The following is a 56,921-nucleotide window of genomic DNA, read 5'->3' as shown; positions in this document are numbered from 1 at the left end:
GTTGGCCGGGTCGTAGTACTCCCGCTCCGCGGCGGCGACGACCTGCCTCAGCACCCAGCCGATCATCAGCATCAGGACTCGACGAAGCTGTACGGCGGCAGCGGACCGTTGATCCGCAGCTTCAGCCAGGGGTGGGCGCGCTCCACGTCGGTGGCGGCCGTCAGCAGCGGATCGGCGCCGTCCCTGGCGAGCAGCAGGGACAGGCTGAGGAACCAGCCGCCGCTCTCCGGGCCGGGGCGCACGTCCTCGGCGGCCGGGGCCAGCGCCTCCTCCACCAGCTTGGCGTCCCGCACCTCGCGGGCCCGTACCGCGCCGGCCATCAGCTCGCCGAAGCGCACCCGTTCCTCGTAGGTGCCGCCGCCGGCCGCCCGGTTGGCCTCCGCCATCATCCGCAACTCTGGCTCCTCGGCGAGCACTTGGTGGAGCACCGCGTCCTCGTCGTGTACGACCTTGACGTTGTACTCCACCCGGTCGGTCAGCCGGCTGAGCTGGTCCTGGTAGCGGTCGGCGTGCTCGGCCAGCACGCTGCGGACGTCGTCGTCGCTGGAGGAGACGCTGCCGAAGCGCATCGGCAGCACCGGGCGGGAGTCGCTCACCTCGGCCAGCACATGCTGGTGGGCCAGCAGATCGCGGCGCCGGGGCTTGAGCTCCGGCGGGCAGTCGCTGACGATCGCGGCCAGCTCGCCCTGGTTCAGCGCCCGGACCGGCAGCGGGGGGTCGCCGATGCCCAGCAGCCGATCGCCCAGGTCCCGGACCTCACCGCGCGCGATGCCGTAGACATAGGTGGTCATGCGGACTCCTCGGACTTCCTCGGCGCCGCCTTACGGGCCGGGCGCCGGCGGCGCGGCTCCTCCTCGTCCTCCTCCGACGGCCGGATCGCGTCGGCCACGGACTGGGCGGCCTTGGAGACGGTTTCGCCGGCACCGGACAGGGCGCCCTTGGTCTTGGAGCGCGCACCGCCCTCGGTAATGCCCTCGACGACCTCGGGCAGGCCGGGGGACTTGTTCGGGCCCGACTCCAGGTCGAGCCGGTTGCACGCCTCGGCGAACCGCAGATAGGTGTCGACGCTCGCCACCACGATCCGAATATCGATCTTGAGTATCTCGATGCCGACGAGGGATACGCGGATAAACGCGTCGATCACCAGCCCTCGGTCGAGGATCAGCTCCAGGACGTCGTACAGGCCGCTGGAGCCGCCCCCGCCCCTGGATTGCTGTGCCGGGACAACAGTGGTCATGTCGGGTGTTTCCTCTCGTGTCGGTGGGCGTCCGGTGCGCCGCCCTCAGCGGCGGTCGCTCCGGCCGCGCTCATAGCGACGGAGGCGGCGGTATCCGGTGAGCAGGCCGTCCGGGTCGAGAGTCACCTCGTACAGGGCCATCAGGCTCATCGTCTCCGGCACCCGGGCCAGCTCCACCACCTCGGCCTCCAGCAGCCATCCCTCGTCGGTCCGCTCCAGACGGGGGAGGGCCTCGGGGTACAGGCCGGTCAGTTCGACGAGCTGCTCCCGGGCGGCACGCAGGAGTGTCAGCGGGCTCGGACCGCCGGCCGCCGTCTTCTCGGGGGTTTCATCTGATCTGTCAGTCATGTTGGCTCCGGTGGCGGCGGGTACCGCGTCCCGGTGGGCGTAAACCTCGACGTTCGGCCCCGAGGCCCCGGCGATTTGTGGTGGAATTGTGTGCTCCGGAGGGGTCCGGGCAGCGCTATTCCGGCCGCTGTGCGAATTGCTCGAAAGATGTCGGCGGCGCCTCGCCGCCCATACCGGAGCCGGTCGTTTGACGCGGGATATCGACGAAAACTCGCAATCATCTTCGAGGGGTCAACACAAGCCCCGGAAGAGTGATGAAGTCGCCCACAAACCCGGGCGTGTTTTCTGTGACACAAGTGTGACGAATGGCGGCCGTGAGAGGCATGAGGCAGTGGCAGTCCTTCGCCACTCTGGGTTTGCCCCGCGTGGAGAGCCACCTACGGTGGCGTCATGGGACCTGTACCGAACCATCCGGCCGAACCCGACGACGACCTCGACAGCTATGTGGGCCTCGATGCCCGGACCGCCGAGGAGAGGGCGCGCACACGCGGCTGGAGCACCGTACGGACGCTTCCGCCGGGCGCGATCATCACGATGGAGTATCTGCGCGGGCGGATCGACTTCGAGGTGGACGACGGCACCGTGAAGCGCTGCTGGCGCGGCTGACCGGCCCGGATCCGCGCCGGTGGGCCCCCGGGTCCGCGCCGGTGGGCCGGTGCGCCCGGCGCGGATACGACCACGGCCCCGGACGCTCCGGCGAGAGCGTTCGGGGCCGTGGTGTGACCGGTCGGCGCGGGGAAGGGGGTGCGTACCGCCCCGCGGCCCGGTGGGTGGCTCAGCCTCCGGTGGCGGTCCGGCCGCGGGAGGCGCCGGACGGGCCGAACGGCGTCGTGGTGCGCGGCACCCGGTCGGCGTGCGGCGGCCGGCGGCTGCCGACCGGGGTGACCGGGGTGCGCTCGGAGCGCACCGTGTGCTGGCGGACCGGGTGGTGGGGCCGTCCGTCGGGGCCACGGCCGGTGGCAGCGCCGGACCGGACCACGGCCACCGGCTCGCGGGCGGGCAGCTCGTCGTCGCGGGCGGCGCGCGGGGTGGCCAGCGGGGTCCCGGCGACCGGTCGGCCGGACGGCAGCGGCGCGGGCGCCCAGCCCTCGCGCATCCGGCGCCACAGGGTCAGCAGCAGCACCTCGGCGCGGGCCATGGCCGGCTCCAGCCACGGCAGCGCCAGCAGCACCAGCACCCCGGCGGCCCAGCCCAGCACCACATCGCTCAGCCAGTGGGTGCCGAGGTAGACGGTGGTCATACCGACCCCGAAGGCGAAGCCCGCGGCGATCAGCGAGGCGACCCGGCGCGCGACGGGGGTGGTCGCCAGATAGGCCAGAATTCCCCAGGTGACCACGGCGTTCGCGGTGTGACCCGAAGGAAATATATCGCCGGTGCCCCACATCTCATTGGAGCCGACGGTGGTCGCGTAGTGCGGACCGAGCCGGCCGAAGCCGATCTTCACCGCGCCCACGGTGGCGTTCAGCAGCAGCAGCGAAGTGCCCAGCGCCAGCAGCGGGCGCAGGGTCCGCTGCCGGTAGCAGCACCACCCAAGCCAGGCGGCGACGGCCACCGCGGTGGGTCCGCGCTGGCCCATGACCACGAAGTAGTCCAGGAAGGTGTGGAACTCGGGCCACTGCTTGTAGGGCCGGAAGAGCATGATCTGCCAGTCGAGCTTCACCAGCCATGAGGTGGTGAGCACGCCGATCACGGTCGCCGCGTAGACCGCCAGCGTGGTCCCGAGCAGCCAGAAGCGTGTTCGGGTCATGCGCGGTCGCACGAGATCGGGCCTTCGCTCCTCGGACGCGGGGAGCTTGTCTTCGGTACGCACCTAATCGACGTTACATTGCGTGACAGGCGAGTTCGGTCGATCAGGTCGCTTTGTGATGACGATGTGATGTGGAGTGCGTCTCGTCCACGGCTTTTGGCCGTGCCCTTTCCAAGGAATGCAGGAGCCCCGGGAACTTTTCTGCTCCCGGCCTTCCAATGGGCGTGTCTCAGGGACTTTATGGAATTCTTACAGGGCGAGTTTATCGCCTATTGGCCGTACCGTTCCCGGAAGTTTCCCCAGGAGTCGCCGGGCGGCCGGGGGTGATCGTCCGTGGGGCCAGCCGCGGCTGGAGGGGGTGGCCGGATCATGGCGGTCCGGAGCCATGCAGCCAGAAGGCCCCGTACACCGCCGAGGCGAGCCCGGCCGACCCCAGGACCAGCGCGGTGCGCGCCGGGCGCAGCCGGGCCAGGGTGACCGCGATCGGCAGCAGCAGCGGGAAGGCCGGCATCAGCAGCCGGGGCTTCGAGCCGAAGTACCCCTTCGCGGCCAGCGCCAGGACCAGCACCGCCCCGCCGTAGGCCAGCAGCGGCCACGGCTGGCGCTGCCGCACACAGCGGATCGCGAGCCAGATCAGCGCCCCGACGCCGAGCAGCAGCCCGAGCCCGGCCACGAAGGGCGGCTCGATCAGCAGCCCCCCGATGAAGCCCGCGAAGGCCAGCCCGCCGTCGAAGCCGTTCCCCCAGCCGTTCTGGACGTCGAAGTAGCCGGTGACGCTGCCGGTACGGACGGCGACCCACACCACGTAGCCCAGCCAGCCGAGCGGCGCCAGCACGACACCCGCGAGCAGGCTCCGGTCTGTCCGCCACGCCTGGCGCCGGCGCCCGCCGGGCAGCAGCTCCGCCGCGGCCGCCGCCCAGACCGCCGCGACCACCGCCGCCCCCACCGGCCGGGTCAGCCCCGCCAGCGCCGCGAACAGCCCCGCCCACAGCCACCGCCGGGTGAGCGCGGCATAGACCCCCCAGGCGGCCAGCGCCGTGAAAAGCGACTCCGAGTACGCCATCGACTGGACGATCCCGACCGGCAGCACGCCCCACAGCACGGCCAGGATGAGCCCCACCCGCCGTCCGTACAGCAGATCCCCGATCGCGAAGATCCCCCACGCGGCGAACAGGGAAGTGACCCAGCTCACCAGCAGACCGGCGTCGGCCGCGTCCAGCGGGGCTATGGCCGATATCACTCGCTCCAGGCCGGGGAGCAGGGGGAAGAACGCCAGATTGGAGTGGACCGCCCCGTCGGGCAGATGGATCGTGTAGCCGTATCCCTCCTCGGCGATGCGGGTGTACCACAGCGAATCCCACCGCGCCGAGAGAAGCTGGTGCGGGCTCTTGTCCGCGAAGGCACCCCAGACCGCGAGAACCACGAGCCCGAGCAGGCGCGTCCCCGCGTAGGCGAGCAATGCTGGAGCGGCCCGGCGCAGCGCGGCCCGAGCGGCGCGGCCCGGTCGGCCGTCGTCGCTGAGCGGCGCGGTGCCGGCCTGGGCGAGATCAGTCACGGCGACGATTATCAAGGATGACCAGGACCGCTCGCGGGGGCCTGTGGACAACCCTCGGCGACGCGGCCGCGGGGGCTGTGGACAACGGACTACGAACGCGAGACGGCCGCCGGGGGGCCACAGGAGGGACGGCAGACGGCCGGGGGACAAAAGGGGAAGTCCGGAACGTACGCCTCCGTAATCCTCCGCGGAGTGCTCCGAACATGACCTGCGGCACACGGCCCGCGCGGGGACTCGCGTACCCTGACCTCTCACTCGCGCCTTCGCCACCGGGGTCACCCGGACGTCCCTACGACGTGACGTACCGCCCCTCCGACGGCGGACCGCGAGCGCAAGACCAGGGAGGTGCGTACATGTCCGGGACGACCACGGCCCGCACTCGGCGGACGGCGGGCGTTCCCCGGCAATGGCGCGGCACCGAGGCGGGCGGCGGCGCGAACCGCTGGGTCGTGCTCCTCGTGCTCTGCGTCAGTCTGCTGCTCGTCGCCGTGGACGCGACCGTGCTGCATGTCGCGGTCCCGGCCGTGACCGAGGATCTGCGTCCCGGCGCGATGGAACTGCTGTGGATCGTGGACATCTACCCACTGGTCTGCGCCTCGCTGCTGATCCTCTTCGGCACCCTCGGCGACCGTGTCGGCAGACGGCGCGTCCTGCTGCTCGGCTACGGGCTCTTCGGCGCCGCCTCCGCGCTCGCCGCCTTCGCCCCCAGCCCCCAGATCCTCATCGTGGCCCGCGCCCTGCTGGGCGTCGGCGGCGCGATGATCATGCCCGCGACGCTGTCGATCCTGCGCCAGGTCTTCCCGGACCGCCGGGAGCGGGCGCTGGCCATCGGCGTCTGGAGCGCGGTCGCCGCCGTCGGCGCGGCCGTCGGCCCGCTGCTGGGCGGCTTCCTGGTGGAGAACTTCTGGTGGGGCTCGGTCTTCCTGGTCAACCTGCCCCTGATGATCGTGGCGCTGCCCGTCGGCCGCTGGCTGCTGCCGGAGTCCACCGGCGACCGGAACGGGCCCTGGGACGTGCTGGGCGCGGTCATGGCCGCGTGCGGGCTGTTCTGCGTCGTCTTCGGCGTCAAGCGGATCGGCAGCGGCGCGGATCCGCTGGGCGCCGTGACCACCGCCCCGCTGCTGCTCGGGGTGGTTCTGCTGGTGCTCTTCGTGCGCCGCCAGCGCCGCCGTACGCATCCGCTGGTCGACCTCAAGCTGTTCGCCCGGCCCGCCTTCTCGATCTCCGTCGGCTGTATCGTGCTCGCCCTGCTGGCGCTCGTCGGCCTGGAGCTCATAGCGGCCCAGTACCTCCAGCTCGTGCTCGGGCTCACCCCGCTCGAGACGGGTCTGCGGCTGCTGCCGCTCACCTTCGCCGCCATGGCCGCCGGGCTCGTGGGGTCCCGGATGCTCCAGTGGCTCGGCCCGCGGCTCATGGTCGCCATCGGCTTCGCGCTCACCGCGCTCGCCGTTCTCTCGCTCACCGCCATGGGCCAGGCCGACCGGCCCGCCGTGCTCGTCGGCGGCTTCATCGTCCTGGGCTTCGGCCTGGAGACCACGCTCTTCAGCGCCTACGAGTCGATGCTCAACGAGGCGTCGGCCGGTTCGGCGGGCGGCGCGGCCGCCATCGGCGAGACCTCGTACCAGCTCGGCGCCGGTATCGGCATAGCCCTCCTGGGCAGCGTGATGAACGCCGCCTACAAGCCCGGCGTCTCCTCGGTGCCCGGCGTCCCCGCCTCGGCCAGCTCCGACGCGAGCCAGTCGCTGGGGGCCGCGTACAAGGTCTCCGACCGGCTCGGTGGCCACGCCGGGGAGGCCCTGCGCTCGGCCGCCCGCGGCGCCTTCGTGCACGGTCTGCACGTCACGCTCGCGGTCAGCGCCGGTCTGCTGCTGATGGGCGCGCTCGCCGCGCTGCGGCTGCCCAGGACCATGGAGTGCGCCGCCGACGACGAGGAGTCCGCCCAGGGCCCGGACCAGCGTGCACAGGGCGGTACGGACACCCCGGCCCGGCGTGACCGCGCCGCCGTCGCCGCCGAGTCCTGACCGGCCCCGCCCGAGCCCCGCGCCCTGCGGGGTGTCCAGCGGATCTTGCCGCCCGCGGCGGACTGCTCCCGCCCCGGCCCTGCCCGCGTCCCGTTCCGGCGTGCCCGCCTGCTGCCCCAGCCCTGCCCGCCTGCTGCCCGTGTCCTGGTGGCGCGGTGTGAGCGGGTCTGGACGTCAGGGGTTACCCGGCCGTAGCGTCGGATCGACCGGGCTGATCACCCCGGCCGCCGGGCGGCAGGACGCGCCCCCGGCGACCGGTACCCGCCCGGCGACCCGGACCCGCATCCACCGGAGGCCGCCACCCATGTCCGCTGGCACCCTGCCGTCGTTCGATCCGCGTGACCCGCTGGGGCTCGACGATCTCCTCGACCCCGAGGACCTCGCGGTCCGCGACACCATGCGGCAGTGGGCCGCCGACCGTGTGCTGCCGCATGTCGCCGACTGGTTCGAGCGCGGCGAGGTGCCCGGGATCCGGGAGCTGGCCCGGGAACTCGGCTCCATCGGCGCGCTCGGGATGTCCCTCACCGGCTACGGCTGCGCGGGTGCCAGTCCGATCCAGTACGGCCTGGCCTGTCTGGAGCTGGAGGCCGCCGACTCCGGGATCCGCTCGCTGATGTCGGTGCAGGGCTCCCTGTCCATGTACGCCATCCACCGCTTCGGCTCCGAGGAGCAGAAGCAGCGGTGGCTGCCCCGGATGGCCGCCGGCGAGGTCATCGGCTGCTTCGGGCTGACCGAGCCCGACCATGGCTCGGACCCGGCGGGCATGCGCACCTACGCCAAGCGGGACGGCTCGGACTGGGTGCTCACCGGCCGCAAGATGTGGATCACCAATGGCTCGGTGGCCGGGGTCGCGGTGGTGTGGGCCCGCACCGACGAGGGCATCCGCGGCTTTGTCGTCCCCACCGACGCGCCCGGCTTCTCGGCCCCCGACATCAAGCACAAGTGGTCGCTGCGCGCCTCGGTCACCAGCGAGCTGGTCCTGGACGAGGTGCGGCTGCCGGCCGACGCGGTCCTGCCCGAGGTCACCGGGTTGCGCGGGCCGCTGAGCTGTCTGGGCCACGCCCGCTACGGCATCATCTGGGGCTCGATGGGGGCCGCCCGCTCCGCCTTCGAGTCGGCGCTGGACTACGCGCGCGAGCGCGAGCAGTTCGGCCGGCCGATCGGGGGCTTCCAGCTCACCCAGGCCAAGCTGGCCGATATGGCGCTGGAACTCCACAAGGGGATCCTGCTCGCCCACCATCTGGGGCGGCGCATGGAGGCGGGGCGGCTCCGCCCCGAGCAGGTCAGCTTCGGCAAGCTGAACAATGTGCGCGAGGCGATCGAGATCTGCCGCACGGCCCGGACGATTCTGGGTGCCAACGGGATCTCGCTGGAGTATCCGGTGATGCGGCACGCCACGAATCTGGAGTCCGTGCTCACCTATGAGGGCACCGTCGAAATGCACCAACTGGTGCTGGGCAAGGCGCTCACCGGAATCGACGCATTCCGGTGAGCGGCCCCGGGCGCCAGGCCCTGTGCGGGCCTAGCTCTGGTTGAAAAAGCCCGTGGGGTGGCCGGCCGGGCCGCTGACGATCTGGTAGTCCGCGGGGGTGAGGAGAAAGACGCGGTTGGCCACCCGGTCGATCGAGCCCCGCAGGCCGAAGATCAGCCCGGCCATGAAGTCCACCACGCGCTTGGCGTCGGCCGACTCCATCGTCGTGAGGTTGACGATGACCGGAACGCCCTCCCGGAACATCTCGCCGATGCCGCGGGCATCCCGGAACCCTTCCGGGGTGACCGTGGCGATCCGGGTGCCGTGGTCCCGCGCGGTCTCGTCGGCCACCCGAGCTCGCGGGTCGGTCATCCAGGAGTCGCCGGGCTCGGACCCCTCGGCGTAGTCGTCGTCGTAGTAGCGCTCGTCATCGCTGTCGTCGACGAGGCCAAGCCAGGCACTTGCCTTGCGTACCGATCCCATAGACGCCTCCTCTCCCTGATGGTGTGTACCGTCCGCCCCTCTATGGTCGTCCATGATGCGGATGGTCTGCCACGTGGATTGCGGCCGCACAGGGGATTCGTGACGTTACTGGTGCACAACGGCTGGCGCCATATCAGAGTTCCACCTGCTTATGGGGGCTGACGGAGCGATGGGTAGACTCCGCCGCGGCCGGACGGGTGACGTCGGGGACGTATGGGTGAACGGGGATCGTGGTGTTTGGCATTATCCGGCCTTGTCGGCATCGGCTGTCGGAAAACTTGCGCACCGAGTGGATGGCGCATTTGTGCGGGCTGTGCCTCGCGTTGCGGGGTGACCACGGGCAGTTCGCCCGCGTCGCCACCAATTACGACGGCCTGGTGATATCGGTGCTGGTGGAGGCCCAGGCCGGGCGGTCGGACGGCTGGCGGCGCACCGCCGGGCCGTGTCCGCTGCGCGGGATGCGGACGGCGTCGGTCGCCCGGGGCGAGGGGGCGCGTCTCGCGGCCACCGTCTCGCTGGTGCTGGCCTCGGCGAAGGTACGGGACCATGTCGCGGACGGCGACGGGGCGTTGGCCCGGCGGCCGGTGGCCGCGGCGGCCCGCCGGGTGGCCGGGCGGTGGGACCGGGCGGGGGAGCGCAGCGGCGCCGCGCTCGGCTTCGACACCGCCCTGTTGCTCGACGCGGTCGGCCGGCAGGCGGAGCTGGAGTCCCACGCGGGCCCCGGCACCCCGCTGCTGACCATCACCGAGCCCACCGAGACCGCGACCGCCGCGGCCTTCGGGCACACCGCCGTCCTGGCCGGGCGGCCCGGCAACCGGGCCCCGCTGGAGGAGGCGGGCCGGCTCTTCGGGCGGCTCGCGCATCTGCTGGACGCGGTGGAGGACCTGGCCGAGGACGCCGAGACCGGTGCCTGGAACCCGATCGCGGCCACCGGGGCCGACCTCGCCGAGGTCCGCAGGCTGTGCGACGACGCGGTGCACGGGGTGCGGCTGGCGCTGGGGGACACCGAATTCGCGGGCAAGGGCTCCGGCCGGCTCGCCCATGTGCTGCTCGTTCACGAGCTGGAGCGCGCGGTCGACCGCACCTTCGGCACCACCGGCTGTGCGCACACCGGCCACGGCTCCGGCACCCCGGAGTCGTCCTACGGGCCGCCGCAGTCGCCGTGGATCACCCCGGGCGGCCCCGGCGGCGCCCCGCCGGAGCCGCCGGGGCGCCGCCGGGGGCTGCTCGCGGGCTGCCTGGTGTGGACCGGGCTGTGCTGCACCTGCCAGGTGTGCTGCCGGGATCCGTACCACGACCCGTGGTCCGGGCAGCCGCGCGAGGGCCTGTGCCATAAGTGCGGTGACTGCTGCGACTGTTGTGACTGCTGTAGCAACTGCGGCGACTGCTGTAGCTGCGACTGCTGTGATGGTTGTGACTGCGGCTGCGACTGCTGACGCAATCCAGCCTCTCCGGCGTTTGAGGAGCGGGGGCCGGGGGCGGAGCCCCGGTGGGGGCCGGGGTCGGGCCCCCACGCGGCGGAGCCGCATATCGATGCTGGAGGAAGGGGCGGGGAGGGGCGGGGAGGGGTGGAGTGCTGACGTGTGTGGGAAGGCCGAAGGCGCGTGACGACGCGGAAGTGCGGCCACGCCGGGGGAGGGAATCCGGCGGGCGCGGGCGAAGCCTCGAAGCGCTGAGGGGCGGAAATCCCCTATGGCAGCGGAGGCGGGCGGTCAGCCCGAACAGGACGACGACCACACTCGACCGAAGTCGATGTGGTCGCGCGTGACCAGTCGCTGCCTTGAGTCCATGGGCCAAGTGGAGCAGCCATCCGCTTCCGCGTCAACTGCGGTGAGACGCGCTGCTCACAGTTCGGACAGCCTTGACAGCGCACCGTGGGGACGCCTTAACCTCGGGCCCATGTCGAGCTGAGGGGCTCGGCTGCCGAGCTGAGGGGCTCGGCCGTGTGTGATGGCCATGCGTGTGTTCACTTCAGAACTCACGGAGCCTCCGCATGTCCGCGAACCCGGACCAGCCTCCCCGATCACCCGCCACGATCGTCATCGTCGGCGCCGGCCCGCGTGCCACCGGTCTGATCGAGCGCCTCGCCGCCAACGCCCCCGAACTGCGCGGCGACGGCGCCCCGTTCGAGCTGCACCTGGTCGATCCGCATCCGCCCGGCGGCGGCCGCATCTGGCGCCCGGACCAGTCCCCGCTGCTGTGGATGAACTCCATGGCCGAGGACGTCACCATGTTCACCGACGAGTCGGTGGAGCGCGAAGGACCGATACGCCCCGGCCCCTCCCTCGCCGAATGGGCCGACAGGATCCGCGCGGGGGAGCCGCCCGGCGCCCGCGCCCTGCCGCCCGAACTCGCCGCCGAGGCCGCCGCCCTGACCGGGCAGAGCTTCGCCACCCGACGCCTCCAGAGCGCCTATCTGCGTTGGGTGTACGAGCGCTCGGTGGCCGCCCTGCCGCCCGGGACCACCGTCCATGAACACCGGGACCGGGCCGTACGTGTCACCGGACCGCGCGACGGACGTCAGCAGGTGTGGCTGGAGGGGCGGACCGCCCCGCTCACCGCCGACGCCGTGGTCCTCGCCCTCGGCCACCTCGACGCCGAACCCGACGCCGAGCAGCGCGCGCTCACCGCGTTCGCCGCCGAGCACGGACTCGTCCACCTCCCGCCGGAGTTCACCGCCGACAGCGAGCTGAGCGTGCTGCGCCCCGGCGAGCCGGTGCTGGTGCGCGGCCTCGGCCTCGCCTTCGTCGATCTGATGGCGCTGCTCACCGAGGGGCGCGGCGGACGCTATGAGCGCGGCCCGGACGGGGATCTGGTCTACCGGCCGTCGGGCCGCGAGCCCGTGCTGTACGCCGGTTCGCGGCGCGGCGTCCCGTACCACGCCAAGATCGGCTACTCGCTGAGCGGTGAGCGGCCCCCGGTGCCGCGCTTCTTCGGCCCCGCCCAGGTCGACGCGTTGCGCTCGCTTCCCGGGCGGCCGGACTTCCGGCGCGACATCTGGCCGCTGATCGCCAAGGAGCTGGGATTCGCCCACTACCACCGGCTGTTCACCGCCCATCCGGAGCGGACGGCCGGGGAGTGGCCCGCGTTCGAGGAGAAGTACGCCGCCTGCCCGCCCGGCAGCCCCGAACTGGACGCCCTGGTCGCCGCGGCCGTCCCCGACCCGGCCGACCGGCTCGATCTCGACGCCCTCGACCACCCCCTGGCCGGGCTGCGGTTCCCCGACCACGAGGCCCTGGAGCAGGGGCTGCGCGCCCATGTCGAGGCCGACCTCGCCCGCCGTCGCAACCCCGCGCACAGCCCCGACCTGGCCGTCTTCCTCGCCCTGCTCTCCGTCTACGGCCAGTTGATCCGGCTCGGCGACATCGGCGGCTGGTGGCACGGCTTCTTCAGCTTCCTCGCCTCCGGCCCGCCCGGCCCACGGCTCGAGCAACTGCTCGCGCTCTCCCGCGCCGGAGTGGTGCGCTTCCTCGGCGCCGAGACGACCGTGACCGCCGATCCGCTGCGCGGGGTGTTCCGGGCGAGCTCCGCCAGTGTGCCCGGCCATGCCGTCGAGGCCCGTGCGCTGGTCGAGGCCCGGCTGCCGGAGCCCACCGTGGACCGCTCCCGCGACACCCTGCTGCGCTCCCTGCACCGCGACGGCGCCGCCGCCACCCCGGCCGGACTGCTCGCCGTCAGCCCCGCCGACGGCCGGATCCTGGACCGGGCCGGAAGCCCGCATCCGCGCCGCTTCGCGCTCGGCCCGCACACCGACGCCCGCGCGTCGGGCGCCTTCGCCCGGCCCCGTACCAACGCGCCCGCGTTCCGGCAGAACGACGCCACCGCGCGGGCCCTGCTGCGCTGTCTGCGCGACCTGTCCTGTCGCGCCTCGCTCACCGCCTGAGCGCCCCCCGGAAGACCGTTCCCGGGAAAACCTCCGCTCTCCTCCCAAGGACCCCAAGGACCCCAAGGACCCTCCATGTCGCTGACCTCCGATCCACCTGTCGACAAAACCGCCGAAAGCGGCGCCGCCGAACGCGAGGACTACTCCGCCCTCAAGGTCGTCCCGGTACGCCACCCCTGGCGCTGGGCCGCCGTCGCCGTCACCGCCGTCCTGGTGGCCCAGTTCGCCAACGGCCTGATCACCAACCCCGGCTGGGAGTGGGACGTCTTCGCCGACTTCTTCACCACCCGGACCGTCCTCAAGGCGGTCTGGATCACCATCCAGCTCACCTTCTACGGCACCGCGCTCGGCTTCGCCCTCGGGATCGTCCTCGCCTTCATGCGGCTGTCCCGGAGCCCGTTCCTGAAGTCGGTGGCCTTCACCTATATCTGGGCGTTCCGCTCCATCCCGCTCATCGTCCAACTGCTCTTCTGGTTCAACCTCACCTATCTCTACAAGCGGCTCGACTTCGGCATCCCCTTCGGCCCCGGCTTCTTCTCCTTCGACACCGCGGGGCTGGTCGGCGCGATGAGCGCGGCGGTGCTCGGACTCGCCCTCCACCAGGCGGCCTACGCGGCGGAGATCGTGCGCGGCGGGGTCCTCGCCGTCGACGGCGGACAGTTGGAGGCGGCGGCCGCGCTCGGCATCCCCCGGCTGCGGCAGTTGCGCAGGATCGTGCTGCCGCAGGCGATGCGGTCGATCCTGCCGAACGCCGCCAACGAGGTCATCTCGCTCTTCAAGGGCACCTCGATCGTCTCCGTCATGGCGATCGGCGAACTCTTCTACCAGGTGCAGGTCATCTACGGACGCAACGGCCGGGTCGTGCCGCTGCTGATGGTCGCGACCGTCTGGTACATCATCCTGACCACCGTGCTCTCGATCGCGCAGTACTACGTCGAGCGCCGCTTCTCGCGGGGAGCCACCCGATGACCGCCATGGTCGACATCCGTTCCGTCCACAAGAGCTTCGGGTCGCTGGAGGTGCTGCGCGGTATCGACCTGGAGGTGCGCTCCGGGGAGGTGGCCGTCGTCCTCGGGCCGTCGGGCTCCGGCAAGTCCACGCTGCTGCGCGCAATCAACCATCTGGAGAAGGTGGACAGCGGCTGGATCAGCGTCGGCGGCTCGCTGGTCGGCTACCGCCGCCAGGGCGACCGCCTCTATGAGCTGCGCGAACGCGAGATCCTCAAACAGCGCACCCGGATCGGCTTCGTCTTCCAGAACTTCAACCTCTTCCCGCATCTGACGGTGCTGGAGAACATCGTCGAGGCGCCGGTCTCGGCCCTGCGCCGCCCCAGGAAAGAAGCGGTCCACCGCGCCGAGACGCTGCTCGCCCGGGTCGGTCTGGCCGACAAGGCGGCCGCGTACCCCCGGCAGCTCTCCGGCGGACAGCAGCAGCGGGTGGCGATCGCCCGCGCCCTCGCCCTGGAGCCCGAGCTGCTGCTCTTCGACGAGCCGACCTCCGCCCTCGACCCCGAACTGGTCGGCGAGGTTCTCGATGTCATCAAGGACCTGGCCCATCAGGGCACCACGATGATCGTCGTCACCCATGAGATCGGCTTCGCGCGGGAGGTCGCCGACACCGTCGTCTTCATGGACGGCGGCCGGATCGTCGAGCAGGGCCCACCGGCCGAGGTGCTGGACTCCCCACGCGAGGAACGCACCAAGGCGTTTCTCTCCAAGGTCCTCTGAGGCCGCCGATGTTCACGAGATCACCGATGTTCACGAGATCACCGATGTTCACGAGATCACCGATGTTCACGAGATCACCGATGTTCACGAGATCACCGATGTTCACTTACGCAAGGAGCACCACCGTGAAGACCCGCCGCACCCTCGTCACCGCCGTCGCCGCCCTCACCGCCGCCGCCCTGCTCGGCGGCTGCGGCGACGGCGATGCCCGGGAGACGGTGGGCTCCAAGGGCACCAAGGGCGCCAGCACCATCAATATCGGCCCCGACCAGCACCGCGTCAGAGGGAAGAAGGTCGACTCGATCGCGGCGAAGGTGCCGGCCGCGATCCGCGCACGCGGCACCCTGCGCATCGGCGGCAGCGCCGACGCCTCCCCGCCGCTCGGCTTCTACGCGACCGACGACAAGACCCGGATCGGCTCCGAGATCGACCTCGCCACGCTGGTCGCCGACACCCTCGGGCTCAAGGTCGACTTCCAGGCGGTCTCCTGGGAGAACCTCTTCGTCGGCCTCGACAGCTCCAAGTTCGACGGCGTCTTCTCCAATGTGACGGTCACCGAGGAGCGCAAGGAGAAGTACGACTTCGCCACCTACCGGCTGGACGACCTCGCCTTCGAGGCCAAGAAGGGCACCTCCTGGCGGGTCAAGGGCCCCGAGGACGTGGCGGGCAAGACCATCTCGGTCGCCTCCGGCACCAACCAGGAGAAGATCCTGGTCGACTGGAGCAAGCAGAACCAGAAGGCGGGCCGCAAGCCCGTGGACATCAAGTACTTCCAGAAGGACACCGACTACTACCTCGCCCTTCAATCGGGCCGTATCGACGCCTACTTCGGCCCCCACCCCACCTCCGCCTACCACGTCGCCTCGGCCGGTCAGACCCAGGTGATCGGCCGCTTCTCGGGCGGTGGCGACCAGGTGCAGGGCAAGATCGCGGCCACCACCAGGAAGGGCAGCGGGCTGGTCGACGCCTACGCCGCGGCCCTGGACCACGTGATCGAGGACGGCTCGTACGCCAAGGTCCTCAAGCGCTGGGGGCTCGCGGGCGAGGCGGTGAAGAAGTCCGAGATCAACCCGCCCGGTCTGCCCAAGCCGTGACCGTGCCCCCCGCTCCCGACCCAGGAAGGCCCTGACCATGGCCGTACCGACCGGCACCCTGCACCTGGCCGCCGCCATCGACGGCGACGGGCAGTACCAGGCGCCGTACTACGTGGAGCTCGCCCGCCTCGCCGAGGAGGGCACGCTCGACTTCATCACCCTGGACGACACCTTCGGCCCTCCGGGGCCGGGCCGGGGCAGGCTCGACGCGCTCGCCGTCCTCGCGCGTGTCGCGCCCGCCACCGGGCGGATCGGACTGGTGCCGACCGTCACCACCACCCACACCGAGCCGTTCCATGTCTCCTCCGCGGTCGCCACCTTGGACTGGGTCAGCCGCGGCCGGGCGGGCTGGCGGGTCGAGGTGTCGGCGACGGAGGCGGAGGCCCGGCTGGTGGGCCGCCGCCCCGCCGCGCCGGCCGGGGAGCTGTGGGCCGAGGCGGGGGAGGTCGCCGATGTGGTGGCCCGGCTGTGGGATAGCTGGGAGGACGACGCCGAGATCCGTGACACCGCCACCGGCCGCTTCATCGACCGCGACAAGCTGCACTACGTGGACTTCGAGGGCGCGCACTTCTCGGTGCGCGGCCCGGCCATCGTGCCCCGGCCGCCGCAGGGCCACCCGGTGGTGGCCGTCGCCGCCACCGACCCGGTGACCTGGCAGACCGCGGCCCGACACGCCGATGTGGTGTACCTGCGCGCCACCTCTCCGGAGGAGGCGGGCCGCATCCGCGACGAGCTGCGGCGCCGCGCGGTGGCGCACGGCCGGGAGCCCGGCGCGCTCACCGTGCTCGCCGCCGTCGCCGTGGACCTGGCCGACGGGGAGGGCGCGCCCGGGAGTGCCCCGGCCGTGAACTCGCCGGTCGTGCTGACCGACACGCCCGGCGGACCGCCGCTGTACCGCGGGGGACCGGCCGGACTCGCCGACCTGATCACCGGCTGGCATACCGCCGACGCGGTGGACGGGTTCCACATCACCCCCGTCGCCCCACGCCATGACCTGGAACGTTTCGTCAACGGCACCGTGGCGCTGCTCCAGCACCGAGGGCTGTTCCGCACCTTCTATCCCGGTGCGACACTCCGCGACCACCTGGGGCTTTCCCGCCCGGCCAGCCGCTACGCCCTGGAGCGGGAGGCCACCCGATGAGCAGGCAGCACAAGCAGATCCACCTCGCGGCCCACTTCCCGGGTGTCAACAACACCACCGTCTGGACCGACCCCCGGTCCCGAAGCCAGATCGACTTCGGCTCCTTCGAACATCTCGCGCGCACCGCCGAGCGCGGGCTGTTCGACTTCTTCTTCCTCGCCGAGGGGCTGCGGCTGCGTGAGCACAACGGCCGGATCCATGACCTCGACGTGGTCGGCAGGCCGGAGTCGATCACCGTGCTGAACGCGCTCGCGGCCGTCACCGAACGGCTGGGGCTGGCCGCCACCGTCAACGCCACGTTCAACGAACCGTACGAACTGGCCCGCCGGCTGGCCTCCCTGGACCATCTCAGCGGGGGCCGCGCCGCCTGGAACGTGGTCACCTCCTCCGACGCCTTCACCGGCGAGAACTTCCGGCGCGGCGGCTTCCTGGACCGGGCCGACCGCTACACCCGGGCCGCCGAGTTCGTCGCCACCGCCCGTGAGCTGTGGGACTCCTGGACGCCGGACGGCACGCCCCGCCCGTTCGCCCACACCGGCGGGCACTTCACCATCGAGGGCGAGTTCGGCGTGGAACGCTCACCGCAGGGCCATCCGGTGGTGATCCAGGCCGGGGACTCCGACGAGGGCCGGGAGTTCGCCGCCTCCGCCGCCGACATCATCTTCACCCGGCATGGCTCGCTGGAGGCCGGGCGCGCCTTCTACGCCGACGTCAAGCGGCGGCTCGCGCGGTACGGGCGGGCCCCGGAGGAGCTGAAGATCATGCCCGGGGTGACCCTGGTCCTCGGCGACACCGCGGCCGACGCCCAGGAGAAGGCCGCCGAGATCCGGCTCCAGCAGGTCTCACCGCAGACCGCGCTGCTCACCCTGGAACAGATCTGGGGTGTGGACCTGTCCGGCTACGACCCGGACGGGCCGCTTCCGGACATCGACCCGGACCCCGACTCGCAGTTGACCCAGGGCCGGGTGCGGCATGGCGATCCGCTGGCCGTCGCCGCCAAGTGGCGGGCGCTGTCGGAGGAGAAAGGGCTGTCCATCCGGCAGACCGTCATCGAGGCCAACGGGCGTCAGTCGTTCATCGGCACCCCGGAGGCGGTCGCCGCGCAGATGACGGAATTCGTCGCCACCGACGCCGCCGACGGCTTCATCCTCGTCCCGCATCTGACCCCCGGCGGGCTCGATGACTTCGTGGACCGGGTGGTGCCGCTGCTCCAGGAGCGCGGGGTGTTCCGCACCGCGTACAGCGGTACGACACTCCGTGACCACCTGGGACTTCCCTATCCGGGGGAGCGGGGCTGAGCGGCTTCGCACCGGCCCGGCCGCGGGGATGTGACCGGCCGGTGCCATAGCGGAACCCGATCGCCCGCGCGTCCGTCTCAGGGGTTACCCAGGGGATGGGAGCACAAGCCCCGGCGGCCTGAACCCGCCGGGGCTATGTGGCGTGTGCCCGCCGACCGTTCCGAATTGTCCTCTTGCGCGGTGCGCCCACGGCCACGAATACTTCCGGAAGCGCTTGTCAGGGGCACGCCGAATCGGGTCGTATCGGCGTCGGCGTGCTCATTGACTGCGCCTCACGGGCCTGCCCACCCAGGCCCCCGATTCCCCCGGAGGAAGAGTTGAGGATCAAGCGCAACGCCCCCCACAACAAGCAGGCGAGACGTATCGCCCTGATCGCCGCGACCTCCGCCCTGGTGGCCGGAGCGGCGCTCGCCGCCCCCGCCGCCTACGCCGGAAGCGACGGCGCCCGCACCTTCAGCGCGGCTGAGGCCAAGTCGGCGAGCGACGCCGTCCTCAAGGCCGATGTCGCGGGCACCGCCTGGTACGTCGACAAGGCGACCAACAAGCTCCACGTCACCGCCGACAGCACGGTGTCCCAGAGCGAGATAACCAAGATCAAGAACACCGCCGGTGCGAGCGCCGACGCGATCGAGGTCAAGCGGACCTCGGGCAAGATTCAGAAGCTGATCTCGGGCGGCGACGCGATCTACGCGGATAGCTGGCGCTGCTCCCTCGGCTTCAACGTGCGCAACAGCAGCGGGGCCAACTACTTCGTCACCGCCGGTCACTGCACCGACGGCGCGGGCACCTGGTGGTCGAACTCCGGCCACTCCACCACCATCGGCCCGACGGCCGGCTCCAGCTTCCCGACCAACGACTACGGTCTGGTCCGGTACAGCGGCTCGGCCACCCCCCAGGGCACCGTCGGCAGCCAGGACATCACCTCGGCCGCCAACCCGACCGTGGGCCAGACGGTCACCCGGCGCGGCTCCACCACCGGCATCCACAGCGGCCGGGTCACCGCGCTGAACGCCACGGTCAACTACGGCAACGGCGACATCGTCTACGGCATGATCCAGACCACGGTCTGCGCCGAGCCCGGCGACAGCGGCGGCCCGCTCTATGCCGGCTCCACCGCCCTCGGCCTCACCTCCGGCGGCAGCGGCAACTGCACCTCCGGTGGCACCACGTTCTTCCAGCCGGTCGTCGAGGCGCTGAACGCGTACGGCGTGAGCGTCTACTGATCGGCGCCGTCCCCTCGCTGATCATCTCCGCACCAGGCTGAACGAGAGCCCCCGTCCGGGCCACCGGACGGGGGCTCTCCGCGTCCCTGGGGGAGTCTTTCCCTGCTTCCGGAAGGGGTCATTCCGCGGCCCTCCCCACTGTCCGGCGGGCGGACTATCGTGGACATGTACCCCACGAGGGGCATTGTTCACGATACGGACGGCAGGTGGCCGTGATGGTCGATGCGCTCGTGACATTGATAGTGGTACTGGCTTGCCTCGGCGCCCTTGGCGTGCTGGCCGCGGCCCGGGTGGTCAAGCAGTACGAGCGGGGTGTGGTCTTCCGGCTCGGGAGGCTGCGCTCGGATATCCGGGGGCCCGGATTCACCATGATCACCCCCATGGTCGACCGGCTCCAGAAGGTCAATATGCAGATCGTGACGATGCCCGTGCCCGCGCAGGAGGGCATCACCCGGGACAACGTGACCGTGCGGGTCGACGCCGTCGTCTACTTCAAGGTCGTGGACCCGGCCGAGGCGCTCATCGCGGTCGAGGACTACCGCTTCGCCGTCTCCCAGATGGCCCAGACCTCGCTGCGGTCGATCATCGGAAAGAGCGATCTGGACGATCTGCTCTCCAACCGGGAGAAGCTCAACCAGGGCCTCGAGCTCATGATCGACAGCCCGGCCGTCGGCTGGGGCGTCCATATCGACCGGGTGGAGATCAAGGACGTGTCGCTGCCGGAGACCATGAAGCGGTCGATGGCCCGCCAGGCGGAGGCCGACCGGGAGCGCCGTGCCCGGGTCATCAACGCGGACGCGGAGCTCCAGGCGTCGCGGAAGCTGGCCGAGGCCGCCGCCCAGATGGCCGACACCCCCTCGGCCCTCCAGTTGCGGCTGCTCCAGACGGTGATGGCGGTCGCCGCCGAGAAGAACTCCACGCTGGTGCTGCCCATCCCGGTCGAGCTGCTGCGCTTCCTGGAGCGGGGTGCGCAGGAGATCCCGGCCGCGGCCCAGATGGCCGCCCGGGCGGAAGGCGATGCGGAGGGCGGCGCCCCGGCCGCCGGTCCGGCCGCCGCCCCGGAGCGGGAGGCCGCGCCCGCGCAGCCGGCCCAGCCCGCCCGGCAGGCGATGCCGACGCTCACCGAGCGCGAACCGGAGCCGCGTGCCGTGGACCGATGAGCCGCCGGAGGTGACCTGATCCGCCAAGAGGGCTCTTGCCACAGGGTCTTCCGCGAGGGGATCACGCGCGGTTGATTCGCCCGGTTTGACGGCTCGTCCGGATAACTGATTCGGTGCCCGTACACCCAGAAGGTGTGCGGGCACCGCCATGTCCGGACATGAGGCCGCCAGGTAAATTTCACGGCGATGACGCGAACGCACCCTTGTGCGCGGCCGGTGGTGGTGGGAATACTCGGCGGCGCGATTTGGCATGGACGCGCCCCTGAGTGGGGAGAAGCGCCATGTCACTACGCCCTCCGGGCCCTGGCACCCCACTGCCGTCGGGCCCAACCCCCCACTGGAAGGCAGAGACTTGAAGCACCGCCGCATACCCAAGCGTCGTGTCGCCATAGCCGGAGCCGGCATCGCGGCCCTGGTCGCCACGGGCATCACCCTCCAGAGCGCCAACGCCGCCCCGAGTGAGCCCCAGCCCGACACCCTCTCGGTCGGCGCCGCCGGAAAGCTCGCCAACACCCTCACCTCCTCGCTCAAGAGCGACACGGCGGGTGCGTACTACGACGCCAAGGCCAAGAAGCTCGTCGTCAACGTGGTCAACAAGGGCGTCGTGGACAAGGTCCGGGACGCCGGGGCCGAGGTCAAGGTCGTCAAGCACACCCTGGCCGAGCTGAGCGGCGCGCGTCAGACGCTCAAGGAGAAGGCCACCATCCCCGGCACCTCGTGGTCGGTGGACCCCAGAAGCAACAAGGTCGTCGTCACCGCGGACAGCTCCGTCAAGGGCGCCCGGATGGCCACCCTCGACAAGGTCACGAAGGCGCTCGGCGACAAGGTCGAGGTGAAGCACTCGGCCGGTAAGTTCTCCACCTTCATCGCCGGTGGCGACGCCATCTGGGGCGACGGCGGGCGCTGCTCGCTGGGCTTCAACGTGGTCAAGGGCGGCCAGCCGTACTTCCTGACCGCCGGTCACTGCACCGAGGCCATCAGCAGTTGGTCGGACTCGCAGGGCGGCGAGGAGATCGGCACCAACGAGGGCAGCGACTTCCCCGGTAACGACTACGGGCTGGTCAAGTACACCAAGGACACCGACCACCCGAGCGCGGTCGACCTCTACAACGGCAGCACCCAGGCCATCTCCAAGGCCGGTGACGCCACGGTCGGTCAGAAGGTGACGCGCAGCGGCTCCACCACCCAGGTGCACGACGGCGAGGTCACCGGCCTCAACGCGACCGTCAACTACCAGGAGGGGACGGTCGAGGGGCTGATCCAGACCACGGTCTGCGCCGAGCCCGGCGACAGCGGCGGCGCGCTCTTCGCGGGCGACACCGCGCTGGGTCTGACCTCCGGCGGCAGCGGTGACTGCTCCTCGGGCGGCGAGACCTTCTTCCAGCCGGTGCCGGAGGCGCTCCAGGCGTTCGGCGCCGAGATCGGCTGACCCGGGACGACCTGGGACGCGTTTCGCTCCCGCGGTCCGGCTCCATAGGAACAAGAGCAGGCCCCCGGACACCCGTGGACGGTGTCCGGGGGCTTCCCCTTTGCCGTGCTCAGCCTGTTGTGCTCAGGCTGTTGTGCTCATCGCCGTGTTCATCCGTGCTCGGCGGCCGTTCGGCCGGTCAGAACTCGAAGACCATCGTCGGGGCCGCGCTCTTGAAGCAGTTGTTCGCGAAGGTGTGCTCGTACGACACCCGGCGGCCGTCCCAGATCCCCTCGGCGGTGACCGTGATGGGGTGCCACTCCTTGGTGCACACCCGGCCGGGCTCCGCGCCGGTGCGGAGCTGGCCGAACGTGCCGCCCACGGAGCGGAGTTCGGCGCATGCCTTGGCGGGGGCCGGGTGGGTGCCGGTGGCGGTGGGGCGACAGCTCAGTGTCACCGCTCGCTGGACCTCGGTCGTTGCCGCGTCGGACCCCCAGCCGACGGTGAGGACCAGGGCGGAGGGCGGGTACAGGCTCTGCGGCTTGGCGGGCTGGGCGCTTGCCGTGCCGCTTGTGCCGATCCCCAGCACGGCGCTCACGGCCAGAGCGGCTCCGAGCCCGATCGCCCCAGTAGTCTTCCGCATTTCGAACACTCCCTTGCTCGTCGTTGCAGATACCGGACGGAGTCTTACGTGGTGCGCGTCAGGAACGCACGTCGATCGAGCACTTCCGGTCGCTACAAGTAGTCGTTCGGTGGCTTATTGTCGCGTGCGGGAGATGGCCGGGCGCGGAACGCCGCGTGGCGACCGGGTGCGCGACGGCGCGCGGATTGCGCCCCTCAGGGGACCCCGGCGCCGTTTCGCGCCCCCGGTGGATGGCGTGCTCAGCGAGGTGCCGGGGTGCTCAAATCGATTCAAGGGCGCTCAGGTGAGCGGGGCCGGGCGATGTTTGTGATGCCTCTGGGATGAGGGCTGCCGCATGCCGCGCGAGAGCGAGAACCTGCCAGGGCAAGCTGACCGGCGGCTGACCGGTGGCCGACCGGCGGTGGGCCTTTAGTCCAGCTCTCCGCTCAGGGCTCCGGACTGCCGGCCCCAGCCGTAGCCGCGCCCCACGCGCAACCGCAGCACCAGCCGCCGCTCGGCCACCATCGCGGTGCGGAACTCCTCCCAGTCCGGATGGTCGCCCTGGATCGCGCGGTAGACCTCCACCAGCTCATCGGCGGTGGCGTCATGGGGGTCGGCGGCGACCGGCGTCAGCTCGGCATCGCCCTCGGCCACCAGATAGGAGGAGCGGTCCCCGCTGGTGACGTAGAAGCTCGCACGCGGATCGCGGCGCAGATTGCGGGTCTTGGCGCGGTCATCGGTGACCGAGATCCGGATGAGGCGCGTCGCGGGGTCATAGGCGAAGGCGACGTTGGAGAGCTGCGGCCGTCCATCGCGCTTGAGGGTGACGAGCGCGCCGGTGCGCTGCTCCCGTAGCAGATCGAGCAGGGATCCCTCCGTCATGGTGATCAGCATACGCGCGGGCCGGTGGCCGTCCCATGGATTCGACCGACCGGCTTCCGTGTGCCGTGTTCGCAAGGCGACACGCGGGATTAAATGGCGTTTTGGGTGCTTATGGTGGAGAGGGGAAAGGCGATCGAACCGACTCGCACGCTTGTTCGAGAATGGGGTTATGGTGGGGCGTGGGACAAGCGGGGTCGGTCAGGGGGTGTGAGCAGCGGGAGGTGCGGATGCCAGGCTTCACGCATCTGCACACCGCGTCCGGGTTCTCCATGCGGTACGGGGCCGCGCACCCGGAGCGGCTGGCGCAGCGGGCCGCCGAGCGCGGCATGGACGCGATCGCGCTGACCGACCGCGACAGCCTCGCCGGAGCGGTGCGGTTCGCCCGGGCGTGTGAGCGCGCGGGGGTGCGGCCGCTCTTCGGGGTGGACCTCGCCGTACGGAGGGAGGACCCGGAGCCGGGGCGCACCGTTCGGCGCCGTACGCCGGTGCGCGGCGGGGCGTTCATCGACGAGTCCACGCCCCGGGCGGTCTTCCTCGCCCGGGACGGCGCGGCCGGCTGGGCCGCGCTGTGCGGGCTGGTCTCCGCCGCCCATGCGGGGCTCACCCACTCCGGATCCGCCCGGACGAACGGCGACGGGCCGCCCCTGCTGCACTGGCGCGACCTGGTGAGCGACCCCGGCGCGCTCGCCCCGCTGACCGTGCTGCTCGGCCCGGACTCCGACGTCGGCCGGGCCCTGGCCGCCGGGCGCCCCGACCGGGCCGAGCGGCTGATCGCCCCCTGGCGTGAACTCTTCGGCGACGCGCTGCGGCTGGAGGCCGTATGGCACGGCCGCACCGGCACCGGCCCGGGCTCGCTGCGGCTCGCCGCCCGTACCGTCGGTTTCGCCGCCGACCAGGGCATCCCGGCCGTGCTCAGCAACGCCGCCCGCTACGCCGACCCGGGGGAGGGGCCGGTCGCCGATGTCCTGGACGCGGCCCGCCGGCTCGTCCCCATCGACCCGCGCACCCCCGGGGCGCTCGACAGCGGTGAGCGCTGGCTCAAGGGGCCCCGGGACATGGCGAAGGCGGCCGAGCGGATCGTGGAGGCGGCCGGGATGCGGCGGGACGCCGCGCACCGGCTGCTGGAGGAGACCCGGCGCACCGCCGCCGCGTGTCTGGTCGACCCCGAGGATCACATCGGCCTGGGCAGCGTCCACTTCCCCGAGCCCCGGCTGGTCGGGGCCGGGCGGCGGAGCGCCGAGCGGGTGCTGCGGTCGCGCTGCGCCGCCGCCATGGTGCTGCGGGGGTACGACCGCGACCGGGTGCGCTGGGAGCGGCTCGAGGACGAGCTGCGCACCATCGAACAGCTCGGCTTCGCCTCGTACTTCCTCACCGTCGCGCAGGTCGTCGACGACACCCGGGAGCTGGGCATCCGGGTGGCCGCCCGTGGCTCCGGCGCCGGCTCGTTCGTCACCCATCTGCTGGGCATCACCCACGCCGACCCGGTGGCCAACGGCCTGCTGATGGAGCGCTTCCTGTCGGTGCGGCGCGCCGCGCTGCCCGATATCGACATCGATGTGGAGTCCGCGCGCCGGCTCGACGTCTATCGCGCGATCTTCGAGCGGTTCGGGGCGGAGCGGGTCGCGACCGTCTCGATGCCGGAGACCTACCGGGTGCGCCATGCCGTAAGGGACGTGGGCGCGGCGCTCGGCATGGACCCGGCCGAGGTGGACCGGCTCGCCAAGTCCTTCCCGCATATCCGCGCCCGCGATGCCCGCGCGGCGCTCGCGGAACTGCCGGAGCTGCGGGCGCTACGAGAAGCGACCGCCGAGCAGAAACGTTTCGGCAAGTTCTGGGACCTGGTCGAGGCGCTCGACGGGCTGCCCCGTGGCATCGCCATGCACCCCTGCGGTGTGCTGCTCTCGGACGCCGGGCTGCTGGCCCGTACGCCCATCGTGCCCACCAGCGGCGAGGGCTTTCCCATGTCGCAGTTCGACAAGGACGACGTGGAGGAGCTCGGACTGCTCAAGCTCGACGTACTCGGCGTACGGATGCAGTCCGCGATGGCGCACGCGGTCGCGGAGATCCGGCGGACCACCGGGCAGGTCGTGGACATCGACGACCCCGGGCAGGTCCGGCCCGGCGATCCGGCCACCTACGATCTGATCCGCTCCACCGAGACACTCGGCTGCTTCCAGATCGAATCGCCCGGTCAGCGCGATCTCCTCGGCCGGCTTCAGCCCACCTGCTTCCACGATCTCGTGGTCGACATATCGCTCTTCCGGCCGGGTCCGGTCGCCGCCGACATGGTCCGGCCCTTCATCGACGCCCGGCACGGCCGCAAGCCCGCGCGCTATCCGCATCCGGACCTGGAGGACGCGCTGCGCGAGACCCATGGGGTCGTGGTCTTCCATGAGCAGATCATCAAGATCGTGTCGATCATGACCGGATGTGAACGCGACCTCGCCGACGAGGCGCGGCGCGCACTGTCCAATCCCGAGCGGCAGGGGCGGGTGCGGGCCTGGTTCCACGCGGAGGCGGAGAAACGGGGCTACGCGCCGGAGGTGCGGCTACGCACCTGGGAGATCGTCGAGGCGTTCGGCTCATACGGCTTCTGCAAGGCGCATGCCGTCGCCTTCGCGGTCCCGACGTATCAGTCCGCCTGGCTCAAGGCGCACCATCCGGCCGCCTTCTACGCCGGGCTGCTCACCCATGACCCCGGGATGTACCCGAAGCGGCTGCTGCTGGCGGACGCGCGGCGGCGCGGAGTGCCGATCCTGCCGCTGGATGTGAACCGGTCGGGCGCCACTTATCGAATCGAACTGACGTCTGGTGCTTCTCGTGACATCGGTAATAAGGAGGACAGGCGTGACGAGGGGAGCGGAGACCACATCGGCGTCCGGCTGGCGCTGAGCGACGTCCACGGCATCAGCGAGGCCGAGACCGAGCGGATCGCGGCCGGAGCTCCCTACTCCTCGCTCCAGGACCTGTGGCTGCGCGCCCACCCCGGACGGCCGGTCGCCGAACGGCTGGCCCAGGTCGGCGCGTTGGACGCGTTCGGCACCAGCCGCCGCGATCTGCTGCTACAGATCGCCGAACTGCACCGGCAGCAGCGGGGCGCCGCCCGGCGCGATGCCGAGGGGCAGCTTCCGCTGGCCGAAACCGGCCCCGCCGCCCCCGCCGGGCTCCCGGACCTCGACGCGGACGAACGCCTCGGCGCCGAACTCGGCATCCTCGGCATGGACGTCTCCCGCCATCTCATGGGCGACCACCGGGACTTTTTGGAGGAGCTGGGCGCGATCCCCGCGAAGCGGCTGCGCGACGCGCCGCACGGGGAGGTCGTGCTCGTCGCCGGCGCCAAGGCCGCCACCCAGACCCCGCCGATCCGCTCGGGGCGCCGGGTCATCTTCACCACGCTCGACGACGGTACGGGGCTGGTCGACTGCGCCTTCTTCGACGACAGCCACGCGGCGTGCGCGCACACCGTCTTCCACTCCTGGCTGCTGCTCGTACGCGGCGTGGTCCAGCGGCGCGGCCCGCGCAGCCTCAGCGTCGTCGGCTCGGCCGTGTGGAACCTCGCGGAACTGGCCCGGCTCAGGAAGGAAGGCGGCCTTGAGGCGGTCGCCGCCGAACTGGCGGGGGCCCGCCCGGAGACGGCCGAAGCGGGCTCCGGCTCCGGCCGCGAGGCGGGCTCCGATTCCGGTCGCGACTCCGGCCGCGACTCCGACTCCGGCCGCCGCATCGAGATGCCCACCGGTTACGCCATGCACCCCTGGGCCGACCTCCAGCCCGCGGGCGACCAGGCCGCCACCGGCCGCAAGCTGTGGCATGCGAGCCCGGGGAGCGCGGGATGAACACCGAACAGCCGCCTGCGCAGGCGGCACCCGCACGCGGGGCCCCTTCGGCTGCCTCTGCCGAGCGCCTGGTGCACGCCGTGCCGTGTCCGGTCGCGGCGGTGTCGTCCGAGTCGCCCGTGAGGGAGGAGCCGCCCGCCATGCCCCTGGTCGGGGCCGTCCCGCTCGGCACCCGGGCCGCCACGCCCCCACCGGCGTCGGCCGAACCGCCCGCACCCGGGGCGCGGGGCGACGCGGTCGCCCGCCCGCTTGCGCCGGGCGAGTCGTCGGCCGCGGCGGGGGAGGGCACCTCCGGTGGCCCGGGCGCGGGCGGTTCGACCGCTCCCGCCGAGGCCCCGGCCGATGCCTCCGCGTCCGGGGGACCTGCCGGAACGCTTCCGCTCGCGCCCGATGGTCGGGCCGACGCGCGTTGGGGTGCCGCCGTGGCGGGCGGGGCGGCCGCGGCTTCGGCGCGGGAGGAGGGCGGCCATGGTCGGGAGGCGGCCGAGGGGCCGTCGGCTGAGCACCGGGACCGGGCCTCGGGTGGCGTCGGCAGCGGCGGCGAAGTGGCCGAGGATTCGTCTGCCGGGTCCCGGCCCGGAGGCCCGGGCGGCGGGGGTTCGGCCGGGGTGAGCGGGGGTGCAGCCGGGGCGAGCGGGGATTCAGCCGGGACGAGCGGGGGTTCGGCTGAAACGGGTGGGGGTTCGGTTGAAGCGAGCGGGGGCGGCGGGGGCCGGGCCCCGGGCGAGCCGGGCCACGAGGGCGAGGTGCCGCATGTGTTGTATGTGCGGTTCCACCCCGCGCCCGGGGAGGACGTCTACCAGGGCCTGCTCACCCTGCTCGGCGAGCTGACGCCCGTCGTCGAGGCGCTGCCGCCCGATGCCGCGTTCGCGGATGTGCGGGGTGCGCTGCGGTACTTCGGGCGGGACGCGGCGGGGCTGGCCGAGATCGTACGGGTCCGGGCGCTGGCCCGGTACGGCGTGGACTGCACCGTCGGCGTCGCCGCCAACCCCCTGCTCGCCCGCATGGCCGCCCAGGAGGCCCAGGAGCCCGGCGCCCCCGCATCCAGGGGCGGCCGGTCCGGCGGCGGGTCCGGTGCCCGGTCCGGCGGCGGGTCCGGCCGAACGGCCGGGTCCGTCCGTACCGTTCCCGGCGATCCGGACGCCGTCGCCGCGTTCCTGGCGCGCAAGCCGCCCATCGCCCTGCCCGGGGTGGGGCCCGCGACCGCGCGCACCCTGAGCGCGTACGGGCTGGACAGCGCCGCGCGGATCGCCGCCGCGCCGCTGGCCACCCTCCAGCGGATCCTCGGCGCGGCGACCGCGCGCCGCGTCCACGCGTGGGCGCGCGGTATCGACCCGGCGCCGGTCACCCCGAACGCCCCCGCCCGTGCGATGGGCGCGGAACACCGCTTCCGTCGCGATGAGTTGGACCCTGTCCGCAGGCGCCGCGCGCTGCTCACCCTCGCCGACGGGCTCGGGGTGCGGATGCGGACGAGTGGGCAGGTCGCGGCCGCGATCAGCCTCACCGTGCGCTACGCCGACCGCTCCACGACCACCCGCTCCCGCACCCTGACCGAGCCGACCGCGCATACCCCCGCGCTGACCGCCGCCGCGTACGCGCTGCATGACGCGCTCGGGCTTCAGCGGGCCCGGGTGCGGTCCGTGGCGCTGCGCTTCGAGGGGCTGATGGACGCCGAACTCGCCTCCCATCAGCTCACGTTCGACCCCGCGGACGAGAAGTCACGCCGTCTGGAGGCCGCCGCCGACCGGGCCCGGGCCCGCTTCGGTATCTCCGCGGTCCGGCCCGCCGGATTCCTGGACGTCGCGTAAGCCGCAGGTCCCACCAGTCCCACTGGTTTTCCCACTTCGCGTAACCCGGCGCATTCCTGGACGTCACGTGAAAAGCATGTAAACGTTCCTTCACTGACGAATGGCTGGATGCCTTTGCTACTCGCGCGTAATTTCGATTGAGCGCACCACTTCTTGTGATCCGGATCGCAGGGCGCAGCGCAAGCGCACCGTCAGCGCACCCTCAGCGCGACTCTCTCCCCCACCAGCGAGGAGTTCATGTGATGCTGCCCTGGAGGCGTATCCGGCGATTCCGGAAGACCAAGACCCGCACCTTACTACCCGCTCTGGCCCTCGCGGTCGCGGCGACCGCGGCGACCCCCACCGCCGCGCTCGCCACGGACACCGCGTCGCAGGGGGTGAGCAGCGGCTGGAACGACTACTCCTGCAAGCCGTCGGCCCAACACCCCCGCCCCGTCGTCCTGGTGCACGGTACCCTCGGCAACTCCGTCGACAACTGGCTCGGCTTCGCGCCCTACCTGGTCAAGCGGGGTTACTGCGTCTTCTCCCTCGACTACGGCCAACTGCCCGCCGTGCCGTTCTTCCACGGTCTCGGGGCGGTCGACCAGTCCGCGAAGCAACTGTCCACCCATGTGGACCGGGTGCTCGCCGCCACCGGCGCCGCCAAGGTCGACATGGTCGGGCATTCGCAGGGCGGGATGATGCCCCGCTACTACCTCAAGTTCCTCGGTGGCGCGCCGAAGGTGAACGCCCTGGTCGGCATCGCCCCCACCAACCACGGCACCACCCTGTCCGGGCTGACGAAGCTGCTGGACTACTTTCCCGGGGTCGGCGATCTCATCGCCAAGGGCGCCCCGGGGCTGATGGACCAGGTGGTCGGCTCGGACTTCCTGCGGCGCCTCAACGAGGGCGGCGACACCGTCCCCGGAGTGCGCTACACGGTCATCGCGACCAAGTACGACGAGGTCGCGACCCCCTATCAGGCGCAGTTCCTCTCCGGTCCGAACGTCAAGAACGTGCTGATCCAGGATCTGTGCCCGACCGACATCTCCGAGCATCTGGCCATCGGCCTGACCGACGGGCTGGCCTTCCACGAGGCCGTCAATGCCCTCGATCCGGAACACGCCACGCCGACGACGTGTGCGTCGGACGACTGACGCTCGCCCGTCATGGCGCGCCCTGCCTCGGTCCGTACGAGCAGGGCGCGTCGCCCGTCGGGCTGGTCCGCCTCGCGCCGCGACCAGCCCGCCCTCGACCGCCCCGGCGACCGAGCGGCCGTCGTCCGATTACTCGGCGACGAGCTCGACCTCGAGGTTGCCCCTCGTCGCCTTGGAGTACGGGCAGACCTGGTGCGCCTGCTCGACCAGCTTGCGGCCGGTCTCGTTCTCCAGGTCGCCCGGCAGCTCGACGCGCAGCGTCACCTTGAGCCCGAAGCCGCCGTCCGCCTCGTCCTTGCCGATGCCGACCTCGGCGGTGACGGAGATGTCCTTGGTGTCGACCTTGGCCTGGCGGCCGACGAGGCCGAGTGCGGACGCGAAGCAGGCGGCGTAGCCCGCGGCGAAGAGCTGCTCGGGGTTGGTGCCCTGGCCGTTGCCGCCGAGGGCGGGCGGCATGGCGAGCGGCAGGTCGAGTTGTCCGTCGGAGCTCACGGCCCGGCCGTCGCGTCCGTTGGCAGTGGCCACCGCGGTGTAGATCGCGTCCATGAGGACCATCCCTTTCGTGTCAGGTAGTCGGGAGGTGTGGGCGCCCGGTGCGCCTCGCCTCCGGATGGAAGTACAGCACACAATTAAGTTGTGCACAACTAAAGGGTACGCTGGACACATGTCACACCAGTCCGACCGCACCGCCGACCCCACGACCGGGGGCACCGACCCCGAGCCGCATCCCGCCGATGAACTGCTCCGGCTCGATCGGCAGCTCTGCTTCTCCCTGCACGCCGCCTCCCGCGCCTTCGACGGCCTCTACCGCCGGGTGCTGAGCGACACGGGGCTGACCTATCCGCAGTACCTGGCCATGCTGGTGCTCTGGGAGTACGGGGAGATGCCGGTCAAGCGGCTGGGGGAGTTCCTGCGGCTGGACTCGGGTACCCTCTCGCCGCTGCTCAAGCGGATGCAGACGGCCGGACTCGTCCAGCGCGAGCGCAGCGCACACGACGAGCGCTCGGTGACGGTCCGGCTGACGGCGGAGGGAACGGCGCTGAAGGAGCGCGCCCAGGGCGTACCCCTGAAGGCGATCGAGGCCAGCGGCCTCGGCCTGGCGGAGGCGGTGGACTTGCAGGCGCGGGTGCAGCGGCTGACGGCTGCCCTCGACGCGGCGCTGGCCGACGAGGAGGCGTAGGCGGGGGCGGGGGAGCGAGGCGGGGGCCGAGGCGGGGGAAAACGGGAAGAGCCGGTTCCGGGGATGCCGTCATCCTCCCCGGAACCGGCTCGCTTCGATCGGCCGGACGCCGCGGCCTTGGCGGCCTACGGCCTACGGTCTCAGCCTCGGCCGCGGCGTACGGCCTTGCGGCGGTTGGCGGCGGCGAACAGTACGGCCGCGCCGGCGGCGAGGACCGCGGCGCCGCCGATGGCCATGGGGGCGGTGGATCCGTCGCCCCCGGTCTCGGCGAGATGCTGCCCGTCGGTGGTGCCGCCGTCCTGCGGTTCGGCGTCCGAGGCCATGACCTTGGCGCTCTTGGCCTCGGGCTGGTTCGCCTCCGTGCTCTTCTCGTCCGCCGCCTTCGGCTGGTGGTTGGCCTCGGCGCCGTCGTCACCGCCGTGGCCATGGTGATCGACGGTCGACTTCTCGGCGCCCTCCGCTATCTGCGCGTCATTGGGCGCGGCGGCGGTGGGCGCGGAACTCGCGCTCGCCCCGGCCCCCTTGGCCGCCCCGTTCCCGCCTCCGCCGAAGGTCACGTCCGAGCAGGTGTAGAACGCCTCCGGGCTGTCCGAGCGCTGCCAGACGCTGTAGATCAGATGGCGGCCAGACTTGTTGGGGACGTTCCCCGTGAAGACGTAGCTCCCGTCCTTCAGCGTGGGGTCGGTGACCTTGGCGAACGGCTCCGACTCCAGGTCCGCCCAGGTCAGCGGCTTCGTCGGGTCGTAGCCGTCCTTGGTGACGTACAGCTCGAAGCTGCCCCGGTGGGGTGCGGTGGCCCGGTAGGTGAAGGTGTGCTCACCGGCCGTCATGGCGGTGGCGGGCCAGTCGGCGCGCGGCAGGTCCAGGCCCTTGTACTTGTCGCGGCCCGCGCTGCACAGCTTTCCGTCCGGGATGATCTCCTTGTGGCGCCCGGCGGCGTCCGGGATGTTGACCTCGTTCCAGTCGTAGAGCGCCTGGGTGCCGCCCGCCTGGACGGCCGCCTTGCAGGCCGCCGAGTCCGGGCTCTCCGGCCCTTCCGCGAAGCAGGCCGACACCCGGCTGACCGGGTCCTGCATCGAACCGTGCGCGGTGGCCGGGTCCGCGTTCAGCGCCGTGAGCGCGAGCGGCACCACGCCGAGCACGGCGAGCCGGGCGGTTCTGCGGTGAGCGGTCGCACGAGCGGTCATCGTCGGGGGCTCCTTCGGTGGGGGGACGCGCTGGGAGGTCAGCGGTTGGGGTGTCGCGGTCGGGGGTGATGCGGTCGGGGGTGATGCGGTTGGGGGGTGACGCGCAGCACGCTAGCCCCGCCCAACGGCTCCGCCGCCGGTCTTATGGCGCCGTTAAGGACCAGCTCAGGCGGAGCTGAGGATGGGCCCGTCCCGGGGGTACCCGAGGTGATCGCTCGCCGATGATTGCGGAGGGTCGGCGGCGTGGAAGGGTGGCACATATGACCGCAACGAACTCTCGCGCCTCGGCCCGTGAGCTGATCGAGGCCATCGTCGACCCCGGAAGCTGGCACGGCTGGGACGAACCGGTGGAGATCACCACGGACGACCCCGACTACCGGGCCGACCTGGAGCGGGCACGGGAGCGCACCGGCCTGGACGAGTCGGTGATCACCGGTGAGGGCCGTATCGAGGGGCGCAGGGTGGCACTGGTCGCCTGCGAGTTCCGCTTCCTGGCCGGTTCGATAGGGGTCGCCGCGGGGGAGCGGCTGGTACGCGCCGTGGAGCGGGCCACGGCGGAACGGCTGCCCCTGCTCGCGGCCCCGGCGTCGGGCGGCACCCGGATGCAGGAGGGCACGGTCGCGTTTCTACAGATGGTGAAGGTGGCCGCGGCGATCACCGACCACAAGACGGCGGGCCTGCCGTATCTCGTCCACCTCCGCCACCCCACGACCGGCGGCGTCCTCGCCTCCTGGGGCTCCCTCGGCCATGTCACCGCCGCCGAGCCGGGCGCCCTGATCGGCTTCATGGGCCCGCGGGTGCATGAGGCCCTGTACGGGGAGGAGTTTCCGCCCGGCGTGCAGAACGCCGAGAACCTGATGAACCACGGCCTGATCGACGCGGTCCTCCCGCTGAGTCGCCTGTCGGGCGTGGCGGCACGGGTGCTGCGGGTTCTCTGCGCGGGCGACACCGCGCTCGCCGGGCCCGGGGCGGGGGCGGCGGTGGGGGCGGCGACCGCCCCCGGTCAGCCGGGGGATGCGGGTGGGGCCTCCACCGAGCCCATGCCCGGCCCTGGTGCACCGGGCGGAGCACGGGCGGCTGCCGATGCGGCGGAGGCGGAGGAACGCGGGCGGCGTGGGGATGCCGCAGCCGGGGGCAGCCCGTCCATGGCGCCTGGCGGCGTGGACGGTGTCGCCACGCCGGAGGCGGCAGGGGTCGCCGGGGGAGTGGGGTCCACCCACGATCGGGCCGCGCCCGCCGACTTCGGCGGGGTGTCCGACGGTGCGGGGCCGGAGGCCGTCGCGCCGTCTGCGGAGGTGTCGATACGGGCTTCGCGGCGGGCCGAGCGGCCCGGGGTGCGGGATCTGTTGCGGGTCGCCGCCGAGGATGTGAGTCCGCTCAGCGGTACGGGGGCCGGGGAGCACGATCCCGGGTTGTTGCTCGCGCTCGCCCGGGTCGGCGGGACGCCCTGCGTCGTCCTCGGCCACAACCGGCGCAGCGCCCGCGAAGGCGATACGGCCGAGGGGCCGGGGGAGGGGCAGGCGCTGGGCCCGGCGGGGTTGCGGACCGCGCGGCGCGGGATGCACATCGCCGCCGAGCTCGGGCTGCCGCTGCTCACCGTCATCGACACCGCGGGCGCCGCGCTCAGCCGTGAGGCCGAGGAGGGCGGGCTCGCGGCGGAGATAGCGCGGTGCCTCGCCGACATGGTGACCCTGCCCGCGCCCACCCTCTGTCTGCTGCTCGGCCAGGGCGCCGGCGGCGCGGCGCTCGCGCTGCTGCCCGCCGACCGGGTCGTGGCCGCACGCCACGCCTGGCTGTCGCCGCTGCCGCCGGAGGGCGCGTCCGCGATCCTCCACCGCACGACGGAGCGGGCGTACGAGGTCGCCGCCCGCCAGGGCGTACGCTCCGCCGACCTTCTCGCCCAGGGCATCGTCGACCGCATCGTGGAGGAGGGCTCCTCCGGCTTCGGGGACGGCTCCCGGGCTCCTGACGCCTTTCTCGGCCGCCTCGGCCATCTCCTCGGCGCCGAACTCGCCGCCCTGCGCGCCCAGGACCCGGGCGAGCGGCTCGCGGCGCGTCGCGTTCGTCATCGCCGGATCGGGCTGGGTCGTTGAGGCCGACCGTTGCGGATCGTCGACCGTTGTTGACGGCTAATCAGGGCCAAACGGGCGGACCGACACGTTGAATTAGCGGTCTTAGGCATGCCTAACCTAATCTCGGGCCGTGAACGAGAATGATCTCGACGCGGCGTCACGGCCGTCCGCTTCCCCTGCCCTCCGTGGCTCCCCGGCGGCCCCGGTCCCGGCCCCTTCGGCCGCCCAGGCGGCCTCCCCGCCGCCGCGTCGGCTCCACCTCCTGGCCCTCAACCCCACCGACTCCGTCACCGAGGGCTTCCTCCCCGCGGCGGCCCGGCTCGGCCTGGCGGTCACCCTGCTCACCGACCAGCCCGAGGCCCATGAACGCGCCTACGGCTACGGACGACGGGACCACGCATTCCCCGCGCTCGACATCGTCCCCTGCGACGTACGGGACTTCGCCGAGGTCATCAGCCGTATCGCCGCCGATGGCCGCCCCGACGCCGTCTTCACCAACAGCGACCACCTCCAGACCCAGGCCGCCCTCGCCGCCGAGTACTTCGGCCTCCCCGGCAAGGACTGGCGCGCCGCGCTGCGCACCAAGAACAAGGCCGAGCTGCGCCGAGCCCTCGCCGCCGCGAGCCCGGACGCCGCCGCCCCTCTCTGGTCCGCGGCCCCCGTATGGTCCGCCGAACTCGCCACCGGACAGGAACCCGCCACCCTCGCCGGACTCGACGCGCCCTACCCCTGCGTGGTCAAACCGCGCGAGGGCGTGGCCAGCGAGGACGTCGTCCTCGTCGCCGACGCCGACGAACTCGTCCGGCGCTGCGTCGAGATACGGGCCCGGCGGCCCGGAGCGGCCCTGGTGGTCGAGGAGTTCCTGGACGGCGAGCTGCGCACCCTCGAAACCCTCGGCGACGGCCGCACCCTCCACGTCCTCGGCGGCTTCCGCACCGAGCTCTCGCCGCCCCCGCACTTCATCGAGGAACGGCTGCACCTGCTGCCCGCCCCGCCCCCGCAACCGCACACCGATCAGGTGCTGGCGCAGTTGCGCGCGCTGGGCGTCGGCTTCGGTGTGTGCCACACCGAGTACGTCGTCCAGGGTGACCGGGCCCGCCTCATCGAGGTCAACTACCGTGCCATAGGCGACCAGTGCGACCTCGTCCTCGCCGAACTCCTCAACATCCCCCTTTTCGAGTACATCCTCCGTACGCACCTGGGCGAGCCGCTGCCGGACGACCTCGGCGCGCGCACCGACGGCAGGGTTCGCATGGAGTACGTCCTTGCCGACCGCGCCGGACGGCTCGCCTCCGCCCCTCCGGCGAGCGTGACCGAACGCGACGGCGTACGACTGGACTACCGGCCGCTGCGCGGGGTCGGCGAGGAACACCCGCTCCACCACACCAATCGGGACTTCCTCGGCGTACTCCGGGCGACCGGCACCGACCAGGGGCGGATCGACGCGGCGGTGGCGCGGTTCCTCGCGGCCCACCGATGGGAGATCGTGTGACAGAGGAAGACGAGCTTCTCGGACGGGTGCTCGACACGCTCCTCCGGGAGGACGCCTACAAGCTGCGCAGCCGCGCCACCCCGGAACGGCGCGCCGACGGCGACTGGTTGCGCATCGCGCTCGAGGGGGGCGAAAGCGTGCTGCTGCCGGTGGAACCCGAGGGCTTCCAGTGCGACATCCGCGCCCGTCGCCGGCCCCTGCGGCTATGCGCTCCCGCGACTGCCGGATGGGCCCCCGCCGAGCGGGCCGACGCCGAACCGGGCGGTGCCGGACGGACCCCCGCTGAACCGGCCCTGGCCGAGCCGGCCCTGGCCGAGCCGGCTCCGGCTGAACCGGCCTCCGCCGAGCCGGTCTCCGCCGTGCCGGCCGACGCCGTGCCGGCCGACGCCGTGCCGGCCGACGCCGTGCCGGCCGACGCCGTGCCGGCCGACGCCGTGCCGGCCGACGCCGTGCCGGTCTCCGCCGAGTTGCCGTCCGCGTTCGGCTCGGCGAGCGAGTCCGGGGACTGTGTCCCGGCCGAACGGCCGCTCACCGGTCTCGTCCCCGTCCTTGGGCGGCTGCGGGCCGCCGTGCCGGACGAGGACCGGCGGCTGTACGACGTCTTCGTGACCGAGTGCCGACAGGCTCTCGACGCCATGCGGCTGCACACCCGCATCCGGCCCGGCGTCGTCGCCGAGTTGGCCGCGCGCCACGGCGGCGAGGGGCCGTGGGCGGGGATGCCCGGGGCGGTCGCGTACGACACGCTCGCCGCCTTCAGGGACCACCCGGTCTACCCCACCAGCCGGGGCCGGGCCGTCTTCACCGAGGACCAATTACGCGCCCACGCACCCGAGTTCCACCCCACCTTCCCGCTGCGCTGGCTCGTCCTCCCCCGCGAAGCGGTCGGCGGTGACCCGGCGCGGCTGCCCGACTGGTGGCCGACGCCCGCACAGCTCGGCCTCGACAGCGGGCGGCGGCCCTCCGACGAACGGGCGCGGCTGGCCTTCCCCGTGCATCCGCTCACCGTCGGCCGCCCGCTGGAGGCCGCGCTCCGCGCGGTGGGGCTCGACGGCGAGGCCCGGCTCGCCGACCGCCCCCTGCTGGACGTACGGCCCACCCTCTCCATGCGGACCGTGGCCGTCGCCGACGACCCCCTCGTCCACCTCAAACTGCCGCTCACCACCTCCACGCTGGGGATGCGCAACCGCCGCTCGGTCAAACCGGGCACGCTGATCGACGGCGAGGTGGCGCAGCGCCTGCTGGAGGCGGTGATCGCGCGCGAGCCGCGATTCGGCGCGACCGTGCTGCTCGCCGACGAGACCACCCACGTCCACGCCGGACACGAGCTGCTGGCCACGCTCGTACGCCGCTACCCGCCCGGTCTGGAGAACGCCACGATCGTGCCGCTGGCCGGGCTGCTCGCCGCCGCCCCGGACGGCACGGTCGTCATCGACGGGCTCGCCGAGCGCCACTACGGCGGGGACGTCCTCGCCCTGCTGGACGACTACCTCACCCTGCTGTTCGACTTCCACACCACCCTCTTCGCGTACGGCATCGCGCTGGAGTCCCATCAGCAGAACATCTCGCTGGTCTTCGAGGGCGGGGGTGACAACGGTGGTGCCGTGCCCCGGCTGCGGCTGCTCATCAAGGACCACGACGGCCCCCGCGTCCACGCGATACGGCTCGCCGCCATGGTCGGCGGAGGAGCGGCCGCCGACCTGTGCGGGTTCGACGACCGAAGAATCCTGACGTCCGGCGACGGGCCGGTGGCCGATGTGTTCACCACCATCACCGTCCATCTGTGCGCCGCCGCCCCCGTCTTCGAACTCGCCCGCCTCGGCCGGGCCCCGCTCGACACCCTGCTGCGGCGGCTGCGCGACCGGCTCACCGACGCCGTCGACCGGCTCGCCGTCACCCGGCCCGGTGCCGCCGCCGCGCTGCTGCGGCGGCGGGTGCTGTACGCGGATCGGCTGCCGGTCAAGGCGATGGTCACCGCCGGCACCTTGTTCACCAAGGAGCGTTCGGGCGCCGCCGACATCAACAAGCACTACGTCACCGGGCCCAACTATCTGCTGCGGGGAAGCGGCAGATGACCGCCGCGCCCCTCCTGCCGTTACCGCCAAGCCCCTCCTGCCCCGCCTGCCCCTCCTGCCCTCCTGCCCTCCTGCCCCTCTCTCCTCCGCACCCGCTGGAGCCGCCCCATGCCCATGACCTCCCCGCCCGCCACGACCGTGGCCTCCGCCGACCACGCCACCGCCCACACCCTGCTCAACTGTCTGCTCCGCGAGGTGTCCGGGCCGGAGCATCAGACCGTCGTGGCCGATGGGTGGCTTCGGCTGAGGCTGCCGCGCTGCGGGGTGCTGTTGCGCGTCGGGCTGCGGCGCACCTCGCTCATCGGGGCGCACCGCTTCACCGGGCCGGTCAGCGAGCAGCGCGAGGGCGGCTGGACCGAGGTGTCCTGGCGGGAACTGGCCGAGCGCATCCGCCGGGAGCTGCAACTGCGCACGGGGGTGTACAACGATGAGTTCCTGGACCAGGTCGCCTCCAGCCACGCGGGCATGACGGCGGCCTTGGCGGCCCTGGAGGACCGGGACACACCAGCCGTGAGCGGCGGCGCCGAGGAGGACCCCTACCTCGCCTCCGAGCAGTCCCTCCTCTTCGGCCACCGCTTCCACCCCACCCCCAAGGCCCGTACCGGCAGCGCCGACTCCTGGGCGCGGTTCGCCCCCGAGGCCGGGGCGCGCTTCCCGCTGCACCACCTCGCCGTGCGCGAGGAGTACGGGCGCGAGGAGTGCGTACGCCAGGAGTACGTCCACGACGAGTCCACGCAGCGCGGAGCCCTCGCCGCGCTCGACCGGCAGCGCGCCGTCCCCGACGGCTACCGGCTGCTGCCCGCCCACCCCTGGCAGTACGCGATGCTGCGCGAGCACCGTCTGCTGCGGGCGGCCATCGCCCGGGGCGACGTGCTGGACCTCGGGCCCGGCGGCGCGGAGTTCGCGCCGACCGCGTCGGTCCGTACGCTCTACGACGGCCGGGACTTCCTCAAGTTCAGCCTCAATGTGCGGATCACCAACTGTCTGCGCAAGAACGCCGACTACGAGCTGTCCGGCGCCGTCGCCCTCACCCGCCTCCTGGAGCCGGTCGCCGCCGATCTCGCCGCCCGCTTCCCCGGCTGTGAGCTGCTGCGCGAACCCGCCTACCGGACGCTGGACCTCGGCGGCGACCAGCAGCTCATCGAGGGCTTCGGGGTGATCGTGCGCGAGGGGCTGGCCGCCCGGCTGCGGCCGGGGCTGACCCCGCTGCTCGCGGCGGCCGTCGCCGATGAGTATCCGACCAGCGGCGCCCAGATCTCCCGGCTCCTCCCCGATGTCGGCCCCGAGCGGCTCTCGGCCTGGTGGCAGGCGTATCTCAGCCTTCTCGTACCGCCCGTGCTGGCCGCCTACTTCGACCACGGAGTGGTCCTGGAACCCCACCTCCAGAACGTCGTCATCGGCGTCGACCCCGCCGACGGCACCCCCCGGCAGGTGCTCTTCCGCGATCTGGAGGGCACCAAGCTGGTGCCCGAGCGGCACGCCGCCGCGCTCGCCGCGCTGCCCGAGGCGGTGGCCCGCCCGCTGACGTACGAGCGCGAGCGCGGCTGGGACCGGGTGGTGTACTGCCTGCTGGTCAACCACATCGCCGAGATGGTGGCCGCCCTCGCCGACCGCTGTCCGCGTCTGGAGCCCGCGCTGTGGTCGGCGGTCCGCCGGGTGCTGTGCGAGCGCTCGGCGGCCCATGACCATCCGCCCGCGCTGCGCGCCCTCGTGGCGGGGGTGCCGCTGCCCGCCAAGGCCAACCTCCTGACCCGCTGGGCTCGTCGGGCCGACCGCCACGCGGGCTATGTGCGCATCGCCAGCCCGCTCGCCTCCGCCCTGCTGTCCGAAGCGGCGCACGTGTCGGAGGCGGCACACGTGTCCGAGGCGGCGCACGTGTCGGAGGCGGCGCACGTGTCCGAGGCTGTGCATGTGTCGGAAGCGGCCTACGTGTCCGAGGCGACGCACGTGTCCGAGGCGGCCCATGTGTCGAAAACGGCGCATGTGCCGGAAGCGGCCCATGTGTCCGAAGAAGCCCACGTCATCCACCACCCCGGGAGCAGCCGTTGATCACCTCTGCCGTCCGTACCCTCGCCACGGAGCTGACCGGCGACGACCTGCCCGCCTACGTCTACGACCTGACCGCGCTCCGCGCCCACGCGCGGGCCGTACGGGACGCGCTGCCGCCGGGCCTCGAGCTGTACTACGCCGCGAAGGCCAACCCGGCGCCGCGCATCCTCCAGGCGCTCGCGCCGCACGTCACCGGCTACGAGGTGGCCTCCGGCGGCGAGATGGAGCATGTCCGGGCGGCCGTGCCGGGGGCGCCGCTGGCCTTCGGCGGGCCGGGCAAGACCGAGGGGGAGCTGCGGCGGGCGCTGACGCTGGGCGTGGAGCGGTTCCATGTGGAGAGCGAGCAGGAGCTGCGGCTGCTGGCCGGGGCGGCACAGGACGCGGGGATCCCGGCCGTGGACCTCCTCCTGCGCGTCAATCTCCCGGTGGCCGGTGACGAGCTGGGCGGCGCGGCGCTGGCCATGGGGGGCCGCCCGAGCCCCTTCGGCCTCGACCCCGAGGCCGTGGAGCGCTGCCTTCCGCTGCTCTCGGCGGACTCCGGCGGTCCCCTGCGCCTGCGCGGCATCCATGCCCATCTCGCCAGCGGCCTGGACGCCCCCGCCCAGGTCGCCGTCGCCGCCGCGATCGCCGACTGGGCGGCGAAGCTGTCCGAACGCCACGGGCTGGGCCTCACCGAGGTGAACGTCGGCGGCGGGATGGGCGTGGACTACGCCCACCCCGACCGCCGCTTCGACTGGGCCGCCTACGGCCAGGGCATGGCGGACCTCGCCCTCCGCCACCCCGACCTGACCCTGCGGATCGAGCCCGGCCGGGCGCTGACCGTCTACTGCGGCTGGTACGTCACCGAGGTGCTGGACATCAAGCACAGCGGGGGTGAGGCGTTCGCGGTGGTGCGCGGTGGCACCCACCACCTCCGTACCCCCGCCACCAAACAGCACGACCAGCCCTTCCAGGTGCTCCCCATGGACGCCGGGAGCACCGGGGACGCCGGGAACACCAGGGACACCTGGACCCGGCCCTGGCCCCGCCCGGCCGTACGGGCGGAGCCGGTCACGCTGGTCGGCCAGCTCTGCACCCCCAAGGACGTGCTGGCCGGCCGGATCCCGGTCCCGGAGCTACGGGTGGGGGACCGCGTCGTCTTCGCGATGGCGGGTGCGTACGCGTGGAACATCTCGCATCACGACTTCCTGATGCACCCCCGGCCGGGCTTCCACTACCTGGAGGAATGAGGGTGGAAAACGATCACTCGGCGGGCCGGGGCTCGCCCCGGTAGGTGCCGAAGGACCACTTGTTGCCCTCCGGGTCCGCGATGGCGAACTCACGGCTGCCGTACGGCTGGTCCTCGATCGGCCGGAGCACCCGCACACCGGCCGCCGTGAGCCGTTCGTACAGCGCGTCGACATGATCGGTGACGATGTACGCCCCGAACGTGCCCGGCTCCAGGCACCAGCTCTTGGTGGCCGGGTCGTACGAGCCGAGCATGATGCCACCGCCCTCGGGCCAGTCGAGCTGGGCATGGGCGACGCGGTCCTCGTCCTGGTAGACGGCCGTGCGCAGAAAGCCGACCGTGTCGACCAGGAAGTCGATCAGGGCGATGGCGTCATGGGCCTGGAGCGTAGGCCAGACGGCGGGTTCACGGGATGGTGTCTGCTGCTGGTTCGGTGCGGTGTTCATGGGCCCTACTCTTCGCCGTAGAGATGCCCCCCGGCTTGGATATTCCGGCACTCCTCGGCCAACCAGGCGGTCGGGCTCACCCCGGTGTACTGACGGAAGTCGCGCACCAGGTGGGAGTGGTCGAAATAGCCGCACTCGGCAGCGACCCGGGCCAGATCCGGTGCCCGGCCCACCGCCACGGACCGGACCACCGTGTTTCTGGCGCACTGGAAGCGCATCAGCCGCGCCGCCTGCTTGGGGCTCAGCCCCGTCTCGGCGCGGAACACGCTGGTCAGGCGGCGTGGGCTGAGCGCCACATGCTCGGCAAGACCCGTCAGCGTCCCGGCCCCGCGATGCCGGGCCAGCCAAGCCCACGCCTCGGCGACCTCGCTCCGTACCGGCGCCCCGTCCTCGCCCGCCGCCGCGCGCTCCCGCAGATACGCGCCCAGCACGGCGAACCGGTCCGCCCACGACCGCTGCTCGCACAGCCGCTCCCGCACCTCGGCGGCCCGCTTGCCCAGCACCTCCGCCCCGGAGGTGACCAGCTCGTCGTCGGAGGTGAGCGCCCCGGCCGGAAGCCCCAGCAGTGCGCGCGCCGCCAGCGGATGCACCGCGAGCTGCACCCCGGCCTCGCTCCCGCCCTGGGCGATATACGCGGGCTGCTGATGCAGACCACCCACGACGATCTCCGTCCGCGAGGCGCCGGGCCCCCGCGCCTGCTCGGGCGTGACCCCGCCGACGACGGGGCCCTCCAGCGAGAAGATCAGCGTCAGGTAGGGCGAGGGCAGTCCCCGGTGCAGCGTCGGAGGTATCCCCTGGGAGCGATACCCGACGGCGGTCACCACCATCCCGCCGAGCCCCTGCCCGAGCCCGGCCCCGGCCCGCACGAACTCGTGGCTGCTCATGGGCCCAGTATCACCCGCCCCTCTGACAGCGAGCTGGCTCGCAGACGGCGGGCTTGGCTGCCGTTTCGCCGCTACTCGGCGCCGCTACCGTGCGGTGCCCGGCGGCGGGGGTGGTCTCCACCGTGTGGCCGGGCCGCCTCCGATGTGGCTCTCGGGTCCGGTGACGGTGGCAGGAGTGGTCGGCGCTGCTATTCCCGGGCGGCTTGTGATCACTTGAGAGCGGCTACGCTGCGAGCCCATGGCCGTTACCCACGATCGTCCGCAGATGCTGTCGGAGGAGTTTGAGGCGTGTACCCGGCTGGCGGCCCGCGTAGCCGAGGGAACGCGGTGGGAGTTCCTCAACGGGAAGATCCGGGTCACGCCGAGGCCCGATGGCGGCCATGGGCGGATCATCCAGTGGCTGGCGCGGATCTGTATTCAGGCCCATCCCGACCTGTGGCTGCACGACCAGGGCCTCAAGGTCGAGACGTACCGCAATGGCCATGCGCGCCCCGACGGGACCCTCGCCCACAGTGACGCCTTCGTCGGCCAGGGGGAGTGGGCCGACGCCGATCCCGTCCTGATGGTCGTGGAGGTCACCTCCTACGACTCCGACACCGACCGCAGAGACCGGGTGGAGAAGCCGCGCGCCTACGCCGAGACGGGCATCCCGGTGTATCTGCTGGTCGACCGGGAGGCCGGTGAGGTCACCGTGTTCAGCGAGCCCGACGGGGTCCGGTACGAGAGCACCAAGACCGTGCCGTTCGGTAAGCCGCTCACGCTGCCCGCGCCGATTGGCGTCACGCTCGACACCGAGCCGCTCCAGGGCTGGGTGCGCTGAGGGGGTGTCCGGCGGGTTTTGACGCCTGCGGCGGGCTGTTCCCCTCCCCGCCCCTTCCCTCAACTGGGGCTCCGCCCCAGGCCCCGCTCCTCAATCGCCGGAGCGGCTGGAAGGATCGCCGGCGGGGCTGGAAGGCGGGGCTTCGCCCCAGACCTCGGGATCCAGGGGCGGAGCCCCTGGTACGGGGAAAGAGCTGGGTGCGCTGAGGTCCCTGCCTCCGGCAGGCGCGCGGTGGCCTGGAATCATCCGGTGGCATGTACACCGTTACCCTCTGGGAGTTCGCCGCGCTCGCGGCGGCATCCATACTCGTCGGCTTCTCGAAGACCGCCGTCAGCGGCGCCAATACCGTCAGCCTCGCGATCTTCGCGGCCGTACTTCCGGCCCGGGAGTCGACCGGTGTGCTGCTGCCCCTGCTGATCGTCGGCGATCTGCTCGCCGTCCGGACCTATCGGCGGCACGCCCACTGGGGGACCCTGGTGCGGCTGTTCCCGGCGGTCGCGGCCGGGGTCGTGGTGGGCACGGTGTTCCTGCTCTGGGCCGGGGACGCGGAGGTGCGCACATCCATCGGGGCGATCCTGCTGCTGATGGCCGGGGTCACGGTCTGGCGGCGGCGTACGGCGGCCCGGGCCGAGGCCCCCGCGACGACGCCCGACGCGGACGGGGCGGGCGCCCGACTCAAGGCCGGTTCGTACGGAGTGCTCGGCGGCTTCACCACGATGGTGGCCAACGCGGGCGGCCCCGTGATGTCGCTCTACCTGCTCTCCGCCGGCTTCCGGAAGCTGGGTTTCCTGGGCACCTCGGCCTGGTTCTTCCTGATCGTGAACGTCGCCAAGGTGCCCTTCAGCGTCGGCCTCGGCCTGATCGACACCCGCTCCCTGCTCCTGGACGCGCTGCTCGCGCTTTTCGTCCTGCCGGGTGCGTACATCGGTAAGGCGTGCGTGGACCGGATCAATCAGCGGCTCTTCGAGCGCCTGGTCATCGGGGCTACGGTGCTGGGTGGACTTCAGTTGCTCCTGCGGTGAGGCCCGATATGAACGCGCTCCAGCAGTGGGTGGGGAATATGAGGACGGGCCCGTCGGGGTTCTTGGAGTCGCGTACGGGGACGATGCCGGGGAGGTTGTCGGCGACCTCGACGCACGCCCCTCCGTCGTTGTTGCTGTAGCTGCTCTTGCGCCAGGCGACAGTGCTCAGGTCCGGGGTGGTTCCCATGAGGTCCAGTCCTTCATCACGGCTCGAATCATCGCCTCGGAGTCACGGGGCGAGAGGGCCATGGCCCGCAACAGATCGTAGTTCTTCCGGAGCTTCGCAACCACGGCCTTGTCCTCGATGATCGTCCCGAAGCGGCTGTCCTCCTTGTAGGCGAACATTGGCTCATCCGGCAGAGTGAAGAGCATCAGGGAGTTGCCCGCCTCGGCATGCTGACCTGCACTGAACGGCAGGACCTGAATGGTTACGTAGGGACGTGTCCCACGCTCCACGAGGGATGCCATCTGGCGGCACATCACCTCGGGCCCACCCGCCGGGCGGCGCAACGCCGCTTCATCCACGATGAACCAGCATTCTCGCGGTTGAGGGTGGTCCAGCCGTGCTTGCCGGTCGAGGCGGGCCTTCACCATGGCCTCGATTTCCGCGTCCGGAGCGTGACGGTTGCCGATACGTAGGGACTCCCTCGCTAGCTCAGCGGTCTGGAGCAGGCCGGGGATGGTGGCGACGGAGTACTCCTCGATGACGGCCGCGTGCCTCTCGATATCCATCATCCGGCGGTACTTCCCCGGAAACGGCTCGTTCTTCGCCAGCGCATAGATGCGCGCGAACATCCCGTCCGTCCCAAAGCACGCGTCCAACTTCGACGGAAGGTCGTCGTACGGCAGGGACTCGGCCGCCTCGATCCGGGCCAGATGCGATTTGCTGTAGTTCAGCACCTCGGACAGCCGCCGTAACGACATGTCCGCCTTCTCGCGGTGGCGGCGGATCTCCGCGCCGAAGAGGTCGCGGGCGGAGCGGTCGGGAAAGAGTTCGCGTGGCTGGAACGGCATGGTGCATCCCCTCTTGTCCCGCGATCTTGGCTGGGACTTGTCGCCTCTTTCCAGCCTACGCGCCGGAACGCGACGGTGTGTGCACACAACGTAATTGGCCGAACCGGAAAGACAGGTCAACGTGTTCTCACACACCGAATCCAACGCTCCACGGATGACGATGCGCGTCTACCGCGTCTCGCCGGACGGCGCGGTCGTGACGCAGGAGCTGGGCAGGGTCGTCGTGGTGGTCAAGGACAAGCTCGAACCCTTGCGGTCCAGCCAGTTCCCGCCCTGCCGCTGCCCGCGCCACCGCGACCGTGCGGACCTGTGGTGAAGCTGCATTATGCATGCGATGCTGCTAAAATGCAGCTCATGACTGCTCTGACCATTCGCGACGTACCGGATGACGCCCTCGCCACGCTGAAGGCCCGCGCCGCGCGGGCCGGCAAGTCGCTTCAGGCGTATGCGCTGGACGTACTCGTCGGTGAGGCGTCCAGGCCCACGCTTGCCGAGGTCGCAGCCCGTGCGGAAGCCGAGGCCAGCGCGAGCCTGAGTACATCGGACGTGCTGGCCGCGATCCACGACGCAAGGGCGGGCCGTTGATCGTCATTGATTGCTCCGCGCTCGTCTTCTTCTTGACGGACGAGGGCCCCACAGGGCATGGGGTACGTCAACGTGTCGCGAAGGAGGATCGGCTCGCCGCACCTCATCTGCTCGATTACGAGATCATGTCGGCATTGCTCGGCCTGGCGCGTGGGCGACGTGGTGGCGATCCCAAGTTGAGCGATAAGCAGCTACGAAAGGCCGTGGCGAGGTATCGCGACCTGGCGATCGACCGGCATGAAACGCTGATCCTGTGGGAGCGGGTCAAGGGCCTGTCGAGCAACCTGTCCGCCTATGACGCCCAGTACGTCGCGCTTGCTGAAAGTCTGGGCATGCCGTTGATCACCAGCGATGCCAAGATCAGCAAGGCCGGGGCGGCGCGCTGTGAGATCGAGACGTTCGACGCGTATTCCTGACCACGGGGTCATCGAAACCCCGGGGCGGGGCCACAGCTCGCGCGGACGACCAGCTCCGTAGGGATGATCACTCGCACCCCCGGCTCGGGGGTGCGTTCCAACTGGTCCAGCATCAGGCTCAGACAGCGGCGGCCGATCTCCGTGAAGTCCGTACGGACCGTGGTCAGCGGCGGGAGCAGATGGGCCGCCTCCGGGATGTCGTCGTAGCCGATCACGCTGACGTCCTCGGGGACCCGGCGTCCCGCCTCGTGCAGGGCGCGCAGCACGCCCACCGCCATCTGGTCGTTGGAGACGAACACCGCAGTGACGTCCGGGTCATCGGCGATTCCGCGGCCCAGTTCATGGCCCGAGTCCGCGCTCCAGTCGCCGTACAGCGGCTCGTGCGCCTGCGCCCCCGCGTCCTCGAGGGCGGCCCGCCAGCCGTCCAGCCGGGCCTCCGCCGCGATCCAGCCCACCGGGCCCGCGATATGGCGGACGGTGCGGTGGCCGAGGCGCAGCAGGTGTTCGGTGGCCTGGCGGGCGCCGGACGCGGAGTCGCCCGCGACCACCGGGAAGCGGGCGCCGAAGCTCTTGTCCAGCGTGACCATGGGCATCCCGTGGTCGGCCTCGACCAGCGCCTCGCCCACCGAACGCTGTGGCGCGATGGCGATGATGCCGTCCGCGCCCTGGCCGAGCAGCCGGTCGACGGCGCCCCGTACCGCCTTCTGGTCGGTGGCGGTGAGCGCGATCGTGCTGACGAGGTAACCCGCCTCCTGCGCGGCCTCGTTGATGCCCGCCAGCGTGGCGGCCGGGCCGAAGCGGGCCGCGTCGAAGGAGATCACGCCGAGCATCCGGCTGCGGCCGCTGGCCAGGGTGCGGGCGCTGGCGGTCGGGCGGTAGCCCAGCTCCCGCATGGCCTCCCGGACCCGCTCACGGGTCTCGGGCCGTACCCGGGGGTGGTCGTTGAGGACGCGGGAGACCGTCTGCCCGGAGACCCCGGCGCGCCGGGCGACGTCGGCCATCACCGGCCCGTCACCCGCCGTCGCCCGGCGCCGCCGGACCCGCTGGGGCCCGCCCGTCTCATCCTCCGGTTCGCCCATGCGGATGTGCTTCCTCCTCGTACCCCTATGTCCTGGTGCTCCCACGTCTTGTACGTCTCGCCGCATCCCGGCACAACTCATCACCAATTAATGGACAGACGCCGAGGTGGCGGCGGTGGTTGCGCCCCATCGACACCGGCCGCGCTCTCCTAGTACTTTTACCTGAAAGTGCCATAGAGACAGGGGCCTGCCGTTCCTGTTGGCATTCACTTGTTGTGTGCCCTACCGGGGGCGCGCTCATCTGAGTGACGATTGGAGGCAGGGGATGGCGGGTTCCGCATCGGACACGATCGCTGTCGTCGGCGCCGGGGTAATGGGACGCAACATCACCGCACTCGCGCTGGGCCGTGGGGCCGATGTCGTGCTGGTCGATGTCTCGGATGAGGTGCTGGAGAGCGCCCGAGCGGAAATCGCCCAACTGCTGCGGCACGGGCAGTTCATGGGCGCCTTCCCCGACTCCCAGGCCACCGGGACACTCACCACCACGCTCTCCGGCGGCGATGTCGCGGGCGCGGATGTGGTGATCGAGGCGATCACCGAGGACGCCGCGCTCAAGGCACGGGTCATGGCGGAGCTCTCCGGCACGGTCCCCGCCGGGGTCCCGCTGATCACCAACACCTCGGGAATTCCCATCGCCGAACTGGCGAAGTCGGTGCGGCGGCCCGCCGAACTGGCCGGGGTGCACTTCATGAATCCGTCCTATCTCATCGAGATGGTGGAAGTGGTGCGCGGCCCGCAGACCGGCGAGGACGCCATGGCCGCGATCCTGGCCCTGCTGGGCCGGCTGGGGCGGAAGACGGTCGTCGTGCGGGACGCGCCGGGGTTCGTCACCAGCAGGCTGCTGCACCCCATGATCAATGAGGCGGCGCGCATCGTGGCCGAGGGCACCGCGAGTGTCGAGGCCGTGGACCAGCTCATGCACGGCTGCCTCGGCCATCCGACCGGCCCGCTGCGCACCGCCGATCTGATCGGACTCGACAATCTCGCGGACGCTCTTCGGCTACTCGCCGAGCGGACCGGAAATTCCACCTTCGAGCCCTGTGAACTTCTGCTGGAGAAGGTGCGCGCCGGTGATCTGGGGCGTAAGACGGGGCGCGGGTTCTACAACTATGGAGAGGTGCTTTCGTGAGTATGGACCAGGCAGTCACCGCCGAGGCGACCGAGCAGGCGATCACGGCGTTCGTCTCGGAGCGGGTGAAGGCGGAGGTCCCCGCCGACCAGGACCTCTTCGGGTCCGGGCTGGTGTCGTCGATGTTCGCGATGGAGCTCGTCGTCCATCTGGAACAGGCATTCTCCGTGCAGATCCTGGGAGACGACCTCAAGCGGGACAACTTCCGCACCATCGCGGCCATGACCGCTCTGGTGGTGCGGTTGCGCGGCGCCGAGAAGCCCGCCGATGACTGAGCCGCTCGCCGGCGCCCGTGAGATCGTCGACGACCTCGTCGGCGACCGGGCCGCGGAGTGGGACCGCACCGGTCTGATCCCCGACGACGTACTGCGCACGCTGTCCGCTCGCGGCCTGCTGTGCGCCGGGGTGCCGGAGGCGTCCGGCGGACTCGGCGCGAGCAGCGCGGCGAACGGCGAGTTCACCGCGTTCGTGGGCAGCCGGTGCAGCTCCCTGCGGAGCGTGATGACCTCGCAGGGCATGGCCGCGTGGACCATCCAGCGCCTGGGCAGCGCACAGCAGCACGCCGAGTACCTGCCGAAACTGGCCGGGGGTCAGCTCGCCGCCGTCGCGTTCAGCGAGCCGGAGGCGGGCAGCGATCTGTCGGCGATGACCACGACCATCGAGCAGGACGACGACACCGTCGTCGTCCGCGGCCAGAAGGTCTGGACGACCGCGGCCCACTACGCCGACATGATCGTCGTCGTCGGCCGCTATGGCTCCGGGGCGGCCGCCGTCGTGGTGCCCGCCTCGGCTCCGGGCGTCACCGTGACCAGGGTGGCGCAGCCGTCCGGCTGCCGGGCCGCGGGCCATGCGAACGTGACGCTGGACGAGGTGCGGCTGCCCGCCACCGCCGTGCTCGGCGGTGGACAGCCGCTGATGCTCCTGGTGACCACCGCGCTGGCGTACGGGCGGATCTCGGTCGCCTGGGGGTGCGTCGGCATCCTCCGGGCCTGCCTCGACGCCGCCCGCGGTCATGCCCGCACCCGGACCCAGTTCGGAAAGCGGCTCGCGGACCACCAGCTCGTCGCCCGCCACCTGGCGAATCTGCTGACCTCCGAGCAGATCGCCACCCGGGTGTGCGAACACGCCAGCCGGTGCTGGGACCAGGGCTCCCCCGAGATGGTCGTCGCCACCGTACTCGCCAAGCAGGTGGGCGCGGTCCAGGCCGCGCAGGGCGCCGCCACGGCGGTGCAGGTGCTGGGCTCGGCGGCGGCCCACGAGGGCCATGTGGTCGAGCGCGCCTACCGCGACGCGAAACTCATGGAACTCATCGAGGGCAGTACGGAGATCTGTGAGCTGATCCTCGCCGACCACGCCGTATCGATGCCCGCGACATGAGTCGGCGAACCGAGACAAGGAAGAGCCGTGGCTGAACAGACCGCGATCGTCAAGTGTCTGGTGTGGGACCTCGACAACACCCTGTGGCAGGGCACGTTGCTGGAGGACGGGGCGGTGACGCTCCCCGCCCCGGTCAGAGAACTCATCGTCGAACTGGACAGCCGCGGCATCCTCCAGTCGGTGGCCAGCAAGAACGACCACGACCTGGCCTGGAAGCAGTTGGCGGCGCTGGGCGTCGCCGAGTACTTCGTGCTGCCGCGCATCGGCTGGGGTCCGAAGTCCGATTCGGTGCGGGAGATCGCCACCGAGCTGAACTTCGCGCTCGGCACGATCGCCTTCGTCGACGACCAGCCGACCGAGCGGGCGGAGGTCCAGTTCCATCTGCCCGAGGTCCGCTGCTATGACGCCGGGCGACTGTCCGAGCTGTCCGCCCTCCCGGAGTTCAACCCGGCGACGGTGACCGTGGACGCGCGCCGCCGTCGCCAGATGTACCAGGCCGGATTCGAGCGGAAGGCGGCCGAGGCGGAGTTCCAGGGGCCGAGCGAGGACTTCCTGCGCTCGCTGGAACTGGTGATGCGCATCGGCCGCGCCACCGAGGAGGAGCTGTCCCGGGTCGAGGAGCTGACCCTGCGCACCAGCCAGATGAACGCCACCGGTGTGCACTACTCCATCACCGATCTGCGGGCGCTGCTGGCCGATCCACGCCATGAGGTGCTGGTGACCACGCTCACCGACCGGTTCGGGCCGCACGGCGCGGTCGGTCTCCAACTGCTGGAGAAGCACGAAGGCGTCTGGCATCTCAAGCTGCTGGCCACCTCGTGCCGGGTGGTGTCGTTCGGCGCCGGTTCGGCGATCCTGCGCTGGCTCGGCGACCAGGCCGCCCGGGCGGGGGTCCATCTGGCCGCCGACTTCCGGCAGACCGAGCGCAACCGGATGATGGAGATCGCCTACCGCTTCGCCGGTTTCACCGACGAGCCGTGCGACTGCCGGGCCGGGCTGCCCGCGCCCGCACAGGAGGAGATCCAGCGGCTGCATCTGTCCCCGGCGCCCTCCGACCCGCCGCCCACGATGGAGCTGCACGCCGTCAGCCTCCAGGACGTCTGAGCCCGCACCGGCCGGGAGGCCCGCCTCCCGGCCGGTTCCGATGTGAGAAGACCAGAGAAGATGGATGACGCATGGCGAACCAGGTAGGTCTCCCGGCCGCGCTCTCGGAGTACATCCGGGAGGTCTCCCTGCGGGAGGACGCGGTCCTGCGGGAGCTGCGCGAGACGACGGCGCAGCTTCCCGCGGGCACCGCGATGCAGGTCATGGCCGAGGAGGGCCAGCTTCTGACGCTGCTGGCCGGACTCACCCCGGCGAACAGGATCCTGGAGATCGGCACGTTCACCGGGTACAGCACCCTGTGCCTGGCCCGTGCCCTCGCGCCCGGCGGACAGCTCGTCACCTGTGACATCACCGACCGCTGGGCGAGCATCGGCGCCGACTACTGGGCCAGGGCGGGCGTCGAGGGGCGGATCGACCTGCGGGTCGGTGACGCGACCGACACCCTCAAGGCGATCCTCGCGGAGGAGGGGCCCGGCACCTTCGACTTCGTGTTCATCGACGCCGACAAGCAGGGCTACCCGCACTACTACGAGATGGCGCTGACGCTCCTTGGCGACCGCGGCCTGATCGTGGTCGACAACACGCTGTTCTTCGGCAAGGTGGTGGACCCCGAGGCGCAGGACGTCGACACCGCCGGGATCCGGGCGTTCAACAAGCTGGTCCACGACGATCCGCGGGTGGAGATGTCGCTGGTCCCCATGGCGGACGGCATCACGCTGATCCGCAAGAAATCGCCCGCGGGTGAGTGAGCGGAGCGACGGCTGAGGCGGGCCGGAGCGTCGGCTCCGGCCCGCCTCAGCCGTCGGCGGGGGCTTTCCCGCTCAGGCCCGCTCAGGTGACCACCCTCGGTATGTACGCCGCGTGGGCCCCGTCGGAGAAGCGGCGCAGTTCGACGCCGTACACCTCGGCGGGGCGGAGCTGCTGGCCGAGGAACGAGATGACCCGGTTGAATTCGGGCGGGAATTGACTGGCCACAATGACCATACGGAGCCTGCCCAGGGCCAGATTCCCCTCGATCGTGCGCAGGAACGAGCCCTGGTCGATCGGATAGCCCATCTCCGCCAGCAATCCCTCCGCGTCGGTGTCCTGCAATTGCGCGGTGTAATCGAGCGAGCGCTGGAGTATGTGGAGCGGCCAGTGCCGGGCCCCGCTGCCCGCGTAGTCGAGAATCTTCGACAGGGCGCTGTGCGCGTTCCAGGTGTCGTGCGGTTCCACCACTTCGGCGAGAATCGGGACACCCGTGGAATCGGCGAACAGATGGGTGGCGCTGAAGGAGTAGCCGTCCGTGTCCGGCATGATGTCCGAGGAGTTCCGGCGGATCAGCAGGAGCGGCGAGCCGGACTCGCGGGCCTGCGCGGCCGTGGACATCAGGTCCGGATAGCGGACGAGAATCTCATGAAGTGGCGGCTCGGGGTGGGCCGCCGAGGGTGTGAGCTGTGAGAGCCCGCTGTCGTTCTGGAGCACGATGCGTCGGTTCCAGGTCTCGGCGCCCGATCCCGGAAGGGACTCGCGCGGGCGGGCATGCCTGCCGGAGGACAGTTGCCCCGGGTCCACCGGCAGCAGCGCCGGACGCTCCATCCAGTTGTCGACCGGGACCAGGCAGGAATTGAGGATGAACGCCAGGGTTTTGTAGGTTCCGGCCAGCGCCAGCAGTTCGAGGATCTGCTCCTCGCTGTACTGCTCGGCGAGCTGCTTCCAGGTGCTGTCCGAGATCGCCGACTTGGTGTGCAGCTCGTCGACCGCCGTGAGGAGCGCGGCCTCGAAGGGTGTCCAGCCGGTGGCGTCCTCCGAGGCGGCGCGGGCGATCTCCGTCTCGGTCAGCCCGACGAAGAGCCCCGCGGCGTGATGATGCGCCCAGACGTACGTGGCCTGTGAACGCCAGGCCGTCCGCAGGATGACCAGCTCGCGCTCGCGAGGCGGGAGGATGTCGCCCGCCACATGAGACATCAGCGGCTGCATCGCGGGCAGCAGCGTCGGGTGGTTGGCGATGGTCCGGTGGACGTTCGGCGGCGGCCGGTCCGCGAGGATCCCGTTCAATGACCGGCTGACCTCCTGGAGGTAGACCTGGCCGGCCGGTGTGACGGCGAAGTCGTCCGCGTCCTGCGGATCGATCCTGGGCCGCATTTCCTCACCCTCGCGCTTGTGTTGTCACGTCGGCGTCTCGACGGACGCGCTGTCGGCTGTCGGGCAGCGGGCAGCTTGACGTTCGGCAGCTCGTTTCGGCCGACCCCGCCCAACAATAGGCGATCGTACGGACTTTCAAACACCGGAGGTCTAGGTGAATTCACAGCAACCTTCGCGTGCCTAAGGTGACGGTAATGACACGGAATGCATCCATGGCAGGGGAAACGGGCGACGAATAGCCCCAAAGGGAGGGTGATGCCGCCCCGCAACGGCCCAGCGATTTCTTCCGACCGTACATGTACTATTTCGCGCATTGTTGATCACGACTTGAACGGCAGTCCGGTGCCGCCGGATTCGCGGAGACCCGGCGTGTGCCAGCACTTGCCTCTCCTGCCGAGCCCGTGAGGACGACGAGTGGGGGAGCGGCACCGTGAGCCGACCTGAGTCCATATCCGCCGGCCGAATCCAGCCGCGGGACGGAGCCATCGCGGTAGTGGGGGTGTCCTGCCGGCTGCCGTCCGCGCAGGATCCCGCGCGCTTGTGGCAGTTGCTGACCGGCGGGCAGAGCGCGGTGGCACAGGTGCCGCCGGGCCGCTGGAGCGACGACGCGGCGGCGGACTCCGGCGAGACCGGGTGGGGCGCCTTCCTGGACGAAGTCGACCGTTTCGACCCCGAGTTCTTCGGGATCTCGCCGCGCGAGGCGCGGGCGATGGACCCACAGCAGCGGCTCGCGCTGGAGCTGGGCTGGGAGGTCCTGGAGGACGCGGGCGTCCTGCCGGCCCAGGTACGGGGCCACGACACCGGCGTGTTCATCGGTGTGACGGCGGACGACTACGGCGTACTGGACCGCCGCAGGGGACCCGCGGCCATCGCGCATCACACCCTGACCGGACTGAACCGCAGTGTGATCGCGAACCGGGTGTCCTACTTCCTGGGCCTGCGCGGGCCGAGCCTGGTGGTGGACACCGGGCAGTCGTCGTCGCTGGTCGCGGTGCATCTGGCCTGCGAGAGCCTGCGGCGCGGGGAGTCGGCCACGGCACTGGCCGGCGGTGTGCAGCTCAACCTGGTGCGCGACAGCGCGCTGGCGGCGGCCCGGCTCGGCGCACTGTCCCCGGACGGCCGCTGCTTCACCTTCGACGAGCGCGCCAACGGATACGTCCGCGGCGAGGGCGCGGGGATGGTGCTGCTCAAGCCACTGGCGAGCGCGCTGGCCGACGGGGACGAGATCTACTGCGTCATCGAGGGCAGCGCGGTCGGCAACGACGGCCCGGGCGCGGCCCTGACCACCCCCGATCCCGAGGGGCAGGGCGCGGTGCTGGCGGCGGCGTGCCGACGTGCGGGCGTCGACCCGGCGGCGGTCCAGTATGTGGAACTGCACGGGACCGGCACCCGGGTGGGCGATCCGGTGGAGGCGGCGGCGCTCGGCGCGGTGTACGGAGCGGACCGCGCCGCGGACAGCCCCCTGCTGGTCGGCTCGGTGAAGACCAACGTGGGGCATCTGGAAGGCGCCGCGGGCATCGTGGGCCTCCTGAAGGTCGTGCTGTCGCTGCGGAACGGCGAGCTTCCGGCCAGCCTGAACTTCGAACACCCCAATCCGCGGATCCGCTTCGACGAGTGGCGCCTGGACGTGGTCTCGGCGACCCGCCCATGGCCCTACCGCGACGGCCGCGCATTGGCCGGAGTGTCGTCGTTCGGCATGGGCGGCACCAACTGCCATCTGGTGGTGTCCGCCACCGAGCCCACTGACATGGGCGCGGGCACGGGGGACGGCGCCCCGGTGGCGGACGGCGCCGTGCCGTGGCCGCTGTCGGGCCGGACCCGGGACGCGCTGCGCGCGCAGGCCGCCCGCCTCGCCGCCCATCTCACGGAGCACGAGCGGCTCGATCCGGTGGACGTGGGCTTCTCCCTGGCCACCACCCGAACCGCGTTCGACCACCGCGCCGTCGTCCTCGCGCCGGACCGGCCGGAGGCCCTGGGCGCGCTGGCGGCGCTGGCCGACGGCGAGTCCGCGCCCGGCGTGGTGCGGGGAGTGGCCGACATCGAGGGCCGGACGGTGTTCGTCTTCCCCGGCCAGGGTTCCCAATGGGTGGGCATGGGCGTCCGGTTGATGGCCGAGTCCCCGGTCTTCGCCGAGCGGCTGGCCGAATGCGCCGCGGCGCTCGCGCCCCATGTGGACTGGTCGCTGCCGGAGGTGCTGCGACAGGCCGAGGGCGCCCCGTCGCTGGAACGGGTCGATGTGGTCCAGCCCGCCTCCTGGGCGGTGATGGTCTCCCTCGCGGCCGTGTGGCGGGCGCACGGGGTCGTCCCGGACGCGGTGCTGGGCCATTCGCAGGGCGAGATCGCGGCGGCGTGCGTGGCCGGTGCGCTGTCGCTCGAGGACGCGGCCCGTGTGGTGGCGCTGCGCGGCCAGGCCATCGCACGGCGCCTCTCGGGGGCGGGCGGCATGCTGTCGGTGGCGCTGCCGCGCGCCGAGGCCGAGGCGCGACTGGGCCGCTGGGACGGCCGGGTGTCGATCGCGGCGGTGAACGGGCCCGGCTCGGTGGTGGTCTCCGGCGAACTGGCGGCGCTGGACGAGCTGCTGGAGGAACTCGCGGGCGCGGATGTGCGGGTGCGGCGGATCGCGGTGGACTACGCCTCGCACTCGGCGCAGGTGGAGCGGGTGCGCGAGGAGCTGTCGGCCGTGCTGGAGGGCATCGCCCCGCGCCGGGCCGACGTGCCGTTCTTCTCCACGGTGACCGGCGAGTGGCTGGACACCACCGGCATGGACGCCGGGTACTGGTACCGCAATCTGCGGCAGACCGTCGCCTTCGAACCGGCCGTCCGGGCGCTGCTCGGCCAGGACCACCGGGTCTTCGTCGAGGTCAGCTCCCACCCGGTGCTGACCCCCGCGGTGCAGGAGGCCATCGACGCGGCCGACGTCCGGGCGCTCGCCGTCGGCACACTGCGGCGCGAACTGGGCGGGATGGACCGGTTCCTGAGCTGTCTGGCCGAGGTGTACGTGCGCGGGGTGCCGGTCGACTGGGCGCGGTCGTTCGCCGGGGCCGACGCCCGTCGGGTGGCCCTGCCGACGTACGGATTCCAGCGGGAGCGGTACTGGCTGCCGGAGCCCGCCGGGGGCGGCGCGGTGCCGGATGCCGCTCCGGCGGCCGTGGCAGAACACGTCACCGACCCGGAACCCGAGCCGGAGCGGGCGGAATCCGGCGCCTCGTGGACCCGCCCCGAGCTGGGGCGGCTGGTGCGCACGGAGACCGCCGTCGTGCTGGGATTCGCCTCCGCGGAGCGGGTGAACCCGGCGCGGTCCTTCAAGGAGCTGGGCTTCGACTCGGCGATGACGGTGGAGCTGGCGACCCGGCTGAAGGCCGCGACCGGGCTGCGGGTGCCCAACACCGTGCTGTTCGACCATCCCACGCCCGACGCCTGCGCCGACCATCTGGCCACGGAGCTCACCGCCCCGCCGACCGGCGACGCGTCCCCGGCGCCCCACGCCGTCCCGGCGGACGACCCGGTGGTCATCGTGGGCATGGCCTGCCGCTACCCCGGCGGCGTCAACTCGCCCGAAGGGCT

At 71.8% G+C, this 56,921-nt stretch carries 50 protein-coding genes (2 of these 50 running past the window's edge); 33 read left to right on the top strand and 17 right to left on the bottom strand.

The window, feature by feature from the left end; translation table 11 throughout:
* The 4 genes in view from ACK1X7_RS12735 to gvpO are tightly spaced (at most 45 nt apart) and all read right to left on the bottom strand, a layout consistent with a single transcriptional unit that may run on beyond the window.
* Positions 1-54, bottom strand: the 5' end (the start) of a protein-coding gene (locus ACK1X7_RS12735; RefSeq protein WP_385142970.1) for a gas vesicle protein GvpG. It extends 135 nt beyond the left edge of the window; the window shows 54 of its 189 coding nt (coding positions 1-54); the start codon lies at positions 52-54; its stop codon lies off the left edge, out of view.
* A gap of 17 nt (positions 55-71) precedes the next feature.
* A complete protein-coding gene (locus tag ACK1X7_RS12730) occupies positions 72-791 on the bottom strand; it encodes a GvpL/GvpF family gas vesicle protein (RefSeq protein WP_390793831.1) in 720 nt (239 codons plus the stop codon).
* Positions 788-1,237: a gas vesicle structural protein GvpA gene (locus ACK1X7_RS12725; protein WP_385142976.1), complete on the bottom strand. Its 450-nt coding sequence runs from the start codon at positions 1,235-1,237 to the stop codon at positions 788-790. Before ACK1X7_RS12725 ends, ACK1X7_RS12730 begins: the two co-directional genes overlap by 4 nt.
* Before the next feature lie 45 nt (positions 1,238-1,282).
* The gene (gene gvpO / locus ACK1X7_RS12720) at positions 1,283-1,585 is read right to left on the bottom strand and encodes a gas vesicle protein GvpO (protein ID WP_390793832.1); all 303 of its coding nucleotides are present in this window, start codon (positions 1,583-1,585) and stop codon (positions 1,283-1,285) included.
* 390 nt (positions 1,586-1,975) lie between these two features.
* On the opposite strand from gvpO, the gene ACK1X7_RS12715 reads away from it, so the two are divergent.
* Positions 1,976-2,191, top strand: a complete 216-nt coding sequence (locus tag ACK1X7_RS12715) for an I78 family peptidase inhibitor (RefSeq protein ID WP_216348214.1) — start codon at positions 1,976-1,978, stop codon at positions 2,189-2,191.
* Positions 2,192-2,360: 169 nt separating this feature from the next.
* On the opposite strand, the gene ACK1X7_RS12710 is transcribed toward ACK1X7_RS12715, so the two are convergent.
* Entirely contained in the window at positions 2,361-3,332 is a 972-nt protein-coding gene (locus ACK1X7_RS12710; protein WP_385146359.1) for a phosphatase PAP2 family protein, read from the bottom strand.
* 367 nt (positions 3,333-3,699) lie between these two features.
* Positions 3,700-4,887, bottom strand: a complete 1,188-nt coding sequence (locus ACK1X7_RS12705; protein WP_385146361.1) for a hypothetical protein — start codon at positions 4,885-4,887, stop codon at positions 3,700-3,702.
* A 353-nt stretch (positions 4,888-5,240) separates the two neighbouring features.
* Here ACK1X7_RS12705 and ACK1X7_RS12700 point away from each other — a divergent pair, with 353 nt between their 5' ends.
* Complete coding sequence (locus ACK1X7_RS12700; RefSeq protein ID WP_385146363.1) at positions 5,241-6,908, top strand: MFS transporter; 1,668 nt, start codon at positions 5,241-5,243, stop codon at positions 6,906-6,908.
* 304 nt (positions 6,909-7,212) lie between these two features.
* A complete protein-coding gene (locus ACK1X7_RS12695) occupies positions 7,213-8,400 on the top strand; it encodes an acyl-CoA dehydrogenase family protein (protein WP_382958943.1) in 1,188 nt (395 codons plus the stop codon).
* 30 nt (positions 8,401-8,430) lie between these two features.
* Here ACK1X7_RS12695 and ACK1X7_RS12690 read toward each other — a convergent pair whose 3' ends face one another.
* Entirely contained in the window at positions 8,431-8,862 is a 432-nt protein-coding gene (locus tag ACK1X7_RS12690; RefSeq protein ID WP_216345240.1) for a cell division protein SepF, read from the bottom strand.
* Positions 8,863-9,095: 233 nt separating this feature from the next.
* Between ACK1X7_RS12690 and ACK1X7_RS12685 the strand changes: the two genes are divergently transcribed.
* The 10 genes from ACK1X7_RS12685 (at position 9,096) to ACK1X7_RS12640 (ending at position 21,817) form a co-directional block, all read left to right on the top strand.
* Entirely contained in the window at positions 9,096-10,298 is a 1,203-nt protein-coding gene (locus ACK1X7_RS12685; RefSeq protein WP_385146395.1) for a DUF5685 family protein, read from the top strand.
* Positions 10,299-10,855: 557 nt separating this feature from the next.
* Positions 10,856-12,745, top strand: a complete 1,890-nt coding sequence (locus ACK1X7_RS12680) for an FAD/NAD(P)-binding protein (protein ID WP_390793835.1) — start codon at positions 10,856-10,858, stop codon at positions 12,743-12,745.
* A 75-nt stretch (positions 12,746-12,820) separates the two neighbouring features.
* A complete protein-coding gene (locus ACK1X7_RS12675; RefSeq protein ID WP_398160130.1) occupies positions 12,821-13,714 on the top strand; it encodes an amino acid ABC transporter permease in 894 nt (297 codons plus the stop codon).
* 5 nt (positions 13,715-13,719) lie between these two features.
* Positions 13,720-14,472, top strand: coding sequence for an amino acid ABC transporter ATP-binding protein (locus ACK1X7_RS12670; protein ID WP_385146397.1), 753 nt, complete (start codon positions 13,720-13,722; stop codon positions 14,470-14,472).
* Between the two features lie 125 nt (positions 14,473-14,597).
* On the top strand, positions 14,598-15,566 hold the full coding sequence (locus ACK1X7_RS12665) for an ABC transporter substrate-binding protein (protein WP_385146371.1): 969 nt from the start codon (positions 14,598-14,600) through the stop codon (positions 15,564-15,566).
* A gap of 37 nt (positions 15,567-15,603) precedes the next feature.
* Positions 15,604-16,707, top strand: a complete 1,104-nt coding sequence (locus ACK1X7_RS12660; protein ID WP_385146373.1) for an LLM class flavin-dependent oxidoreductase — start codon at positions 15,604-15,606, stop codon at positions 16,705-16,707.
* The gene (locus ACK1X7_RS12655; protein WP_385146375.1) at positions 16,704-18,005 is read left to right on the top strand and encodes an NtaA/DmoA family FMN-dependent monooxygenase; all 1,302 of its coding nucleotides are present in this window, start codon (positions 16,704-16,706) and stop codon (positions 18,003-18,005) included. Before ACK1X7_RS12660 ends, ACK1X7_RS12655 begins: the two co-directional genes overlap by 4 nt.
* 317 nt (positions 18,006-18,322) lie before the next feature.
* Positions 18,323-19,228, top strand: a complete 906-nt coding sequence (locus tag ACK1X7_RS12650; RefSeq protein ID WP_385146377.1) for a S1 family peptidase — start codon at positions 18,323-18,325, stop codon at positions 19,226-19,228.
* A 215-nt stretch (positions 19,229-19,443) separates the two neighbouring features.
* A complete protein-coding gene (locus tag ACK1X7_RS12645) occupies positions 19,444-20,388 on the top strand; it encodes a slipin family protein (RefSeq protein ID WP_385146379.1) in 945 nt (314 codons plus the stop codon).
* A 352-nt stretch (positions 20,389-20,740) separates the two neighbouring features.
* Positions 20,741-21,817, top strand: a complete 1,077-nt coding sequence (locus ACK1X7_RS12640) for a S1 family peptidase (RefSeq protein WP_390793836.1) — start codon at positions 20,741-20,743, stop codon at positions 21,815-21,817.
* A 178-nt stretch (positions 21,818-21,995) separates the two neighbouring features.
* Here the strand turns inward: ACK1X7_RS12640 and ACK1X7_RS12635 are convergent, their stop codons facing one another.
* Both ACK1X7_RS12635 and ACK1X7_RS12630 read right to left on the bottom strand, forming a co-directional pair.
* Entirely contained in the window at positions 21,996-22,439 is a 444-nt protein-coding gene (locus ACK1X7_RS12635; RefSeq protein ID WP_385146383.1) for a subtilase-type protease inhibitor, read from the bottom strand.
* A 408-nt stretch (positions 22,440-22,847) separates the two neighbouring features.
* Positions 22,848-23,300: a PPOX class F420-dependent oxidoreductase gene (locus tag ACK1X7_RS12630; RefSeq protein ID WP_385146385.1), complete on the bottom strand. Its 453-nt coding sequence runs from the start codon at positions 23,298-23,300 to the stop codon at positions 22,848-22,850.
* Between the two features lie 227 nt (positions 23,301-23,527).
* On the opposite strand from ACK1X7_RS12630, the gene ACK1X7_RS12625 reads away from it, so the two are divergent.
* The 3 genes from ACK1X7_RS12625 to ACK1X7_RS12615 all read left to right on the top strand — a co-directional run bounded on the left by ACK1X7_RS12625 (position 23,528) and on the right by ACK1X7_RS12615 (position 30,077).
* Positions 23,528-27,133 (top strand): DNA polymerase III subunit alpha, encoded by a 3,606-nt coding sequence (locus tag ACK1X7_RS12625; protein WP_385146387.1) that lies wholly within the window; start codon positions 23,528-23,530, stop codon positions 27,131-27,133.
* Between the two features lie 746 nt (positions 27,134-27,879).
* On the top strand, positions 27,880-28,941 hold the full coding sequence (locus tag ACK1X7_RS12620) for a DNA polymerase Y family protein (protein WP_413116874.1): 1,062 nt from the start codon (positions 27,880-27,882) through the stop codon (positions 28,939-28,941).
* A gap of 242 nt (positions 28,942-29,183) precedes the next feature.
* Positions 29,184-30,077 (top strand): esterase/lipase family protein, encoded by an 894-nt coding sequence (locus tag ACK1X7_RS12615; protein WP_385146389.1) that lies wholly within the window; start codon positions 29,184-29,186, stop codon positions 30,075-30,077.
* Positions 30,078-30,206: 129 nt separating this feature from the next.
* On the opposite strand, the gene ACK1X7_RS12610 is transcribed toward ACK1X7_RS12615, so the two are convergent.
* Entirely contained in the window at positions 30,207-30,623 is a 417-nt protein-coding gene (locus ACK1X7_RS12610; protein ID WP_385146391.1) for an organic hydroperoxide resistance protein, read from the bottom strand.
* A 118-nt stretch (positions 30,624-30,741) separates the two neighbouring features.
* On the opposite strand from ACK1X7_RS12610, the gene ACK1X7_RS12605 reads away from it, so the two are divergent.
* Positions 30,742-31,257, top strand: a complete 516-nt coding sequence (locus ACK1X7_RS12605; RefSeq protein ID WP_385146393.1) for a MarR family winged helix-turn-helix transcriptional regulator — start codon at positions 30,742-30,744, stop codon at positions 31,255-31,257.
* Between the two features lie 140 nt (positions 31,258-31,397).
* Here ACK1X7_RS12605 and ACK1X7_RS12600 read toward each other — a convergent pair whose 3' ends face one another.
* On the bottom strand, positions 31,398-32,444 hold the full coding sequence (locus ACK1X7_RS12600) for a lytic polysaccharide monooxygenase auxiliary activity family 9 protein (RefSeq protein ID WP_413115106.1): 1,047 nt from the start codon (positions 32,442-32,444) through the stop codon (positions 31,398-31,400).
* A 260-nt stretch (positions 32,445-32,704) separates the two neighbouring features.
* Here ACK1X7_RS12600 and ACK1X7_RS12595 point away from each other — a divergent pair, with 260 nt between their 5' ends.
* The 5 genes from ACK1X7_RS12595 to ACK1X7_RS12575 all read left to right on the top strand — a co-directional run bounded on the left by ACK1X7_RS12595 (position 32,705) and on the right by ACK1X7_RS12575 (position 41,358).
* Positions 32,705-34,537, top strand: a complete 1,833-nt coding sequence (locus tag ACK1X7_RS12595) for a carboxyl transferase domain-containing protein (protein ID WP_390793839.1) — start codon at positions 32,705-32,707, stop codon at positions 34,535-34,537.
* Positions 34,538-34,778: 241 nt separating this feature from the next.
* Positions 34,779-36,008 (top strand): ATP-grasp domain-containing protein, encoded by a 1,230-nt coding sequence (locus ACK1X7_RS12590; protein WP_413116873.1) that lies wholly within the window; start codon positions 34,779-34,781, stop codon positions 36,006-36,008.
* Complete coding sequence (locus ACK1X7_RS12585) at positions 36,005-38,080, top strand: IucA/IucC family protein (RefSeq protein ID WP_413115105.1); 2,076 nt, start codon at positions 36,005-36,007, stop codon at positions 38,078-38,080. Before ACK1X7_RS12590 ends, ACK1X7_RS12585 begins: the two co-directional genes overlap by 4 nt.
* Positions 38,081-38,188: 108 nt before the next feature.
* On the top strand, positions 38,189-40,129 hold the full coding sequence (locus tag ACK1X7_RS12580; RefSeq protein ID WP_413115104.1) for an IucA/IucC family protein: 1,941 nt from the start codon (positions 38,189-38,191) through the stop codon (positions 40,127-40,129).
* A complete protein-coding gene (locus tag ACK1X7_RS12575) occupies positions 40,126-41,358 on the top strand; it encodes a type III PLP-dependent enzyme (RefSeq protein ID WP_413115103.1) in 1,233 nt (410 codons plus the stop codon). Before ACK1X7_RS12580 ends, ACK1X7_RS12575 begins: the two co-directional genes overlap by 4 nt.
* Before the next feature lie 13 nt (positions 41,359-41,371).
* On the opposite strand, the gene ACK1X7_RS12570 is transcribed toward ACK1X7_RS12575, so the two are convergent.
* Together ACK1X7_RS12570 and ACK1X7_RS12565 are read right to left on the bottom strand one after the other, a co-directional pair.
* Positions 41,372-41,803: a VOC family protein gene (locus ACK1X7_RS12570; protein WP_413115102.1), complete on the bottom strand. Its 432-nt coding sequence runs from the start codon at positions 41,801-41,803 to the stop codon at positions 41,372-41,374.
* Positions 41,804-41,808: 5 nt separating this feature from the next.
* The gene (locus tag ACK1X7_RS12565; protein WP_413115101.1) at positions 41,809-42,687 is read right to left on the bottom strand and encodes a helix-turn-helix domain-containing protein; all 879 of its coding nucleotides are present in this window, start codon (positions 42,685-42,687) and stop codon (positions 41,809-41,811) included.
* Between the two features lie 238 nt (positions 42,688-42,925).
* Here ACK1X7_RS12565 and ACK1X7_RS12560 point away from each other — a divergent pair, with 238 nt between their 5' ends.
* Together ACK1X7_RS12560 and ACK1X7_RS12555 are read left to right on the top strand one after the other, a co-directional pair.
* Positions 42,926-43,507, top strand: a complete 582-nt coding sequence (locus tag ACK1X7_RS12560; RefSeq protein ID WP_385150803.1) for a Uma2 family endonuclease — start codon at positions 42,926-42,928, stop codon at positions 43,505-43,507.
* 254 nt (positions 43,508-43,761) lie between these two features.
* Positions 43,762-44,529, top strand: coding sequence for a sulfite exporter TauE/SafE family protein (locus tag ACK1X7_RS12555; protein ID WP_361504289.1), 768 nt, complete (start codon positions 43,762-43,764; stop codon positions 44,527-44,529).
* Here ACK1X7_RS12555 and ACK1X7_RS12550 read toward each other — a convergent pair.
* Both ACK1X7_RS12550 and ACK1X7_RS12545 read right to left on the bottom strand, forming a co-directional pair.
* On the bottom strand, positions 44,492-44,716 hold the full coding sequence (locus tag ACK1X7_RS12550) for a DUF397 domain-containing protein (protein ID WP_390793845.1): 225 nt from the start codon (positions 44,714-44,716) through the stop codon (positions 44,492-44,494). The genes ACK1X7_RS12555 and ACK1X7_RS12550 overlap by 38 nt on opposite strands.
* Entirely contained in the window at positions 44,695-45,543 is an 849-nt protein-coding gene (locus ACK1X7_RS12545) for a helix-turn-helix domain-containing protein (protein ID WP_413115100.1), read from the bottom strand. Before ACK1X7_RS12545 ends, ACK1X7_RS12550 begins: the two co-directional genes overlap by 22 nt.
* Before the next feature lie 154 nt (positions 45,544-45,697).
* Between ACK1X7_RS12545 and ACK1X7_RS12540 the strand changes: the two genes are divergently transcribed.
* From ACK1X7_RS12540 to ACK1X7_RS12530, 3 genes are read left to right on the top strand one after another with little or no spacing between them, the layout of a single operon-like run.
* A complete protein-coding gene (locus ACK1X7_RS12540; RefSeq protein ID WP_413115099.1) occupies positions 45,698-45,859 on the top strand; it encodes a hypothetical protein in 162 nt (53 codons plus the stop codon).
* A 38-nt stretch (positions 45,860-45,897) separates the two neighbouring features.
* On the top strand, positions 45,898-46,128 hold the full coding sequence (locus ACK1X7_RS12535; protein ID WP_216340170.1) for a FitA-like ribbon-helix-helix domain-containing protein: 231 nt from the start codon (positions 45,898-45,900) through the stop codon (positions 46,126-46,128).
* Positions 46,125-46,544 carry a type II toxin-antitoxin system VapC family toxin gene (locus ACK1X7_RS12530; protein WP_385150788.1) on the top strand — a complete coding sequence of 140 codons (420 nt, stop codon included), beginning with the start codon at positions 46,125-46,127 and terminating at the stop codon, positions 46,542-46,544. Before ACK1X7_RS12535 ends, ACK1X7_RS12530 begins: the two co-directional genes overlap by 4 nt.
* A gap of 8 nt (positions 46,545-46,552) precedes the next feature.
* Here ACK1X7_RS12530 and ACK1X7_RS12525 read toward each other — a convergent pair whose 3' ends face one another.
* Positions 46,553-47,623, bottom strand: coding sequence for a LacI family DNA-binding transcriptional regulator (locus ACK1X7_RS12525; RefSeq protein WP_413115098.1), 1,071 nt, complete (start codon positions 47,621-47,623; stop codon positions 46,553-46,555).
* Positions 47,624-47,888: 265 nt separating this feature from the next.
* Here ACK1X7_RS12525 and ACK1X7_RS12520 point away from each other — a divergent pair, with 265 nt between their 5' ends.
* The 5 genes from ACK1X7_RS12520 (at position 47,889) to ACK1X7_RS12500 (ending at position 51,982) form a co-directional block, all read left to right on the top strand.
* Positions 47,889-48,752, top strand: a complete 864-nt coding sequence (locus ACK1X7_RS12520) for a 3-hydroxyacyl-CoA dehydrogenase family protein (protein ID WP_390793848.1) — start codon at positions 47,889-47,891, stop codon at positions 48,750-48,752.
* 2 nt (positions 48,753-48,754) lie between these two features.
* Complete coding sequence (locus ACK1X7_RS12515) at positions 48,755-49,027, top strand: acyl carrier protein (RefSeq protein WP_385150779.1); 273 nt, start codon at positions 48,755-48,757, stop codon at positions 49,025-49,027.
* Positions 49,020-50,129 carry an acyl-CoA dehydrogenase family protein gene (locus ACK1X7_RS12510; RefSeq protein ID WP_385150777.1) on the top strand — a complete coding sequence of 370 codons (1,110 nt, stop codon included), beginning with the start codon at positions 49,020-49,022 and terminating at the stop codon, positions 50,127-50,129. The genes ACK1X7_RS12515 and ACK1X7_RS12510 overlap by 8 nt, the downstream gene beginning before the upstream one ends.
* Before the next feature lie 27 nt (positions 50,130-50,156).
* Positions 50,157-51,233, top strand: a complete 1,077-nt coding sequence (locus ACK1X7_RS12505; RefSeq protein ID WP_385150774.1) for an HAD-IIIC family phosphatase — start codon at positions 50,157-50,159, stop codon at positions 51,231-51,233.
* A gap of 71 nt (positions 51,234-51,304) precedes the next feature.
* Positions 51,305-51,982, top strand: a complete 678-nt coding sequence (locus tag ACK1X7_RS12500) for an O-methyltransferase (protein WP_385150771.1) — start codon at positions 51,305-51,307, stop codon at positions 51,980-51,982.
* An 82-nt stretch (positions 51,983-52,064) separates the two neighbouring features.
* Here the strand turns inward: ACK1X7_RS12500 and ACK1X7_RS12495 are convergent, their stop codons facing one another.
* Positions 52,065-53,357: a carboxymuconolactone decarboxylase family protein gene (locus ACK1X7_RS12495; RefSeq protein WP_385149325.1), complete on the bottom strand. Its 1,293-nt coding sequence runs from the start codon at positions 53,355-53,357 to the stop codon at positions 52,065-52,067.
* Between the two features lie 430 nt (positions 53,358-53,787).
* Between ACK1X7_RS12495 and ACK1X7_RS12490 the strand changes: the two genes are divergently transcribed.
* Positions 53,788-56,921 carry the 5' portion of a type I polyketide synthase gene (locus tag ACK1X7_RS12490; RefSeq protein ID WP_413115097.1) on the top strand. The gene runs 7,954 nt beyond the window's last position, so 3,134 of the gene's 11,088 nt are visible here — the first part of the coding sequence; the start codon lies at positions 53,788-53,790; its stop codon lies off the right edge, out of view.

Origin of the sequence: Streptomyces sp. CY-1, assembly GCF_047218265.1 — a bacterium.
GTDB lineage: Bacteria > Actinomycetota > Actinomycetes > Streptomycetales > Streptomycetaceae > Streptomyces > Streptomyces niphimycinicus.
The sequence above is the reverse complement of the archived record's forward strand: the minus strand, read 5'-3'. Positions and strand labels throughout refer to the sequence as shown.

Coding starts and splice junctions, on each gene's coding strand:
- ACK1X7_RS12725 (WP_385142976.1), bottom strand. CDS start 1,237: ATGACCACTGTTGTCCCGGCACAGCAATCCAGGGGCGGGGGCGGCTCC.
- ACK1X7_RS12690 (WP_216345240.1), bottom strand. CDS start 8,862: ATGGGATCGGTACGCAAGGCAAGTGCCTGGCTTGGCCTCGTCGACGAC.
- ACK1X7_RS12700 (WP_385146363.1), top strand. CDS start 5,241: ATGTCCGGGACGACCACGGCCCGCACTCGGCGGACGGCGGGCGTTCCC.
- ACK1X7_RS12645 (WP_385146379.1), top strand. CDS start 19,444: ATGGTCGATGCGCTCGTGACATTGATAGTGGTACTGGCTTGCCTCGGC.
- ACK1X7_RS12660 (WP_385146373.1), top strand. CDS start 15,604: ATGGCCGTACCGACCGGCACCCTGCACCTGGCCGCCGCCATCGACGGC.
- ACK1X7_RS12730 (WP_390793831.1), bottom strand. CDS start 791: ATGACCACCTATGTCTACGGCATCGCGCGCGGTGAGGTCCGGGACCTG.
- gvpO (WP_390793832.1), bottom strand. CDS start 1,585: ATGACTGACAGATCAGATGAAACCCCCGAGAAGACGGCGGCCGGCGGT.
- ACK1X7_RS12670 (WP_385146397.1), top strand. CDS start 13,720: ATGGTCGACATCCGTTCCGTCCACAAGAGCTTCGGGTCGCTGGAGGTG.
- ACK1X7_RS12710 (WP_385146359.1), bottom strand. CDS start 3,332: ATGACCCGAACACGCTTCTGGCTGCTCGGGACCACGCTGGCGGTCTAC.
- ACK1X7_RS12630 (WP_385146385.1), bottom strand. CDS start 23,300: ATGACGGAGGGATCCCTGCTCGATCTGCTACGGGAGCAGCGCACCGGC.
- ACK1X7_RS12615 (WP_385146389.1), top strand. CDS start 29,184: ATGCTGCCCTGGAGGCGTATCCGGCGATTCCGGAAGACCAAGACCCGC.
- ACK1X7_RS12580 (WP_413115104.1), top strand. CDS start 38,189: ATGCCCATGACCTCCCCGCCCGCCACGACCGTGGCCTCCGCCGACCAC.
- ACK1X7_RS12525 (WP_413115098.1), bottom strand. CDS start 47,623: ATGGGCGAACCGGAGGATGAGACGGGCGGGCCCCAGCGGGTCCGGCGG.
- ACK1X7_RS12515 (WP_385150779.1), top strand. CDS start 48,755: ATGGACCAGGCAGTCACCGCCGAGGCGACCGAGCAGGCGATCACGGCG.
- ACK1X7_RS12565 (WP_413115101.1), bottom strand. CDS start 42,687: ATGAGCAGCCACGAGTTCGTGCGGGCCGGGGCCGGGCTCGGGCAGGGG.
- ACK1X7_RS12560 (WP_385150803.1), top strand. CDS start 42,926: ATGGCCGTTACCCACGATCGTCCGCAGATGCTGTCGGAGGAGTTTGAG.
- ACK1X7_RS12675 (WP_398160130.1), top strand. CDS start 12,821: ATGTCGCTGACCTCCGATCCACCTGTCGACAAAACCGCCGAAAGCGGC.
- ACK1X7_RS12600 (WP_413115106.1), bottom strand. CDS start 32,444: ATGACCGCTCGTGCGACCGCTCACCGCAGAACCGCCCGGCTCGCCGTG.
- ACK1X7_RS12605 (WP_385146393.1), top strand. CDS start 30,742: ATGTCACACCAGTCCGACCGCACCGCCGACCCCACGACCGGGGGCACC.
- ACK1X7_RS12610 (WP_385146391.1), bottom strand. CDS start 30,623: ATGGACGCGATCTACACCGCGGTGGCCACTGCCAACGGACGCGACGGC.
- ACK1X7_RS12540 (WP_413115099.1), top strand. CDS start 45,698: ATGACGATGCGCGTCTACCGCGTCTCGCCGGACGGCGCGGTCGTGACG.
- ACK1X7_RS12510 (WP_385150777.1), top strand. CDS start 49,020: ATGACTGAGCCGCTCGCCGGCGCCCGTGAGATCGTCGACGACCTCGTC.
- ACK1X7_RS12715 (WP_216348214.1), top strand. CDS start 1,976: ATGGGACCTGTACCGAACCATCCGGCCGAACCCGACGACGACCTCGAC.
- ACK1X7_RS12500 (WP_385150771.1), top strand. CDS start 51,305: ATGGCGAACCAGGTAGGTCTCCCGGCCGCGCTCTCGGAGTACATCCGG.
- ACK1X7_RS12495 (WP_385149325.1), bottom strand. CDS start 53,357: ATGCGGCCCAGGATCGATCCGCAGGACGCGGACGACTTCGCCGTCACA.
- ACK1X7_RS12595 (WP_390793839.1), top strand. CDS start 32,705: ATGACCGCAACGAACTCTCGCGCCTCGGCCCGTGAGCTGATCGAGGCC.
- ACK1X7_RS12570 (WP_413115102.1), bottom strand. CDS start 41,803: ATGAACACCGCACCGAACCAGCAGCAGACACCATCCCGTGAACCCGCC.
- ACK1X7_RS12545 (WP_413115100.1), bottom strand. CDS start 45,543: ATGCCGTTCCAGCCACGCGAACTCTTTCCCGACCGCTCCGCCCGCGAC.
- ACK1X7_RS12625 (WP_385146387.1), top strand. CDS start 23,528: ATGCCAGGCTTCACGCATCTGCACACCGCGTCCGGGTTCTCCATGCGG.
- ACK1X7_RS12655 (WP_385146375.1), top strand. CDS start 16,704: ATGAGCAGGCAGCACAAGCAGATCCACCTCGCGGCCCACTTCCCGGGT.
- ACK1X7_RS12535 (WP_216340170.1), top strand. CDS start 45,898: ATGACTGCTCTGACCATTCGCGACGTACCGGATGACGCCCTCGCCACG.
- ACK1X7_RS12635 (WP_385146383.1), bottom strand. CDS start 22,439: ATGCGGAAGACTACTGGGGCGATCGGGCTCGGAGCCGCTCTGGCCGTG.
- ACK1X7_RS12520 (WP_390793848.1), top strand. CDS start 47,889: ATGGCGGGTTCCGCATCGGACACGATCGCTGTCGTCGGCGCCGGGGTA.
- ACK1X7_RS12680 (WP_390793835.1), top strand. CDS start 10,856: ATGTCCGCGAACCCGGACCAGCCTCCCCGATCACCCGCCACGATCGTC.
- ACK1X7_RS12695 (WP_382958943.1), top strand. CDS start 7,213: ATGTCCGCTGGCACCCTGCCGTCGTTCGATCCGCGTGACCCGCTGGGG.
- ACK1X7_RS12550 (WP_390793845.1), bottom strand. CDS start 44,716: ATGGGAACCACCCCGGACCTGAGCACTGTCGCCTGGCGCAAGAGCAGC.
- ACK1X7_RS12555 (WP_361504289.1), top strand. CDS start 43,762: ATGTACACCGTTACCCTCTGGGAGTTCGCCGCGCTCGCGGCGGCATCC.